The following is a 57,671-nucleotide window of genomic DNA, read 5'->3' as shown; positions in this document are numbered from 1 at the left end:
AAGATTACAGATTTTTATCAGAAGATGGCCGATAATCCGGACTGCTATCCTAAAACCTCCATGCCTTCTGTGCAAGATTATATGGAGGTTTTCCGCCCGTTTGCAGAGCAGGGACTTCCTGTGCTGTGCATTTGTCTGACGCAGACATTCAGCGGTTCTATGCAGGCGGCAATCAATGCAAAAGCAGAGTTGGAAGAGGAATTTCCGGAAGCCAGAATTGAGATATTGGATTCCCAGCTTGTGACCGGACTTCAGGGACTTTTGGTAAAGGAGGCCGTGGGTCTTAGAAATGCAGAGGCGGAGTTGGACGAGGCCTTAGAGAAATTAAAGGAAATCCGTAGTACAGGGCATATCTTTTTTACGACAAAAGACCTGAAATATCTGGAGCATGGCGGCAGAATCGGAAAAGCGGCATGTCTGGCGGGAAGTATGCTGAATATTAAGCCTATTCTCCACTTCTGTGATGCAGAACTGGGTTCTACAGAGCTTTGCAGAGGGAGGAAAAAATCTCTGCATAAAATTATAGAAAAATTTCTTGCCTATGTGGAAAGCAACAAAATTTCCCTGGAGGACTATAATCTGATAACCGGGGAGGGGCTGGCTGTTGAGGAATACCAGATATTTAAGGACGAACTGAAATCAGCCCTTTGGGAACACGGCTGCAAAATGGAGTCCTGGGAAGAAATACAGATTGGAGCCACCATTGGCGTACATACGGGGCCGTATCCGCTGGGCGTGGGGATTTTAAAGAAATGTAAGAGGGAAAATTGAGTCAGAAATATTTTTTGAGCAGGCAAAAGGTTGTGCTGAAACCACCACTTTTTGCCTGCTTTCTTTGTGAGCTTCATCTATTGGAAGGTTATCTCCGATACCGGTTAAAGCAGGAGAAGATTTCCTGCCGTCTGGGCATGGCCAGTCCGCAGGGGGTATAGGAACTGCTGCAAATTCCTGCCAGACCTTCTTTCTCCAGTTTGTCCTCCAAAAGGCGGATAACCTGGGAAACGGTTTTCTTGTTGTCAATGAGATGTTCTCTGGCGTATTTCAGCAGTTGTGCCAGTGCAGCAGTCTGTTCAGAATCTGCAAGCTGCTCGATATAGCGCAAATCTACCGTTTCTTTTCCTATAGAAAAGGAATCCCTTCCATGTGTTTTCAGCTTCAACTCTTTATAAGAATCTCTTTTGACTGCAGGGGCAGTCATTACTCTTTTGAAATCCGGCATGGAAAAGACCGGGACGGAAGCAGGAGGAAGAGGATAGTCTGCACACAGGTCTTTGACTTTTTTGGTGATGTCCAAAACCTGGTAGCTGTCCATCTGGATAATGGTATCCGCAATGTGGAAGAAAGCCCCGGAACTTCCGGCCACCAGAATGGTGGAGATACCGCATTCTCCGTATAAATCCCGGGCCCGTTCCAGAAACGGCGTAATAGGCTCTTTTTCCCGGCTGATAACCTGCTGCATAAAGGTATCCCGTACCATAAAGTTGGTGGCAGAGGTATCCTCATCCAGAAGCAGCAGTTTTGTACCGGCTTCCATGCCTTCCACAATACCTGCCGCCTGGGAGGTGCTGCCGCTGGCATCTAAGGTGGAGAAGCAGTGGGTGTCCTTTTTGTTCGGCAGGTCGTTGATAAAAAGGGAAATGTCCACATCTTTGATAAACCGTCCGTCTTCAGAACGAAGTTTCAGAGCTGTGTCATCAGTGATAACGTACTCTCTGCCATCTCCGGCAATGTGATTGTAGACTCCTGTTTCCAGGGCGTCCAGCAAAGTGGATTTCCCGTGGTATCCGCCTCCGGCAATGAGCGTAATACCTTTGGGAATCCCCATACCTGCCAGAGTTCCCTTATGGGGAAGGTGCATTTCTACCTGCAGAGAGAGGGGGGAGACAAAGGGAACGCTGTTTTTCATGGGTTTCTGAGAAACGCCGCTTTGTCTCGGGAGCACGGCCCCGTTGGCAACAAAGGCCACAAGATTCTGTTTTGTCAGTTCCTTGCGGATAAAACTCTGGTCTTCTGCCAGAAAAATTACTTCTTCTACGGCTTTTTTGTTCAGATTTTTGTAATACAGGGATTTCTGTACACATACCGGAAGAAACTCAAAGAAGATTTTTTCCAGTTCAAAGGCGTTGATGGTTCTTCCATTGGCAGGAAAACCTACTGTAAAGCGGACAACCAGTTCTTTTTGGGAAATCTGGCAGGCTGTGCGGTCTAAGATTTCCTGTCCGCAGTGGGTGGTGGAAATCAGACCGCTTTTTCCCGAGCCTTTGGCTTTAAAGCTATAGCCGGCAATTTGCTCCTCGAACTTGCGGAGAAGATAATCCTGGAGAGCAGTGCGGGTTTCTGCAGAGGCAAAGCAGAAGTCCGGAAATCCGGCGCGGCTTTGGGGAATGCGGATACTGATGTGGGAAGGGGAAGCGAATGGATCGCCCTGCACATGGTCAATGGAAAGCTGATAATCTCTGAAATCATAAACACCCTTCAGGGTTTTGTAAGCAGGATAGCTTTTTCGGTTGATAGACGAAAGCTGCTGCTTTAACTGAGACGAAGTAAACATATAAAAACTCCTTTCGCGGTAGAATACTCTGCTGTATAACAAAAAAACCTTATGTCCTAAGACATAAGGTTTTACGTGCGTTAGAGGATTCGAACCCCCGACCTTTTGGTCCGTAGCCAAACGCTCTATCCAGCTGAGCTAAACGCACATTTGTTAACTGTTTTCCTCAGCAACAAAAATTATTATAAGGGAAGAATAATGAAATGTCAACACTTTTTTCGAAAAATATTTATTTTTTTTCGAGGCAAATATTGTGGAAATTTTATAGAATCTGTAGTACTATAATAATAAAAAAGTAGAAAGCAGAAATTTTCTGACATTAAGGCAAATTTGTAAGTGCATTTAAGGTGAGAAAATGGGAGAAGGAGGAGCGAGCATGGAATATGGACCGAATTGGAGCAGGGTGCAGTTGAAAACAAGCGCAAAAGAAGTCTTTCGGAGAAATTATGGCTCATGTGTTCTTGCAGGTGTGATTTTGTCGCTGCTTTCAGGGGCTGTAAGTATAGTACAGAAGAGGCAGACAGACCAATATTATATCGAATGGGGTGTAGTAATCAGTATCGGTTTGATTGCCCTGCTGGTGGAAATTCTGGTGTTGAATGTTTTCATGGTGGGCGGCTGCCGTTTCTTTGTAGAAAACAGGGATTATAACGCTCCGGTGTCAAAGGTTTTGTTTGGTTTCCAGGGAGGCCATTACGGAAATGTGGTATGGGTGATGTTTCTCATGGGTCTGAAGATTGTTCTCTGGACGCTGCTGTTTATCATTCCGGGAATTATCAAGACCTATGAATATATGATGGTTCCCTACATTCTGGCAGAGCAGCCGGATATTGACCAGGCAGACGCCTTTGCGATTTCCAGACAGTTGATGATGAATCAGAAATTTGATGCTTTTGTGCTGCACCTTTCTTTTATCGGATGGGATTTGCTGGCGGTTTTCACTTGCGGAATTGTGGGGATTTTCTGGTCTATTCCGTATTACTATGCAACGGAAGCAGAACTTTATGCAGTATTGCGAAATGCATGGCTGCAAAGGAAGAATCCGGGTGATGGACAGGGAATGCAGGGGGAGAATTTATAATTTAGAGAATGAAGGATAAAGGGGAGAACGACATGGAACAGGAAGTGAATTTTCGTAGCTCTGTAGGAGGCTACAAAAAAGATGATGTGATTGAATATGTGGAAAATACAAATGAGGAAATTTTCCGCATGAAAAAAGAGAGGGAAGAGGAGGCCGCAGGTTATCAGGCGAGAATCCAGGAACTGGAGGCGCTTTTACGGCAGGAGGAGACCAACAGTTCTCAGTTGGCAGAGGAACAGAGCCGGAAGCTGCAGAGACTGGAAGGGGAGAATCAGAGGCTGCAGGAAGACCTGGACAAGATGGAAGCCAAGTGGAAGAGCGCTTACGAAGAATATGTCCGCACGGATAATGAGAAATGCCTATTAAAGGATAAACTGGCAAGAGAAATTCTCCGTCTGCGGGGTGAAAATCAGACCCTGCGGGAAAAATGGAAGGAAGCAGAGCGCCAGATTGGTTCTCAGGCAGATTATGAAGCGGTTCACAATGCAGTTTCCGAAGTGCAGTATAAGATTGCAGAGTATGTGAATGCAATCAATAAAACGCAGCAAAGTCTGGCAGATACTTATCAGGGGATGAACAGTATTAAGAAAAAACTGGCGGCGAAGATGACCGGAGAAAAAGAAGAAGCAAAATAAAAAAGCAGAACTGTGGCATGAAAGGCAAAGGCGACCTTCATGCGGCAGTTCTGTTTTTTCATGATGTTTGAAGCAGCCTTTACTCAGCCGGAGTCTGGGAAGTGAAGGCTTCGATTGTATGCATAATGAGTTGGAAAGCAATCCGGGCCATTTCCTGAGGGGATTCACCAGTATCGGAATTGAGCCAGGCTTTGATTAAACCAACACAGCCGGTAAGGCAGAAGGCGTAGGAATATTTCAGGGTTTGGATATTATCCGGGAAAGTTGTCTTCAGCACATCAAGGCTGTGTACGGAAATCAGATTTTCCATTCTGTGGATAAAGGCAATATCTCCGTTTGTGCCGAAAAGAGCATTGCAGATGTCCTTGTTTTCAGCCAGAATCCGAAAGATATCTTCTACAAAGGGCAGGCTGTCTTCAGTAAAAGGGCTTACCGGGTGGGCGTGAATGGCGTCCCGGATTTCTATGGTCAGTTCGTCTTCAATGGAATGGAGCAAATCGTAGATGTCTGTATAGTGCAGATAAAAGGTAGAGCGGTTAATATCCACTTCGTTTACCAGTTCTTTTACAGTAATCTCTTTGATGCTTTTTTGCTGCATGAGCTTTGCCAGCCCCAGTTTCAGCTGATTTTTTGTTTTTCTTACACGGCGGTCAGTTTTCTCTGCCATGGTAAATCCCCCTTCTTCTGTAGAATCTTAAAAAAATATAAAATATAGACACAAAGATACTAAGTGTCTAGTAATAGACAAAGTATAGGGCTATTAACGGTTGCCACTTCCTATCTCCTTTAGTATAATGCAACTTGAAAAAATAATCAACACAATATCTATTAAACTATGTTGAGTCTATAATGAGAAAGGAGATAAAACAATGCTCAGGCGAGAATGGAAAAAGCTTTTAAGCAATAAGATGATGCTCATAGTCGTCCTTGCCATTATTGCAATTCCTACTATTTACACAACGCTTTTTCTGGGCTCTATGTGGGACCCCTACGGTAACGTGGATAAGCTGCCGGTGGCGGTGGTGAATGAAGACCAGCCGGTGACTTATGAAGGAGAAACTCTGGACGTAGGAAAACAGATGGTGGACAATTTAAAGGAAGACGGTTCCCTGGATTTCCATTTTACAGATGCAGATACGGCCAGAGAAGGGCTGGAAGACGGTACTTATTATATGGTTATTACCATTCCAGAGAATTTTTCTGCCAATGCGGCAACGCTGACAGACGACAAACCGCAGAAAATGGAATTGAGTTATGACACCAATCCGGGTACAAACTATATTGCTTCCAAGATGAGTGCAACAGCCATGGAAAAAATCGAAAGCAGTATTCGGGAAGAAGTGACAAAGACATATACGGAGGCAGTTTTTGAGCAGATTTCGGAAGCGGGAGACGGTATGCAGGAGGCGGCCGATGGTTCCGGAAAATTAAAGGATGGTGCCATAGAACTGGCAGAAGGCAATCAGACCATTACGGACAATCTGAAAACCCTGGCAGACAGTTCCCTGACGTTCCGGGACGGCAGCAAAACCCTGACAGAAGGGCTGAAAACCTATGTAGATGGCGTGAGCACAGTAAACAGCGGGGCAAAAGAGCTGGACAGCGGCGCCGCTTCCTTAAAAGACGGCCTGGACCAGTTAAATGGCCAGCTTCCCACTTTGACAAGCGGTATTGCCGCACTTTCTGACGGAACGACACAGCTTGCCCAGGGAGCGGAAACTGCAAAGCAGGGAAGTGCTGCTTTGAAAAGCGGTACAGAGCAGGTGGATGACAATCTGCAAACCTTAAATGCCGGACTTTCTACCCTCCAGGCTGCTACTGCAAATCTGCCGGCGCAGACAGCACAGCTGGATGAGGGCGTGGGAAGCGTGCAGGCGGGTACGGAAAGCCTGCAGGCAGGACTGCAGGACCTGCAAAGTGGTGTGGAACAACTGGCGCAGAGTACAGATACAGTCAGCAGCCAGCTTCAGGCAGGCAATACACAGGCGCTTGCTCAAATCCGTGCAGGCGCACAGAGCATGAAGGATAAGGTGGACGCATTTCTGGGAGCCATGGGCGGCGGTCAGACTACAGGTACGGTGCAGACTGCGGATGTGTCCGGAATTCAGAATGAACTGCATGAGATTGCAGGAGGAAAAGACAGCGCAGATGCCGGTGCGGCGGCAGCAGCTCAGGCAGCAGCAGATACCGGCGGGGCAGGCGCTGCAGATGTTTCTTATTTGTATGATTCTCTGAATCAGGCGGTAGAAGCCCAGGATATGGATGCAGTGGCTGCTATTGCAAACGAGGCCATCGCGGCAGCCCAGAGCAATAAAGAGGCAGCGGATGATGCGTCAAACCGTCTTGCGGCAGCAGGCGAAGCGCTGAATAACAGCAGCGCGGCGCTTACGCAGGCAGGAGAAACGCTGGGAAGGGCAGCGGAGACCAATGCAGCAGGAACAGGCGTTTTGCAGAGCCAGCTCCAGGAGATGTCAGCAGGACTGCAGCAGATTATTGACGGCACCAATGCAGCAGAGGCTCAGTTGAATGCTGGTGTAAGCTATGGTCTGGGTCAGCTGAAAGAAGGTGTAACCCAGCAGATTCAGCCGGGTATTGCCAAGCTGACAGCAGGAGCCGGAAGCTTAAACCAGGGTACTTCGGCTGTTAAGGCAGGGACTTCTGCTCTGGCAGCTTCTTCGGGTGAACTGACGGAAGGTATTCAGTCGGCGGCAGCAGGAGGACAGCAGTTGAAGACTCAGGGAACGGAGGCATTGAAGTCCGGTGCGGCAGCTTTAGACGATGGATTGGCTGCGCTGCAGAAGGGAAGCCGGGATTTGGATTATGGCGTACAGACCCTGGCAGGAAGCGTTCCTACACTGACCGGAGGTGTGAGCCAGCTTGCAGACGGTTCTTCTCAGTTAAAGGACGGCACTGCTTCCCTGGTACAGGGCACAGACCAGCTGACTGCGAACAACAGCACTTTGTTAAGCGGCAGCAGCCAGTTGGGAGACGGTGCTAAGCAAATCAGTGATGGTGCAAATCTTCTTTATGAAGGCAGTCAGACTCTTGGAAATGGCATGAAACAGATAGAAGAAGGCAGTCAGACTCTGGAAGAGAGCCTGGCAGATGGCGCTGAAACAGTGAAAGATACCAAAATGGGAGAGGACACCGTTGACATGTTTGCTGCTCCGGTGGATATTCACGAGACACAGATTACCACTGTGGAAAACAACGGTCACGCTATGGCGCCTTATATGATGTCTGTGGCTTTGTGGGTTGGCTGCATCGCATTCAGCCTTATGTATCCGCTGACAAAATATTCAGGCAAACTTACCTCCGGTACTGCCTGGTGGGCAAGCAAGGCCTCTGTACTTTATCTGATTGCCATTTTGCAGGCAATCGTTATGGTCTTTATGCTCCATGTGTGTGATGGATTTGAGCCTGTGGAAATGGGCAAAACGCTTGCAGTAGCATGTGTGGCATCCCTGGCCTTTATGTCTGTCATGTATTTCTTTACCAACACCTTTGGCAAGGTGGGAAGCTTCCTGATGTTGGTATTTATGGTCATTCAGCTGGCTGGTTCGGTGGGAACCTATCCGTTGGAACTGTCCGGTTCCTTTGTGCCGTATCTCCATGACTGGGTACCGTTTACCTATACGGTAGAAGCGTTCCGAAGCACGATTTCCGGCGGAGAGAGCATACAGGGAGCCATAGTGTTCCTGGCAGTGATTTTCGTAGTGTTCACAGCGCTGACTATTTTGGAATTCCAGATAAGAACAAAGAAAATCAGAGCGAAGAAGCATACCCTGGGTGAGTGGCTGGAAGCGAAAGGCCTGGCATAAAGAGTTTCAAAACAGAAAAATAAGGGATATAGAAAAAAGTAAAATTGTGAAAGGCAGTCAGGTGCGCATCCTTACCTGACTGCCTTTCATGGATTTTGGTGTTTAAAATTTCCCAGGTATTATTTTTTCTGGGATTCCGTATGCCGTTTAATAGCCTGAAAACTTTCTGTGCTGATAACATGCTCAATACGGCAGGCGTCTTCGGCGGCAACCTGGGGGTCCACGCCCAGATGTACCAGCCAGGCGCTTAAAAGCTCATGACGCTCATATATTTTTTCCGCAATAGCGCGTCCGGCTTCTGTCAGTGTGATAAAGCCCTCCCGGTCCACGTTGATGTATCCGTTTACACGGAGATTTTTCATAGCAACGCTGACGCTGGGTTTAGAAAAAGAAAGCTCGTTGGCAATATCTATGGAACGCACCTGAGGTTTTCGTTTTCCGATAACCAGAATGGTCTCCAGGTAGTTTTCAGCGGATTCATGTATTTCCATGTTGTTGCTCCTTCCGTAAAATATACTATTAACAGGATAGCATATTTTGTTTGGGAGTTCAAACAAAAAAACAGATATCGGGAAAAGCAGAGGAAAATCCGGTGGATATATGGAAAGAGAAATTCCTTGCAAAATTTCCCGGGATACTATAAAATGCAGAAGTGATTTTGCAAAAAATGTGAAAGGAGACATGCATGTCAAATAGAAAAACGGAAGTTGTCTGCCCTCTGATTTTTGCTAACCGTATCATAGGCGGGAAGTGGAAAATGAGAATTCTGTGGCATATTATTCACGGAGAGAACCGGTTTGGAATTCTGAAAAAGTGTATACCGGAAATTTCGGAAAAGGTGCTTTATACCAATCTCCGGGAACTGGAGGAAGAGGGAATTTTGCATAAAGAGGTGGTGAAGGAGCAAAAGCCGGCCATTGTGTTTTATCATCTTAATGAAGAATATATGGAAATAAAAGAAATCTTATGTGCCATCTGTAAGCTGGCGAAACGGCATGCCGACAAAAACGGAGAACCGATACAGGAAGATACTTACCAGAAAGTAAGGTATTGCACGGAGGGGCCGGATTGTGTATAGTTATCCACGAACCGCGTAACCGGGCAAAATTTTTTTGAGTCTGGGTTAGCCTCAGCTAACAAAAGCGCGGATGAAAACAACGGGAGGTGTCATGATAAGAAAACATTTATCAACGATTCTCTTATTTTCGGTTCTGGCAGTGCTGGCTGTGGTATCTTTGTTCATCGGTGTCATTGATACAGATTTATCCTCTCTGCTTACAGGAGAACCGGAAGTATGGAAAGTATTTCTGATTTCCAGAATACCGCGGCTTTTGGCGATTTTGTGTACCGGAATCGGTATGAGCACCGCAGGGTTGATTATGCAGCAGCTGTGTATGAATAAATTTGTATCCCCATCTACGGGGGCTACGATTTCCTCTGCGCAGTTTGGAATTTTGCTGGCCCTAGTGTTTCTTCCCAATTCCACATTGTGGGGAAGAGCGTTTTTTGCCTTTACAGCAGCAATTCTGGGAACCTGGATTTTTGTCTGGTTTATCCAGCGAATACAATTTAAAGATGTGGTTCTGGTTCCGCTTGTGGGAATTATGTTCGGAAACGTCATTGGAGGACTTACGAATTTTCTGGCATACAAGTATGAAATGACCCAGGCGTTATCTACCTGGCTGGTAGGGCATTTTTCCATGGTGCTCAGAGGACGGTATGAAATTGTGTACATGACCGTGCCTCTGGTGATTCTGGCTTTTGTCTTTGCCAATCATTTTAACATTGTGGGGCTGGGAAGAGATTTTTCTAAAAACCTGGGAATTCCCTATAATCTTGTGCTCTTTATGGGAATTACCATTGCGGCTATGATTACGGCGTCTGTGGTGGTTGTGGTAGGTTCGATTTCCTATATCGGTCTGATTGTTCCAAACATTGTAGCCATGTTTAAGGGGGACAAGATTCGGGGGACTTTAATCGATACTGCGCTTTTCGGAGCTTTGTTTGTTCTGGTGTGCGACATCATCGGAAGAGTGGTGATTATGCCTTACGAACTTCCTATAGAACTGATTGTGGGAAGTCTGGGCAGCATATTGTTTATTTTACTGCTGTTATACCGTCTGAAAAACGGAAGAAAAGCTATTCGGCTGGGAAAAGGAGGGACTGGACATGGGCAGTGCGGTGCATAAAGCAAATAAAAGAAAGCTGTTCCTTATGCTGCTGTTGGTTGCAGTGGCGGCAGCAGCCTATCTGACTGTGGATGTTTCTTTTTCCAATGAAAGGCTGTTTCGCTACGCCATGAAAATCCGGATTCCCAAGCTGATTGTCATGCTGATTACAGCCTTTGCAATCGGGGGCGCGTCTATTGTCTTTCAGTCCATTATCAACAATACCATTGTAACACCCTGCCTTTTGGGTATGAATTCCCTGTATACGCTGATTCATACGGCTGTGGTCTTTGTGGCAGGCTCAGGAAGCTTTCTGGTGGTAAACGCCAATGTTTCCTTTGCCGTAGATTTGACACTGATGGGCATAGCGGCTACGGTGATTTACAGTTATCTTTTTAAGAAAACCAAGAACAACATTCTGTATGTTCTGCTTATCGGAACCGTGCTGACATCCTTTTTCGGAAGTATTCAGAGCACGCTTATCCGGGTGATGGATCCCAATGAATACGACAGCCTTCTGGCAACGTTGGTGGTCAGCTTCAGTAATGTAAATTCGGAGATTATTCTGTTCTCTCTGGTGCTTCTGGGAATGATTATATTCTGGCTTCGCAGGGAACTGGCGCTTCTGGATGTGCTGACACTGGGGCGGGACCAGGCCATTAATCTGGGAGTGGACTATGACCGTGCCATCCGCAAACTTCTGCTGGGAGTAGCCCTTTGTATTGCCGTAGCCACAGCTATGGTAGGACCGATTTCCTTCCTGGGACTGATTATTGCCAATTTATCCCGGCAGCTTATGCGGACTTACCGACATTCCCAGCTGATTCTGGGGTCTGCCCTCTTTGGCATGATTGTACTGGTAGGCGGGCAGATGATTGTGGAACAGGTATTTGTATACGCAGTTCCGGTCAGCGTATTTATTACAGTAGGAGGAGGAATTTATTTCCTGTATCTTCTGCTGAGAAGAGGAGGTGTCAGACAGTGAAAATTCAGGAACTGAAGAAAGAATATGACGGGAAAACCGTGGTGGATTCCGTATCCTTTGAGATTCATAAGGGAAAGGTGACAGCCCTGATTGGACCTAATGGGGCAGGAAAGTCTACGGTTATGAGTATGATTTCCCGGCTGATTGCAAAGGATGAAGGGCTGATAGAATTAGAGGAAAAAAGTCTGGAGAACTGGAAAAGCAGGGAACTGTCCAAACATCTTGCGATTCTCACACAGAGCAACCATATCCAGATGAAACTGACGGTGAAAGAGCTGGTTGCCTTCGGACGCTTTCCTCATACAGGCGGAAGACTTACCCCGAAGGACAGGGAAATCATCGACCAGGCTATCGATTATATGGAATTAAAAGAATTTGAAGACCGTTTTCTGGACGAACTTTCCGGCGGACAGCGGCAGAGAGCCTATATTGCCATGGTTATTGCCCAGGATACCCAGTATGTGCTTTTAGATGAGCCCACCAACAATCTGGATATTTATCATGCTACCAACATGATGAAAATGGTGCGAAAATTAAGTGATGAACTGGGAAAAACCGTGATTTTGGTGCTTCATGAAATTAATTATGCCTCTTTCTATTCCGATTATATCTGTGCTTTTAAAAACGGAAAAATCGCAAAGTACGGAACCGTAAAAGAAGTGATTCAAAAAGAGGTGCTTTCGGAAATTTATCAGGTGGACTTTGAGATTATGGAAATCGAAGGGAAACCATTGTGTATCTATTATTAACTATCAACGAGAAATAACAGAGAAAAGGAGACAAAGAATGAAAAAATTTGCAGGTGTATTACTGGCAGGAGTGATGGCTGTGGGACTGACAGCCTGCGGACAGAGCGAGGACACACAGAAGGACACGAAAGAAACAGCAGCAGAAACGTCAGGGGTAACGGCAAAAGAAACAGAGACACCTGAAAGTATTACGATTAAATCTCTGAATGCCAATCAGGAAGAGGTGGATTTAGAGGTGCCGTATGACCCGGAAAGAATTGCTGTGCTGGATATGGCGTCACTGGATATTCTGGACAATCTGGACCTGGGAGACCGTGTAGTCGGCTCTGCGACTACGTCTTTGGACTACCTGACAGATTATGTGGATAATGACAAGGTGACAAATCTGGGAACAATCAAAGAGGCGGATATGGAAGCGGTCATGGAGTGTGACCCGGATGTTATCTTTATTGGCGGACGCCTGGCTTCCTCCTATGATGCTTTAAGCGAAATTGCGCCTGTAGTGTATCTTTCTACCGACAGTGATTTGGGTGTGGTAAAAAGCGTGAAAAAGAATGCAGAAACCATTGCTTCTATGTTTGGTCTGGAAGATGAAGTGCAGAAAAAAACAGAAGGATTTGACGAAAGAATTGCGGCGCTGGCTGAAAAAGCAAAGGGAAAAACAGCTTTGGTGGGTATGACGACAAGCGGCAGCTTTAACCTGATGGGTAATGACGGAAGATGCTCTATGATTGGTGTGGAAGTGGGCTTTGACAATCTCACAGCCACAGAAAGCACTTCTACCCATGGCAATGAGGCTTCCTTTGAAACCGTTGTAGAGAAAAATCCGGACTACATTTTTGTTATGGACCGGGACAGCGCTATTGGGGCAGACGGGGCACAGACAGCAAAAGAAATCATGGAAAATGAACTGATTATGGGAACCGACGCTTATAAAAACGGACATCTGGTGTATCTGGAGCATCCGGCTGTCTGGTATACAGCAGAAGGCGGCATTACAGCGCTGGATATTATGATTTCGGATTTGGAAGACAGTATTTAAGACAGCTTTCATGTGGACTATTGTAAATGATGTTATACAGGCGGACCGTTTGTGTATAAAAGTATGGAGCAGGAAATCTGGAAACAGATATCCTGCTTTTTATATAGGTAAATCTGTGAGATTTCATTATCCGGGCACAAAGGTACAGGAACTAAAAGCCTATTTGCAATAATATGTTGGTACAACATAAGAAAGTATGTTACAATCATGGCAGCAGAAAAAGGTGGTGGAAGAAACGATGATAGAAATATTAGACGGAATGTATGAAACCATTAACTACGGAGATTCTCTGGGAATCCGGCTGTTTCATAATGATGAATATGAGGATTATCCTGAACACTGGCACACCGGGATTGAGATGATTATGCCTGTGGAAAATGGTTATACGGTCTGCGCAGGCAAGGAAAATTATGAACTTAGAGAAAATGATGTAATTATTATTAATACCGGAGTACTCCACAGTCTGAAAGCACCGGAAACAGGCAAAAGAATTATCCTGCAGTTCAGTGCTTCTTTGCTGTATTCAGTAAAGGAAATGGAGACCCTGCTGGCTTTGCTGCCTCCCATTGTGTATATTCCTTATGATGCAAAGGACGAAAAACTGTATGAATTTGTGCGGAGCAGAATGGACAGGATTGTGACGGAATATGATGAGAAGAAGACGTTTCGGGAATCCCTTATCTATGCCCAGCTGATTGAAATGTTTGTGACTTTGGGCAGAGTGGTTATGGAAGGGCTGTATGAGAAAAATGAGATTGTGTCGGACGGTCAGGCGACGAAGCATAAGGAGTATATGGAGACTGTTATGGGAGCCTGTAATTACATCAACCAGCACTATCAGGAAAATATTACGCTGGAAGAGGTGGCGTCTGTCAGTGGGTTTTCCAAATTCCATTTCACCAGAATTTTCAAACAGTGTATGGATATGACGTTCTATGAATATCTGAACGAGAGACGGATTACTAAAGCGGAGGAGCTGCTCTATACCACTGTGCTCAGTGTGACGGACATTGCCATGCAGTCAGGCTTTTCCTCTATCAGCGCCTTTAACCGGACATTTAAGACCATGAAAGGATGTTCGCCCAGCGAATACAGAAATAAGCTGTTTGTTTCTAAAGAGTAATCTTTCCCGAAAGATTACTCTTTTATAAAAGCCTTATCTGCCTCCGGAATACCGGATTCCTCAGATATATAACGTTCTACTTTCATATGTAAGTCGTATTTTTCCCGAAGTTCTGCAATTTTTGTCATCATAGGGGAGCCATGATGAACATCTAATGCATGCTGGTCTTTCCAACTGTCAATTAAAAGCACGGTTTCCTTATCCTTCATGGGAAAAAAATATTCATATCGAAGATTTCCTTCTTCTGCACAAATAGCATCCACCACTCCGTTTGCAATCATTTCTTCTGCAAATTTTTTCGCATTTCCATTTTTTCCGCTGTAATAAATATTCACTGTAATAGCCATTTTTTTACCTCCGTTTGTTTCTGTCTGTTATTTATTTTACCATAAGGCAGGATAATCGTCTACTTTGCCGTTTTGCACAAAAACTAAATATATTTCAGCAGAAAAAAGCAAGAAATGCACAGAAAGAGGCAAGATTTCAGCGGTGTATCAGACAGAAACAGGATATGATAGAGAAAATGGAAAAACTATGCCGGAAAGGGAAAAGGTAAGACAAAGAAGAGGTTAAAGGAGTGTGGAATATATGAGTACATATGGAATCAGGCTTCCGAAATTGCTGCAGAAGGGCTGTGTCCTGCAGCGGGGAGAGAAAACCAGAGTCTGGGGCTGGTGTGACCCGGGACAGGAGGTGCAGATTCAGTTACAGGGAAAGAATGGAAGCGCTTTGGCAGACGCGCAGGGACGCTTTGAAGCATACCTGGAAAATCTGCTGCCGGGCGGTCCGTTTACATTAAAGCTGCAGGCAGGCACAGAAATGCAGGAAGTGACACCGGTGTATGTAGGAGATGTGTTTGTCTGCGCAGGACAGTCCAATATGGAACTGCCTATGAACCGGGTACAGGAGCGCTATCCGGAGGAATTTGCAAAAGGAGGATGTCCGGGGATTTTCGTTTATAAGGCTGTGGAAGACGCAGAGTTTACTGCGCCGCTTGAGGACCACCGGGAAGGGGCCTGGCATACCTGCATGGGAGAAGAATTACAGGATGTTTCTGCCTTTTCCTACTTTTTCGGAAAATTTGTGAAAGAAAAATATAAGATACCGGTAGGAATCATCAATACCAGTCTGGGAGGAACTCCGGCAGAGGCCTGGACAAGCAGAGAGGGGCTGCAGGATTACCCGGAGCTTTTGGCAAAGACCGCGTATTACCGGGACAAAGGCTTTCGGGAACAGTATCAGAAAGGACAGGACGAGCGGGAGAAGCAGTGGCACGAGGCTCTTGCAGAGCAGGAAACAAAGACGGCAGAGGCGCCCTGGCAGAAACTGCAGGTTCCGGGGATTTTCGCAGACCAGGGACTGGATCATTTTTCCGGTCTGGTATGGCTGAAAAGAGAGTTTGAGATAGCGGAAGGCGCAGGTGAGGCCGGGCTTTTGCGTCTGGGGACTTTGACAGAAAGCGATAAGACTTATATCAACGGAGTAATGGTAGGTGAGACAGGCTACCGCTATCCGCCCCGCCGCTACCAGATTCCCGAAGGACTTTTGAAAAAGGGAAAAAATGAAATTGCAATCCGCCTTGTGGTGCGGGAAGGAAATGGCAGGGTAACGCCGGAAAAGGCCTATGAACTTGTGACAAAGACGGGAGTGCGCATTCCTCTGGAAGGAACCTGGGACTGCCAGATTCGGGCGGTGTCCCAGCCGGGACAGGAACTGATTTTCTTCAGCCGTATACCTTCGGTCATGTTTCAGGGAATGACGGCCCCCTGTCTGCCCTATACGGTAAAAGGTGCGGTCTGGTATCAGGGAGAATCCAATGACGTGGCGCCGGATTCTTATGAAGCACTTTTAAAAAACATGATAAGGGACTGGAGAGCGCACTGGAAACAGGAAAAGCTGCCCTTTATCATTATCCAGCTTCCAAACTGTGATGTGGATATTGCGCCGGGAGAGGCCTGGCCGAAAATCCGGCAGGCACAGAGCCGGGCAGGAGAACTTTGTGACACGGCGGTGACCGTGAATCTGGATTTGGGAGAAGATTATGACCTGCACCCATTGAATAAAGAAGGGGTGGCCCGAAGAGCCTTTCTGGCGGCGCAGAGCTTGATTTATAAAGAAAATGTGGTATGGGAAGGCCCTGTACTGGAGGAGATAAAACAGCAGGAAAGAGATTGGATACTACAGTTTGATACCAGAGACGGGAATGCGTTGGAGCCTCAGGGAAAGACGCTGGAACAGGTTTTTGAAATCATGGATGAAAAAGGAAACATACAGAGCGTACCGGGACTGGTTTGCGAAAACCGGGTGATACTGAAATGTCAAGATACAGAAACGGTAAAAGCAGTGCGGTATGCATGGAAATCCGCGCCGGGAAAAGAACTTCTGTACAACCGGGCGGGACTGCCGGCAGGGCCGTTTTGCAGAGAAACAGAAAGAAGGGAGCGTTAGGCATATGAGATTATTTAACGATAACTGGGAGTTCAGCAAGCAGCCGCTGCATACTTCTTTAGAGGAAATGGAAACACGCAAAGAGGATTTTCAGCCTGTGGGAATTCCCCATGACTGGCTGATTTATCAGGCACAGGACTTGTATGAGGACGGAACTGGCTGGTACAGAAAGCAGTTTTCCTGGGAAAAGAAAGAAGGGGAGCAGGTAGTTCTGCGCTTTGACGGTATTTACATGGACAGTACCCTTTATGTAAACAAAAAAGAAGTTTGTCAGTGGAAATACGGATATTCCACGTTTGAGGTGGAAATTACAGAATTTCTGCAGAATGGAGAAAATGAACTTCTGGTATCCGCAAACTTCCAGGCGCCCAACAGCCGCTGGTACTCCGGGGCAGGGATTTACCGTGATGTATGGCTGAAAACCAGAGGCAGGGAACATCTTGTGTCTGACGGTATCTATTTCAGTGGAAAACTTCTGGAAAACAACTGCTGGAATGTGGAAATCGAGACGGAAATTGTGGGCAGAAATCTTACGCTGGACTATGCGCTGCGGCGAAAGGGCACAGAAGCGTGGAGCATGCTCACGGGAAATGAAAAAAGTACAGAAGCAGACAAAGAGAGCAAAGTTCTCTTTCAGTGTACGGTACAAGACCCGGCTGTCTGGGACATTGCACATCCCCACTGCTATGAACTGCGGGTAAGGCTGAAAAGAGACGAAGAAATCCTGGACAGCCAGATACAGACGGTAGGCTTTCGTACCCTTGGGTTTAACCCGGACAAAGGATTTCTTTTAAACGGCAGAAAGGTGAAACTGCAGGGTGTTTGTGAACATCACGATTTGGGCTGTCTGGGAGCAGCTTACCACAGCCAGGCCATGAGAAGAAAGTTTGAAATTTTAAAGGACATGGGGGTCAATGCAGTGCGGACTTCCCACAATATGCCCGCTCCTGACCTTATGGAAATGGCAGATGAGATGGGAATTTTAATCGTATCGGAATCCTTTGATATGTGGGAATCTTCCAAGACACCTTATGATTACGCCCGTTTTTTCCCGCAGTGGTATGAACGGGACATAAAATCCTGGGTGAAGAGAGACCGGAATCACCCAAGTCTGATTCTCTGGAGTATCGGAAATGAGATTTATGATACCCATATCAGTGAAAAGGGCCAGGAGTGGACCAGAATACTGATGGACGAAGTAGAGAAATATGACCCGAAAAAGAATGCAGCCATTACCATTGGTTCTAATTATATGCCCTGGGAAAATGCGCAGAAGTGTGCAGATATTGTAAAAATTGCAGGCTATAATTATGGAGAAAAATATTACGACAAACACCATGCAGAACATCCGGACTGGATTCTTTACGGCAGCGAGACGGGGTCCATTGTACAGAGCCGTGGAATTTACCATTTCCCTTACCAGCAGTCTGTGCTGGCCGATGAAGATGAGCAGTGTTCTTCTTTGGGAAACTCCACCACAAGCTGGGGAGCAGAGTCTACGGAAGCCTGCCTGCTGGCAGAAAGAGACCACGAATTTTCCTGCGGGCAATTTGTGTGGACCGGGTTTGATTATATCGGAGAGCCTACGCCGTATCACACCAGAAATTCTTACTTTGGTCAGATAGATACTGCAGGATTTCCAAAAGATGCCTATTATATTTATCAGGCGGGCTGGACGGATTACCGGGAAAACCCCATGGTACATATTTTCCCGTACTGGGATTTCAACGAAGGGCAGTTTATTGACCTGCGGGTATGCTCCAATGCCCCGGTTGTGGAGGTTTTCTTCAACGGAAAGACCCAGGGAACCTTTTCTATTGACCATGAACACGGCACAGACCTTACAGGCCACTGGCAGCTTCCTTATAAGGAAGGAGAAATCTGTGCTATTGCCTGTGATGAGACCGGAAAAATCATTGCAAAGGAAGTGCGGTATTCTTTTGGAGAAGGCACAGAGCTCTGTGTGAAATGCGACCGTGAGGAGCTGAAGGCAAATGGAGAGGATTTGCTGTTTGCAGAGATCTCCGTAAAAGATAAAAACGGTTATCCTGTGGAAAATGCCAACAACCGGGTGCATATTTCTGTGGAAGGTGCAGGCGCACTGGCTGGTACGGACAATGGCGACAGCACGGATACCGATGGATATAAAGATTACAGCCGACGTCTGTTTTCCGGAAAACTGCTGGCTGTGTGCAAGGCAGGATGTGAGCCGGGAGTATTGAAGCTGACGGTTACTGCGCCGGGACTGAAACCTGCGGTGGTATCCATACCTGTGGTACAGGCAGAGGTCAGAGAAGGTATCAGTCCTCTGGCTTATCTGGCAGGGGAAGATTTGACAAAAGAAAAACCGGTTCCTATAGAAGAAATTCCTGTGCGCAATATCCGCATGGTGAGCAGCAATGGTCTGCATTTGTATGCAGAAAATCTGGAAACGGAGGTACAGGCTTATCTCTGCCCGGAAAATGCCACAGACCGGGAAGTGTTCTGGAGTGTGGTGGATGACGGAGGTATTCCGCTGAAAATCGCAGAAATTGAGCCGGATGGACGGAAAGTGAAGGTGCGGGCCAAGAGTGACGGCTCCTTCCGTCTGCGCTGTATGTCCAAATGCGGAACCGATAAGATACGAATTATTTCTCAGCTGGAGTTTATGATAAGCGGACTGGGAACGGCTTTTACCAATCCCTATGAGTTTGTCAGCGCCGGACTTTACAACTACAGCAAAGGCGATATCGGAAACGGCAATGAGCACGGGGTTGCCACAGCCAGAGACGGGGAGAGCCAGGTAGGCTTTCGGGATATTGATTTTGGCCCTTACGGTTCAGACGAAATTATCCTTCCTATTTTTGCTCTTACGGATGACCCTTATGAAATTCAGATTTATGAGGGGATTCCGGAAGAAGGCGGAGAGCTGATTGCGGATGTGATTTATCAGAAGCCAAAGATGTGGAATGTGTACCAGGAGGCAGTCTATAAGCTGAACAAACGGTTGAAAGGCGTTACGGGAATCTGCTTTGTGGTAAAAGAGAAGCTTCATATAAAAGGATTCCGGTTTAAGAAGTACAACCGGGCATGGCAGCAGGTGCCGGTGACAGAGTGCGACCGGATTTACGGGGATAGTTTTGAAAGACAGGAGGAGGCTATCTGCAAAATCGGAAATAATGTAACCATAGAATTTGAAAATCTGGAATTCGGAGACCAAGGGGCAGGAAAACTGATTCTGTGCGGCTCCACACCTCTGGAGAAAAATACCATCATTGTGCGGTTTATCAGTGATGGAAAGGAAGAACGGCAGATGCTGGAATTTGCAGGAGGACAGGAAACACAGGAGTTTGTCTTAAAACCGGTATATGGGACAAAAACCGTCAGTTTTGTCTTTCTTCCGGGCAGCAGCTTTGATTTCCGCTGGTTTTGCTTTAAAAAACAGGGCGAAAAGTAAATAATCTGCACAATATTTGCGCAGTACCTCAAAACATCACGCAATATCTGCATAAATTTTGGCAATAATAGGTGAGTGCCAGAGAAAAATATCACCTATAATATATCTTAGAAAAGCAAAAAAGTGTACAACATAACAGGAAAAATGAAATAAATCCGTGAAAGTTGAACAAAAGCAGCAGGAGGAAAAGAGATGGGATATGAAAGTGCATGGCTGTCTTATAAAGAAAACCATACGTTGAAAATACCCTGGAATGGCAGCAAGATTTATGCAGATACATGGGGAAAGACCATAGAAGCCGCTGTGACAGAACTGCAAAGAGCAGTGAAAGAAATCTGCGGTATGGATATGGGAATCACCGGACAGGAAGAGGAAGCAGGAATTCTTCTGAAAAAGGAGCAGGATAATGCTCTGGGAGAAGAGGGGTATAAAATACAGTGCCGGGACGGCAGACTGACTGTGACTTCCCAAGGGGAAAAGGGACTGCTTTACGGCAGCTTCGCCTGTATCCGTATGCTGCAGACCCAAGAAGAGTTTTCAGCGGAAGAAAAAACAGAGAAGCCTTCCGCTCCCCTCCGAATGTTGAATCACTGGGACAACATGGACGGTTCCATTGAAAGAGGGTATTCGGGAAACTCGTTTTTCTTTGAAGACAATAAAATTCTGGTAAATGAAAGAACCAGAGACTATGCCAGACTGGCAGCTTCTGTGGGAATCAACGGAGTGGTGATTAACAATGTGAACGTGAAAGACCGGGCAACCTGGCTGATTGATGAGGTTTACCAGAAGGAACTGCAGCAGATGAGCGAAATCTTTGAGACTTACGGAATTCAGCTGTTTTTGAGTCTGAACTTTGCAGCGCCTATGGAATTGGGAAATCTGGACAGCGCAGATCCCTGTAAGGAAGCGGTGCAGCAGTGGTGGAACGATAAAATGCAGGAGCTCTATACCAGACTTCCCAACCTGGGCGGCTTTTTGGTAAAGGCTGACTCCGAGGGAAGACCGGGGCCTTTCACTTACGGAAGAACCCATGCAGACGGAGCCAACATGCTGGCTGATGCCGTGGCTCCCTATCATGGAAAGATTATTTGGCGGTGTTTTGTTTACAACTGTCAGCAGGACTGGAGAGACCGGAAAACAGACCGTGCCAGATCAGGATATGACAACTTCAGGCCTCTGGACGGACAGTTTAGGGAAAATGTTATCCTGCAGGTGAAAAACGGGCCTATGGATTTCCAGGTAAGAGAGCCGGTATCCCCGCTTTTCGGAGGTATGGAAAAGACCAATGAAATGCTGGAAGTACAGATTGCACAGGAGTATACAGGGCAGCAGAGACATGTCTGTTACCTCATTCCCATGTTTCAGGAAGTGTTAAAGTTCCGTACTTACTGTCAGGAAGACAGGGATACGGTGGAAGACATTGTGACAGGAAAAACCATGGGAAACACCAATTGCGGAATCGCAGCAGTGGTCAACACCGGAAATGACGAGAACTGGACAGGGCATGATTTGGCGGCAGCCAATTTCTTCGGATTCGGCAGACTGTGTTTCAACACCTCCCTTTCCGCAGAAGAGATAGCGAAAGAATGGATTGTCTGTACCTTTGGTCATGACAGGGAAGTACAGGAAAAGATCTTGCAAATGCTGATGATGTCCTGGAAGACTTATGAAAAGTATACCTCTCCTTTGGGAATCGGCTGGATGGTAAACCCCAATTACCACTATGGTCCCAATGTAGACGGCTACGAATATGACCGATGGGGCACTTACCACCGGGCCGACCACCTGGGGATGGGAGTTTGCCGGGGTAAAAAAGGAACCGGTTACGCACAGCAGTATCGGGAGCCAAATGCTTCCATGTATGAAAATGTGCAGACCTGTCCGGAAGAACTTCTGCTGTTTTTCCACTATGTTCCGTACACCTATCAGCTGAAGACAGGGAAGACCATGATTCAGCATATTTACGACACACATTTTGAAGGCGCCGAAGAGGCGGCCTATATGGCAGACCTCTGGGATTCCCTGGAAGGAAAAATAGAAACAAAAGTTTTTGAGCGAGTGCAGAAACGTCTGGCACATCAGAAAGAGCATGCAAAGGAATGGCGGGACCAGATTAATTCCTATTTTTACCGCAAGAGCATGATTCCGGATGAGAAGCACAGAACGATTTATTAAGAGAAGAGGAAGGAGACGTGGTGCTGATATGACAAAAACAAAAGAAAAAAAGCAGCCTAAAGTCAAATACAAGGAACATTCCCTGTTGAGACATGTAAGAAAAGAATGGAAACTGTATTCCTTTCTGGTAATTCCCATTCTTTACTATGTAATTTTTAAGTACATACCTGTAATCGGAAACATCATTGCCTTTCGCCGTTACCGGGGCGGTTCCAATATCTTAGGTGATTACTGGGTGGGATTCCGTTATTTTGAACAGTTTCTCACAGACCCGGATTTCTGGCAGGCTTTCTGGAACACCCTGCGGTTAAGTATCGGATACCTTCTGGTACGTTTCCCGGCAACCCTGATTTTTGCCCTGCTTTTAAATGAAATCAGAAAGAAATGGTGGAAAAAGACGGTACAGACGGTTTCCTACCTGCCTCACTTTATTTCTCTTGTTGTGCTGTGCGGTATGGTGAAAGAACTTCTGGCTTCTAACGGTCCCATTAACCAGCTCATTGCTTCTTTAGGCGGAGACAAAATCGCATTTATGTCAGAACCCGGATGGTTCGATGCCATTTATATCCTTTCCGGTGTATGGCAGGCGCTTGGCTGGGGCACCATTCTTTACCTGACAGCCATGACCGGTATTAATACCGAACTTTATGAGGCAGCCTCCATGGACGGGGCCAACAAATTCAAGCAGGCTCTTCACGTTACCATACCGGGAATCCTGCCAACCATTATGACGCTTTTGATTATGGATATCGGAGGCATTGTAACCTCAGGAAATATGCAGAAAATCTTGCTTTTGTACAATCCAATGACACAGAGCAGAGCCGACATCATCGGTACTTTGGTATACCGAATGGGTATCAGCCAGGGAAGCTTCAGTTATGCGTCTGCAGTAGGTTTGTTTGAAGGTCTTCTGGGGCTGATACTGGTTAGTATAGCCAACTTCCTGTCCAAGAAACTTACAGAAACATCCCTGTGGTAGAAAGGAGTGTAAACATGAATAGTATAAAACCATCAAAATCTTACAGAGTTTTTCAGGTATTTAATACAGTTCTTATGATTCTTATACTGTTTATTACCTTATATCCATTTGTATATCTGGTTGCACAGTCCTTCAGCAGCGATGCGGCAGTAAGCGCAGGCCAGGTTACCTTCTTTCCGGTAGATTTTACACTGGATACTTACAAGTACCTTTTAAAAGATGATTCTTTCTTTAAATATTACGGAAACACCATTCTTTATACCGTAGTCGGAACCATTATTTCCGTCATCGGTACCGCGCTGCTGGCTTATCCCCTTTCCAAGCCAAGACTGCGGCTGAATAAGTTTTTTACACCGTTTGTGGTATTCACTATGTATTTTACAGGCGGTATTATTCCGAACTATATTTTGGTAACACAGTGGCTGGGGCTGCAGGACAGTATGCTTGCTATTATTCTTCCGGGCGCTATCAGCACTTTCAACCTTCTGGTTATGAAGTCCTTCTTCGCAGGGCTGCCGGAAGAATTGGAGGAAGCAGCTTCCATTGATGGTATGGGCGTGTACGGTATTTTTGTGAAGATTATTCTTCCGTTGTCCAAACCGATTCTGGCAACTATGGCTCTGTTCTATATGGTGGGTATGTGGAACGAATGGTTTGCACCTATGATGTACCTGGATTCCAGAGATAAATGGCCCATTGCTCTTTGGGTAAGACAGCTGGTAGAAGGGGCAAACAATACGGAAATCGGAAGTTCTGCAGAGGCCAGCAGTGTACAGGCCACTTTAAAATCAGCAACCATGGTGCTGACATCCATTCCGATTATCTGTGTCTACCCATTTGTACAGAAATATTTTGTACAGGGTATGACAATCGGTGCAGTAAAAGGTTAATGAAACGGGCAGGACAGTCCGTTGAAAAATAAGAGGAGGAAAGAGTAAATGAAAAAAAGAGTGATTGCATTGACACTGAGTCTGCTTATGGCAGGCACTACACTTGCAGGCTGCGGCGGAAACAGCAGCTCTAAGGGAGAAGATGGCCCTACAATGTCCGCAGAAGAAGCCGACAAGGATTTGGACTACACCTACGGAGAGGGAGAAACCTTCCATTCTGACGAACCGGTGACATATTCTATGATGTTTTCTGACCATGAAAACTATCCAATGCAGGACGACTGGCTGCTCTGGAGCGCAATTGAAGAGAAGACAAACGTAACCTTTGACTTGACTACGGTTGCAAGAACGGACTACAACGATAAGGTATCCGCGTCTGTAAATAGTGGAAACGCACCGTATATTGTACCCAAAATCTATGATTCCAAGGCATACGAAGACAGTGGACAGGTTGTGGCTATCAGTGACTGGGTACAGTATATGCCGAACTACCAGAAATGTGTGGAAGAATGGGGCCTGGAAGATGACCTGAAACAGATTCTGGCCTCTGACGGAAAATATTACAGACTTCCGGGTATGTGGGAGACCACAGCAGGCGGCTATTCTTTCCTTATCCGTAAGGATGTTTTCGAGGCAGCAGGTGTGGACATGTCTACAGAGCCTACCTGGACCTGGGAAGATTTTTATCAGGCATTAAAGAAAGTAAAAGAGTATACAGGCAGCGATTATGTATGGTCTGACCAGTATCAGTTTGGCTGTACCATGAACCTGGCAGCAAGCGTGTATGGTGTAACCGGCGGTAATTCTCAGGACGGCGGTGACTGGGGATTAAAGGACGGTATGAAATTTGACTTTGACAAGAATAAATTTTACTTTGCAGATACCACAGACGAGTACAAAGAATATCTGACACTGTTTAACAAAATGTATGAAGAAGGAATTTTAGATCCGGAGACCTTTACACAGGACAGTGCACAGGCACAGGCGAAATTCTACAGAGGCGAATCCTATGTGCTGACAGTAAACTATCAGCAGGTTGCAGATATTCAGTCTCAGAATAAGATGCAGGTAGACGGCGCTGATTTATACTTTATGACAACACCGGGAGGTCCGGAAGGACAGATGAAATTATCCAGCTATGCAGGACGTCTTGAGAATGGTATTATGATTACCACCAATGCGCTGGAAGAACTGGGCGAAAAAGAATTCATTAAAATGCTGCGTTTCATTGACTGGCTGTGGTACTCTGACGAAGGTCAGACACTCTGTCTGTGGGGTGTAGAAGGAGAAACTTATACCAAAGATGCAGAGGGAACGATTACCCTGAATCCGGATATTTACTTTAACGGTATTAACGCAGGCGCTGAAAAACAGTTAAACGTAGACTATGGCTTTGGCGGCGGTGTGTTCGCATATGGTGGTTCCAAGGATTTACAGTATTCCAAATTCTCAGAAGGTGAGAAAGAGTGGAACGAAAGAATTGACGCCAATAAGGAAAATGCAAAACTGATGCCTCCGGTACTGGCTGATGAGCTGGAGAAAGAAGAGATGAACCTGATTAAGGTGTCTCTCATGGACTATGTCAATACCGCAGCACTGGAATTCATTTCCGGCAAGAGAGATTTAGACAAAGACTGGGATGCTTATGTGGCAGATTGTGAGAGCAAGGGAAGCACCAAATATGTAGACCAGGCAAATGAAATCTTTGAAAGAACAAAAGATACATTAGGTTATTAAGAAAGAGCAATACGCAGAGTAAGGGGCTGCCGCATAAGAATCAGGAGAACTTGAGGGTTATGCGCGGCCCTCTTTCTGTATACGGGAGGATGTAGGAGCATGGTAGAATTTTCCAGAGAAAAAGAAATGGTTTTTTGTATTCCGGCTGAAAAGGAGAAGGGAATTGTAAGAATTGCAGAGAAGGTGGCAAAAGATGTGGAAACGGTGGCTGGCTGCTGTCCGCTGGTTACAGGGGAGAGAGGGCTCTATGAGCAGGGGATTCTTGCGCTTTCTGCAGACAAAGGGGAGGTTTCCCTATGGCTGGAGAAGCAGTTTCCTGCCCTGGCAAAGGTCAGAGGAAAGCGGGAGGTATATGGCTTTTTTCTCGCAGACAGGCCGGTTCTGGGCATAGAAAATTGTCTGGTCATATATGGAAGTGACCGCCTGGGAACCATATACGGGCTGTTTCATCTGTCAGAGATTTTGGGAGTGTCTCCCTGCCATTACTGGGGAGATGTGAAAGCCCCTTCTTATGAAAAAGTATTTTTATGCAGTACAGAAGACGAAGAGAAATTACAGAATAAGGAAAAGCAGTTGTGTCTGTCAGTGCCGGAACAACCTCGGATTTCCAAAGAGCCGTCTGTGAAATACAGAGGATTTTTTATTAACGATGAATGGCCCTGTTTTGGGAATTGGACGTTTTCGCATTTCGGCGGCTTTACAGCAGAGATGTATGACAAGGTGTTTGAATATCTTCTGCGCATGAAGGGAAATTACCTGTGGCCGGCCATGTGGACGTCTTCTTTCCTGGTGGACGGGCCGGGAATGCAGTCTATGGAACTGGCAGATTCCTATGGAATTTATATCGGCATGTCCCACCATGAGCCGTGTATGCGTTCCAGTGAGGAATGGGACATGGTAAAAGGAGAGAAATACGGCAGGGACTGGAGTTATCTAAGTAACCGGGAAGGGCTTTTGGAATACTGGAAAGACGGGCTTCTGCGCAGCAGGGGACATCATGTATTTCCCACCATTGGCATGAGAGGAGAAAGAGACAGCAAGATGATGGGAGAGGCTTCTGTGGCGGACAATATCCGGGTGCTGAAGGACATTCTGACGGACCAGAGAACTCTGATTCGGGAATATCTGCAGGAGGAAGAAGAGATTCCACAGCTCTTTGCTGTGTATAAGGAAGTGGAAGATTATTATTTCGGGGACAACCAGGCAGAAGGACTGGAACACTTTGAAGAATTGGAGGGTGTTACTTTGCTGCTCTGCGAAGATAATTTCGGCAATATGCGCGCTCTGCCAAAAGAGGAGGAGAGAAGCCGCAAGGGCGGCTTTGGCATGTATTATCATCTGGATTACCATGGCGGTCCGGTTTCCTATGAGTGGGTGGCGTCAGTGCCTCTTACAAAAATCTGGGAGCAGATGACAGAGGCCTATGCATATGGCGTCCGGGAACTCTGGATTGTCAATGTGGGAGATTTGAAGTTTCAGGAATACCCGCTGAACTATTTTATGGAAATGGCCTATGACTTTGACACCTGGGGCAGCGCCCATCCGGAAAGCCCTAAGGCTTATACGGAAAAATGGGTTCAGCAGCAGTTTGGCCCGGAAACCTCTCCTGAAGAACGAAACAGCATAAAAAATGTGGTGGAGGAATATATCCGGTTGAATCATCTGCGCCGTCCGGAATCCTGCAGCAGTGAAGTCTATCATCCGGTACATTACCGGGAAGGCAGCCGTATGCGGAAACGGTGTGAGGAATTAGAGGAAACCAATGAAAGGCTGAGAGAAGCGCTGAAAGGAAGACGCTGTGAAGAGGCTTATTACAGTATGGTTTACTATCCGGCGGCGGCTTCTGCGAATTTGCTGCAGATGCATTTATATGCAGGATTTAACCATCTTTATGCGCGTCAGGGAAAAGCCATTGCCAATCTGATGGGAGAGAAAATGGAGCAGTGCATAGAGCGGGATGAAGCGCTGGCACAGGAGATGGCCGCATTTGCAGAAGGAAAATGGGCAGGTATGGAAATGGCGCTGCACATCGGGTTTACCAACTGGAACAGTGAGGACTGGAGATATCCGGTGCGCCACGTCCTGCGCCTGCCCCAGACACCCAGACTGGTGGTATCCCGCTGGGATGAAGAAGCACATTTTACCAATCAGTATTTTCCCACTCCTCTGGTTATTGAGGATTTTCTGGAGGAGAACAGCAAAGAAGTGGGACTGGAGATTGCCAATGGAGGACAGGGGGAAATCTGCTGGGAAATAAAAGAAACCTGCGACTGGCTTTTGTTTTCTGAAAAAGAGGGAAAAACAGCTTTACAGGACTGTGTTCTCCTGACTGTGGACAGGGAAAAACTGTCTGGCGAGGAAAAGACTTGTACTTTTTATGTGGTGGCAGGGGAAGAAAAGGTTCCGGTGTGTGTAAGGGCGAAAAGAGAGGAACTGCCTGCTCTGCCTGGGCATACAGCCATAAGCAGGAAAGGGATTTTTGCCATAGATGCGGTAAATTATGCGGAGAAAAAGGCCGGGGACTATAAGGGCGAAGCCGCTGAATATGGTTTGCTGACGGATTTTGGGAAATATGGAAGCGGTATGAAGGTATTTCCTGTGACAGCTGCCTTTGATGGAGATTTGCACGCGCCTTCTCTGACCTATGAGCTTTGGAGCAGGAGCGCAGGGAAAGGCAGGCTGCGCCTTTTTACATCTCCGGCTAATCCGCTGATGTACGGAGGAGAGCTGCGGGTGGGCATTTCCTGCAATGCCGGCGAGATACAAAAGCTTGTGCTTACAGACAGCAGGTATAAAGGCGGAGATAACGACTGCGCTGCCTGGGAGCGCGCTGTGCTGAACCAGGAGCATGTGGCAGAGATGGAAATTTCATTACAAGAAGGCCTCAACCGTATTACCGTGTACGCGGGGGAAGCGGGGATTGTGCTGGAAAGGCTTGTGGTGCTGGAAGGAGATGCGGAAATGGAGGACAGCTATCTGGGGACAGAAAAGTAATTATGGAAAAATTCCATATTTACATCTCCTGATTTTTGTATTAAACTAAGCATAGTATTTTAATGCTATAAAAACGTAAAATCTTACAGGAGGAAAGCACATGGGAAAAGTAATCATACCGGAAAATTATCAGTCCTGTTTATCCAGATACGAAACGCAGGAAGCAATCGGTGCCATTAAAAATCTTATGCAGAAAAAGCTGTGTATGGCACTGAAATTAAAGAGGGTGACTGCGCCGCTGTTTGTAGACCCGGCTTCTGGTCTGAACGATGACTTAAATGGCGTGGAACGCCCGGTTACCTTTGATATTCCGGACGCAGGAGTAAATGCACAGGTGGTACATTCTCTGGCGAAATGGAAACGTATGGCGCTGTACCGTTACGATTTTCATGTAGGTAAGGGACTTCTCACCGACATGAACGCAGTACGCAGGGATGAAGAACTGGATAATCTGCATTCTGTTTATGTAGACCAGTGGGACTGGGAAAAAATCATTACCAGAGAAGACCGGAATCTGGAGTACTTGAAAAATACAGTGAATCGTATTGTGGGTGCCATCTGTAATGCCCTGGATGAAATTAAATACCAGTATGAGCATTTGGACACAGAGCTTTCCAGAGAAGTTTCTTTTATTACCACACAGGAACTGGAAGATTTATACCCTGATTTCACACCAAAGGAAAGGGAAAACGCCTATACAAAAGAGCATAAAACCGTGTGCATTATGCAGATTGGAGATGTGCTGGCCTCAGGACAGAAACATGACGGAAGAGCGCCGGATTATGACGACTGGAAATTAAATTGTGATATTCTCTTCTGGCACGAACCTCTGCAGTGTGCGCTGGAGATTTCTTCCATGGGAATTCGTGTGGACGAAAAAGCCCTGGATGAGCAGCTTACCAAAGCAGGCTGTGATGACAGAAGAAATCTTCCTTTCCACAAAATGCTGCTGGAGGGAAAACTGCCTCTGACCATTGGCGGCGGTATCGGACAGTCCCGGATTTGTATGCTGCTTCTGAAAAAAGCCCATGTGGGAGAGGTGCAGGCCTCTCTTTGGGATGAAGAGACATTGAAAGCTTGTGAAAAGGCGGGAATCGAAATTCTTTAAAAGAAGAACATAAAGAAGGTACGAAAGGACAAAGGACATGATATGAAATGCATAAAGAATTAGAATATGCATTTCGTATCATGTCCTTTTTATAGTTTTAGAAATGTTCATACAACATCAATAGGAAATGTAATCCTGCCATACATATCCTGTCTGATTTTCATAAATAATCCGATACCAGCCATTCTCGCAGATACCCGTAACTCTTACAGAAGCTCCTCCGTCTAACTGTCCCAGAATTTCAGAACCGCTCTGCGCATCGGCCCGGACGTTTACACTGCTGACAATGGTGCCGGTGCCGCTGGTCTGTTCTACGGATACGCCGCTTGCCGGTTCGTCCTGTCCTTCGTCTTCGCTGGTAATAGCAGAGCCGCTGATACCGGTCAGGTTTTCCTCTGCCTTTTCAGCCAGGTTCAGGACACCGGAATTGTCATCTGTAGAGATAATTTTCCGTACCTTTGCCTTGCTGGCATCCCCGTCGGTTACTGCGCCCACATAGACAATGGTAACGCTGTTGCCGGGAATAATGCCGTTTTCCAGTTCCAGGCTGGCGTCAGAGCAGTTGTCAAAAGTCAGTTTTTCTCCCTTATCTGTTTTCAGAGAAAGTTCAGAGCCCGTGAAGCTGGTTAATGTACCGCTTACAGAAGCGGATACTGCATCCAGCTCCGCTTCCTCCTGGGCCTCTTTATCCTTGCCGCAGGCGGACAAAAAGAGAAATCCCATGGTGAAAAGCAGCAGGGCATATTTTTTTGAGAACTGTTTTGCCATAAACAAGACCTCCTGTTTGGTAGAATTTGAAAATAATATACAGCAAAATAATATATCAGTCAAATAACAAAATTATGACGCAAGGAAAAGAGAAACACTCAAGGCTGTGCTTCCCGTTTTTCCAGATGTTTCCGAAAAATCAACAGAAACGCAATGGTGGACATGACAGCGCCGATACCGTCTGCAAGAGGCTGGGCATAAAAGGCGCTTTTGGCTCCAAAGAAGATGGGAAGTACAATGGTAAAAAGCATGTAATCTCCCTTTCGCCAGAGGGAAAGTACCAGGGCTGTTTTGCTTCTTCCAAGAGCGGTAAACCCATCCACAAAGACGTACTGGAAGCTGAGGGGGATAATCATCAGGGTGAAAACACCGATTCCCCAAGTGCAAAGCTGCAGCTGCAGGGCATCTTTGGTGAAAATCCGTATAAAGTATTCCGGCACGATTCTGGAAAGCAGGAACATCAGCGTGGTAAAGCACAGGCAGAGAATTAAGACATATTTTTCCGCTTTCTTTACACGTTTTATGTTTCTGGCTCCGTAATTGTAGCTTAAAATGGCCTGGGTGCCGCTGGAAATTCCCAGCATGGGACCGGTAATCAGCATCATGTAGCTTTGGACAATGGTGGCGCAGGTAATGAGAATATCGCCCTCTTTAGGGCCGCCGTATTTCTGAAGAACGGTATTCAGTACAATGATAATCACGCTGTCCGTAGCCAGAATCAGAAACGGGGAAATTCCCAGACCAATAATTTTTTTCACAATCAGGGGAGAAAATGTCTTCTTCCGAAGCCGCGTAATCTTTATGGGAATTTTCTTCCCTGTGAGGAAACAAAAAGCAAAGGCGCAGGAGGCAAACTGCGCGATAACGGTGGCAATGGCTGCTCCGGCAACTTTCATATCCAGAACGAAGATAAAAACCGGATCCAGAATGATATTGGTAACGGCTCCGATAAGAACGGTTATCATGCCTATGGCCGGAAAGCCCTGGCAGGTAATAAAATAATTCAGCCCGATGGCCAGCAGGGCAAAAAAGGTTCCTGCCGTATAAATCGTCAGGTAGGAGTCAGCATAGGGAAAGGTTGCAGGGCTTGCCCCGAACCAGTTTAGCAAATACCGTTTACTGACCAGAAACAGTACGGTCAGCACCGCAGAAAAAACCACCAGCAGGGCGAAGCTGTGAGCCAGTATGGACTCCGCCTGTTTTTTCCTTCCGGCACCCATGCGCATGGCCATGAGGATAGAACCGCCCAGGCCAATGAGCGTGCCAAAAGAAGTCAGTAAAGTGACAATAGGGCCGCAGACCCCTACGCCGGCCAGCGCAGCGTCCCCGATTTTCGGAATATTTCCGATAAACATACGGTCAATAATGCTGTACAAAACCGTAACAAACTGGGCAATCATGGAGGGAATGGCCAGTTTCAGAACCAGAATGGGAATTCTGTCTTTTCCCAAATCAGTAGTATGTGACATGTTCAAAATCTCCTTCTTTTCCTCTGTATCTGCAAAAAACAGACATAGACTGTATTCATTTTAATACGACTTTCGCAAAAAGGAAAGAGAAAATACTTGCCACTTCTAAAATCTCTGTATTATACTGGAGTTAAATGTAAAATCAGAGAGGAAAACCAATGTTAAAGATTAAAGAGTATGTAAAGGTAAAAGACCTGGAAGAGGCATATCTGTTAAATCAGAAGAAAACCGCCTGCGTACTTGGCGGTATGGTCTGGCTGAAAATGGGAAACCGCAATATCAGTACAGCCATTGACCTGTCCGGACTGGACCTGGATATGATAGAAGAAACAGAAGAGGAGTTCCGTATCGGAGCCATGACATCTTTGAGAACCCTGGAAACCCATAAAGGGCTGGATGGGTACACACAGGGAGCCGTGAAAAAGAGTCTGCGCCATATTGTGGGAGTGCAGTTTCGCAACTGTGCCACTGTGGGGGGCAGCATTTTTGGCAGATATGGATTTTCTGATGTGCTGACCATGTTCCTGGCTATGGATTCTTACGTGGAACTGTATAAAGGCGGAATTGTGCCTTTGGAAGATTTCGCAAAGAAAAAGCCGGACAGGGATATTCTGGTGCGGGTGATTGTGAAGAAAAGACCGATAAAAACGGTTTATCTCAGCCAGCGAAACAGCAGTACGGATTTCCCGGTGCTGACTTGCTGTGTGGGACTTTTTGCAGACGGGGAAGCACGGGCAGTTGTGGGGGCCTGTCCCCAAAGAGCCGGACTGGTTCAGGATGAACAGGGGATTTTAAAAGATTTTTGCAGCAAAGATTTAAAAGCGCAGGAGCAGGCTGCAGTTTCTTTTGCACAGTATGCAAAGGAAAGGGTGAAAACAGGAGGCAATATGCGCGCTTCTAAGGAATACAGAAGCCATCTGGTGGGCGTTTTGGTGAAACGGGCGCTGTTGGCAGCAGGAGGTATGGACAATGGAAATTAAATTCTGGCTGAATGGCGAAAAAACACAGATACAGGCAGAGCCGGATGCGCTGCTTTTAGATGTGCTGCGGAGTTTAGGCTGCTATAGCGTAAAGCGCGGCTGTGAGACGGCAAACTGTGGGCTGTGTACGGTATTAATGGAAGAAAGGCCGGTTCTTTCCTGCAGTATGCTGGCAGCAAGAGCAGAAGGAAAGCATGTGGTAACGCTGGAAGGCATGCAGGAAGAAGCGAAAGAATTTGGGGATTTTCTTGCAGGGGAGGGCGCAGAACAGTGCGGCTTTTGCAATCCCGGTTTTATTATGAATGTGTTTGCCATGCTGAAAGAACTGGAAGACCCTTCTGAGGAAGAGATTCACGAATATCTGGCAGGAAATCTGTGCCGCTGCTCCGGCTTTATGGGACAGACCAGAAGTATTTTGAAGTTTTTGCAGTATAAAAAGGAAGGAGGCGCGCAGAAATGAGTTATGTAAATCAGCCTGTGAAAAAGAAAGACGCAGAGGCTCTGGTAACGGGACAACCGGTGTATACCGATGACCTGGCTCCAAAGGACTGTCTGATTGTAAAGGTTTTAAGAAGTCCCCATGCCCATGCCATGATTGAAGAAATCCGCACGGAGGCGGCAAAAAAAGTACCGGGCATTGCCTGTATTCTTACTTATGAAGACGTGCCTCAGGAGAGATTTACCTTTGCCGGACAGACTTATCCCGAACTGAGCCCTTATGACCGTCTGATTCTGGACCGTCATATCCGGTTTGTGGGAGATGCGGTGGCCATTGTGGCAGGTGAAACAGAAAAAGCAGTAGACAAGGCCATGAAAATCATCAAAGTGCGCTATGAACTTCTGGAGCCCGTACTGGATTTTCATAAGGCGAAAGATAATCCGGTGCTGCTGCACCCGGAAGAAAACTGGGAATCCAAGGTGCCTGTGGGGGCGGACAATAAGAGGAATCTCTGTGCATCTAAGGTGGAAACGCTGGGAGATGTGGATGCTGTGCTAAAAGAATGTAAATATGTGGTGGAGAAAACCTATCATACAAAAGCCAATCAGCAGGCCATGATGGAGACTTTCCGCGCCTATACGTATCTGGATTATTTCGGCAGACTGAATGTGGTGGCTTCCACTCAGGTACCTTTTCATATCCGGAGAATTTTGGGACGTGCCCTGGGTATCGGCGCTTCTAATGTAAGAGTTATTAAGCCCAGAATCGGCGGAGGCTTCGGAGCCAAGCAGACTTCGGTAGCAGAAGTGTATCCGGCTCTTGTAACCTTGAAAACAAAACGTCCGGCAAAAATGATTTTTTCCAGATATGAGTCCCAGATTTGTTCTTCCCCTCGTCATGAAATGGAAGTGTCTGTGCGTCTGGGCGCTGATGAGCAGGGGATTTTAAAAGCGATTGATATTTATACGTTATCCAATACCGGTGCGTATGGAGAGCACGGTCCTACAACGGTAGGGCTGTCCGGGCACAAGCCTCTTGGCATGTACGGAAATACAGAAGCATACCGTTTTGCTTATGACGTGGTGTATACGAACCATATGTCTGCAGGCGCTTACCGGGGTTACGGGGCGACCCAGGGAATCTTTGCTGTGGAATCGGCCGTGGATGAACTGGCAGAGCAGATGAATATGGATCCCGTGCGTTTCCGGGAAATCAATATGTCAAAAGAAGGCGGAAAATTTATCGGATACGACGGAAGTCCATGGGTAACCAGCTGTACGCTGGATCAATGTATGGAAAAGGCAAAAGCCATGATGGGATGGGACGAAAAATATCCCCGCCGGGATATGGGCAATGGAAAAGTCCGCGGTGTAGGGGTTGCTCTGGCCATGCAGGGTTCTGCCATTGCAGGCGTGGATGTAGGCGGCGCAACCATCAAGCTGGGGGAGGACGGCTCCTATACGCTGAGTCTTGGCGCTACGGATATGGGAACCGGCTGTGATACGATTTTGGCCCAGATGGCAGCAGATGTGTTGGAAACGGAACTGGAAAATATTGTAGTGTTTGGTGTGGATACGGATATTTCTCCCTATGATTCAGGTTCCTATGCTTCTGCAACCACTTATGTAACGGGAATGGCTGTGTCAGATGCCTGCGGACAGTTGAGAGAAAAAATTAAGGGGCTGGGAGCGGAAATGCTGGAATTGGCAGCAAAAGATGTGGATTTTGACGGAAAGAGAGTTTATGCACTGGATGGGGAAAGAGAAGTCTCTCTGCAGGACATTGCCGTAAGGGGAACCTGCGGAAACAATGAATCTCTCCATGTGACAGTGAACCGTTCTTCTAAAATTTCCCCGCCGCCTTTTATGGTAGGTATGGCAGAAGTGGAAGTGGATAAGGAAACCGGAAGTGTGGAACTACTGGACTATGTGGCAGTGGTGGATTGCGGAACCCCGATTAATCCAAATCTGGCAAGAGTGCAGACCGAGGGTGGTCTGGCTCAGGGAATCGGTATGGCCTTGTACGAGGATATCCAATATAATGAAAAGGGACAGCTGCGGAACAATTCCTTTATGCAGTATAAGATTCCCAGTCGTACGGATATTCGGAAAATCCGGGTGGATTTTGCCCCGAGTTATGAGAAATCCCACCCCTTTGGCGCAAAGTCTATCGGAGAAATCGTTATCAACACCCCTTGTCCGGCCATTGCCAACGCTGTGTATCATGCCGTAGGTGTCCGCGTACAGGAAATGCCCATAAAACCGGAAAAAATTGCCATGGCGTTAGCTGAAAATGCAAAGTGTTAAAGCGTGAAAATGCCGAAAAATACGGAGTGAGAAAGAAGCAGAAAGTGAAAAATGCCGAATGGCAGTTAAAATTTGACTATAATTAGACGCTTTTTTGAGTATAATCACAAAGCGTCAAAAAAATCATAGTTAAGGAGAAAAAGTGATGAGTAACCACGAAAGTGAAAAGAAGATTATGTGGTACAGTCTTGCTTTTATGGCCTTTTCCACTGTGTGGGGATTCGGAAATGTCATAAATGGGTTTTCTGAATACGGCGGCTTAAAAGCAATCGTTTCATGGGCACTTATTTTTGCGGTGTATTTTGTACCATATGCGTTAATGGTAGGCGAAATGGGAAGCGCATTTAAAGATGCCGGCGGCGGTGTCAGCTCATGGATTCTGGAAACAATCGGACCGAGAATGGCTTATCTGGCAGGATGGACTTACTGGATTGTGCATATGCCTTATATTTCACAGAAGCCGAATGGTTCTGTTATTGCGGCAAGCTGGGCTATTTTCAGAGATGCCAGAGTCAGCCAGATGAACGTCAGAGTTCTGGCTGTTATCTGTCTGGTATTGTTCCTGTTTGCAGTATGGGTAGCATCAAGAGGTATCGGAGTACTGAAGAAACTTACTTCTTTAGCAGGTTCTACCATGTTTGTTATGTCTCTGCTGTTTATCGTGATGATGATTGCAGCACCGGCTATTACAGGGGCAGATGTCAGAAATATTGACTGGTCCATCAAAACCTTTATGCCGACCTTTGACAGCAAGTTCTTCTTAAACCTGTCTATTCTGGTATTTGCCGTAGGCGGATGTGAGAAGATTTCACCTTATGTAAACAAGATGAAAAATCCTTCTAAGGATTTCTCAAAAGGTATGATTACCCTGGCCATTATGGTTACTGTGTGTGCTGTTCTGGGAACCATTGCCCTGGGCATGATGTTCGATTCCAACAACATTCCGGAAGACCTGATGACAAACGGTGCTTATTATGCATTCCAGACTCTGGGCGAATATTATCATGTAGGCGATTTCTTTGTAGTGGTATATGCCATTACAAACTTAATCGGACAGTTTGCAGTTTTGATTCTGTCTATTGATGCGCCTCTTCGTATGCTTCTGGACAGCGCAGATGAAAGATATATTCCAAAGGCTCTGTTCAAACAGAATAAATACGGTACTTATACAAACGGACACAAAATGGTTACCGTGATTGTATCCATTCTCATTGTCGTTCCGGCTTTTGGTATTGAAAGCGTAGACGTACTGGTAAAATGGCTGGTAAAAGTAAACTCTGTATGTATGCCTCTGCGTTATCTGTGGGTATTTGCCGCATACATTGCTCTGAAGAAAGCGGGAGACAAATTCCATGCAGAATACCGCTTTGTAAAGAATAAGACAGTCGGTATTGTCTTTGGTGTATGGTGCTTTGCCTTTACAGCAATCGCATGTATTCTGGGTATCTATTCCGAAGATACCTTCCAGCTGGTACTGAATATTGTAACACCGTTCGTACTTATCGGACTGGGCTTTATTATGCCGGTTATTGCAAAACGTACAAATAAATAAAAATTACAGGGGGATTGCGGCAGCAGTCCCCTGCTGTGTTTCAGGAGGTAGAAAGATGTATAAAGAAACAGCAAAAGAATTGATTCAGTTTATTGAGAAAAGCCCGACCTGCTTTCATGCAGTAGCGGTCATGAAGGAAGAACTGGAAAAGGCAGGCTATGTGGAATTAAAGGAAACGGATAAATGGACAGTACAAAAGGGTGGAAAATATTTTGTTACCAGAAATGACTCTTCGCTCATTGCCCTGGCTGTACCCGAAGGAGAGATGAAAGGCTTCCGCATTATGGCAAGTCACAGCGATTCTCCCAGCTTTAAAATGAAAGAAAATCCGGAAATGACTGTGGACAACAAGTATGTAAAGCTGAATGTGGAGCGGTATGGCGGTATGATTTGCGCCCCATGGTTTGACAGACCGTTGTCTGTGGCAGGACGTATTATTGCGAAAGAAAACGGAAAACTGGTGACAAGACTGGTAGACGTAGACAGAGATTTACTCATGATTCCAAACCTGGCGATTCATATGAATCGGGAAGTGAATGATGGATACAAGTACAATGCACAGAAGGATTTACTGCCTCTTTTCGGTGATATTGCGGCAAAGGATACGTTTATGAAGACGGTAGCCGAAGCAGCGGGTGTAAAAGCAGAGGATATTCTGGGACATGATTTGTTCCTGTATAACAGAGAAAAGGGAAGTATCTGGGGAGCAAATGAGGAATATGTTTCCATAGGACGACTGGATGATTTGCAGTGTGCCTTTTCTTCCTTAAAGGGATTCCTGGCAGGAGAGAAGCAGGAATATATGGGGGTACACTGTGTACTGGACAATGAGGAAGTAGGAAGCGGTACGAAGCAGGGGGCAGCGTCTACCTTCCTGTATGATGTGCTGGTGCGCGTTAACCGGGCTCTGGGAGGGGATTATGAGGATTACCTCAGATATCTGGCAGGCAGCTTTATGGTATCTGCGGACAATGCCCATGCAGTTCATCCAAATTATACAGAAAAGGCGGACCCGGTAAACCGCCCGTACTTAAACGAAGGTATTGTTATCAAATACAGCGCAAACCAGAAATACTGCACAGACGGCGTTTCAGCAGCCATGTTTAAGGATTTGTGCCAGCAGGCGGAAGTTCCCTGTCAGACCTTTACCAACCGTTCTGATATTTTGGGCGGTTCCACACTGGGAAATATTTCTAACACGAAAGTGGCATTGAATGCAGTAGATATTGGCTTGCCGCAGCTTGCTATGCACTCTCCTTATGAAACAGTAGGGGTGAAAGACACGGAATATCTGATTCAGGTGGCAGAGAAATTATTTGCATAAAAAATTAAAGAGAGACGAAAAGAAGTGGAGTTCCTATTGGAACTCCACTTCCAGCATAACAGGCTGATGGTCTGTGTAGGCGAAATCCGTATTGACAACAGAAACATCAGAAACGTTTAAATTATCAGACACAATAAAGCCGTCCAGAACATACACCTGAGAAGTTTCGTAAGAGCCGGTATAGGGGGCGTTTAACAGGCGGCAGGTAGGATAGCTGTCATCGGTGGCAAAAGAAAAATGTTCCGGAAGGTCGTCCTGACCGATAGTGCCGGGAACCCAGCTTTCGCTGTTGTGTATGGGATAGGTATCCATGCCTTCAAACGTCTGGTTAAAGTCGCCTCCTGCAATGACATAATTTCCCGCAGCGTATTCCTGAGCCAGTTTTTCTGCCAGCATTTTGCTCTGGGCTGCTTTGCCCTCCCCACTGTCATAGGCTTCCAGGTGGAAATTAATCAGAACCAGTTCAGCCTCGGTACCCTTTAAAGGAATACGGGTCTCCAGCATACACCGTTTCAGATTGCAGGTTTTCACCGGCCAGGAGAAGGATTCCGGCAGAGAGATTCTGGAAGCGGAAGAAGTATGTAAATCCGTAAGCGTTAAAATTCCGCTGTTTACCTTTCCGATAGGTGGCAGGGGATAGGGAACAAAATCGCATTTAAAGTTGTAAGCCAGCACACCGTCCATGTCCAGGATATTTTCGTAATACGTTTCTTCATTCAGATGATAAGAGCGTTTGGAATCGGTGTCTACTTCCTGCAGAAAATAGGCATCTGCAGGATTGGCAGAGAGAATTTCCCCAATGCCCTTTAAGTTGTCCTCTACCTGTTCCTGACTGTCCGGCTGTACTTCATGACCGCCGTCCATGAAGAAATCTTCGGTTTTATCCAGTCCTGCGTACCCTGTGTTAAAGGTCATCACGCGGAAGGTATCTTCATTGGAAATCGTACGGACGCCGGAAGGGGGAGTCAGCGTTTCCACGGCTTTTGGACGGTATTCCCGAATGGTCAGCCAGACAATGCCGATAATCAGCAGAATTACTGCAAATAAAAGCAGAATCCCCACGGCTTTCAGGATTTTTTTTGTTTTGCTCATATGGTTACCTCCTGAATATAAAGTAAAAGCACTTTATATAGATTTTATTTTTCTCCGCTCATTGTAACACAATGCACAGAAATTGAACATGGAAAGTAAGAAGAAAGCAGGAAGATTAGAAAGATTTTAGAATTTCCCGTCTTGACAAAGACGGGCTTTGTGCTTATGATATTTTTCAGAAAAAGGTGATGAGAAAGAGGAGTACGTCTTGGAAACCGGCAGAGAGGACAATTCACCGGCTGAAAGATTGTCTGGGAGGGAAGAGACGGAAGGTAGCTTTTGAACCGGGGAACTGAAGAATCGGCTTGATACAGAAAAAAGTAGAGAAAAGGGTTTGGTAGGTTTCCACGCGTCGTCTGCGTTAAGGGACTTCAGAGTGATAAATAAAGGTGGTACCGCGATGACAGTCGCCCTTTGTAACTATTTTTTGAAAGATGGTTATGGAGGGGCTTTTTGTTTGCAGAAAATTCCAAAGCAGTCTCCAATAACCGCAAAGAGGAGGAACTATGAGCAAAGAACTTGCAAAAACTTATGACCCGAAAGGGCTGGAAGACCGTATTTACCAGAAATGGCTGGACAACAAATACTTCCATGCCCAGGTAAACAGAGACAAAAAACCATTTACCATTGTTATGCCCCCGCCAAACGTTACGGGACAGCTGCACATGGGACATGCCCTGGATGAAACCATGCAGGATATTCTCATCCGTTTTAAGAGAATGCAGGGATACGAAGCCCTCTGGCAGCCGGGAACCGACCATGCAGCTATTGCCACTGAGGTAAAGGTAATCGAGAAGCTGAAAGAGCAGGGTATTGACAAGAACGAAATCGGAAGAGAAGAATTTTTAAAACATGCCTGGGAATGGAAAGAAGAGTACGGCGGAAAAATTATCAACCAGCTGAAGAAACTGGGTGCTTCCGCAGACTGGGACAGAGAGCGTTTTACCATGGACGAGGGCTGTTCCAAAGCGGTGCAGGAAGTTTTCATCAAACTGTACGAAAAAGGCTATATTTACAAAGGCTCCAGAATCATCAACTGGTGTCCGGTATGTCAGACCTCTATTTCTGACGCAGAGGTAGAGCATGAGGACCAGGACGGATTTTTCTGGCACATCAATTATCCGGTAGTGGGCGAAGAAGGAAAATTCGTAGAAATCGCAACCACACGTCCGGAAACCCTTTTAGGAGATACTGCAGTCGCGGTAAATCCGGAAGACGAGCGTTACAAAGACCTGGTAGGCAAAATGCTGAAGCTGCCGCTGACAGAGAGAGAAATTCCGGTTGTGGCAGACGAATATGTAGACAAAGAATTCGGAACCGGCTGTGTGAAGATTACTCCGGCCCATGACCCCAATGACTTTGAGGTAGGAAAGAGACACAACCTTCCGGAAATCAATATCATGAACGATGACGCTACCATCAATGAACTGGGCGGCAAATACGCAGGTATGGACCGCTACGAAGCCAGAAAGGCCATGGTAGAGGACTTAAAGGAGCTGGGACTTCTGGTGAAAGTAGTTCCTCATTCCCATAGCGTAGGAACCCATGACCGCTGTAAGACTACGGTAGAACCTATGATTAAACCGCAGTGGTTTGTCCGCATGAAGGAAATGGGCGAAGCGGCTATTCAGACTTTACAGGACGGTAATCTGAAATTTGTGCCGGAGCGTTTTGACAAGATTTATATGCACTGGCTGGAAAATATCAGAGACTGGTGTATTTCCCGTCAGCTCTGGTGGGGACACAGAATCCCGGCCTACTACTGCGAGGAATGCGGGGAGACTGTTGTGGCAGGAGAAATGCCGGAAAAATGCCCAAAATGCGGCTGCACCCACCTGCATCAGGACGAGGATACCCTGGATACCTGGTTCTCCTCTGCACTGTGGCCCTTCTCTACCCTTGGCTGGCCGGAAAACACAGAGGAACTGGATTACTTCTATCCGACAGACGTACTGGTAACCGGATATGATATTATTTTCTTCTGGGTTATCCGTATGGTATTCTCCGGTCTGGAACAGACAGGAAAGACACCGTTCCATCATGTGCTGATTCATGGTCTGGTAAGAGATTCCCAGGGGCGCAAGATGAGCAAATCCCTTGGAAACGGCATTGACCCGCTGGAAGTCATCGACAAATACGGCGCCGACGCCCTGCGTCTGACTCTGATGACAGGAAATGCGCCTGGAAACGACATGCGTTTCTACTGGGAGAGGGTCGAAGCCAGCAGAAACTTTGCCAATAAGGTATGGAATGCCTCCAGATTTATTATGATGAACCTGGAAAAAGCAGAGATTCCGGCAGACATTGATTTATCTGTACTGACCGGCGCAGACAAGTGGATTCTCTCCAAAGTCAATACACTGGCCAAAGATGTGACAGAGAATCTGGACAAATACGAACTGGGTATTGCCGTACAGAAGGTTTACGACTTCATCTGGGAGGAATTCTGTGACTGGTATATTGAAATGGTGAAACCCCGTCTTTACAGCGAAGAAGACACCACAAAAGCCGCGGCTCTGTGGACTTTGAAGACGGTTCTGGCCAATGCATTAAAACTGCTGCACCCATACATGCCGTTTATCACAGAGGAAATTTTCTGCACTTTGTGTCCGGAAGAAGAATCCATTATGATTTCTTCCTGGCCGGAATTTACAGAAGCATGGAATTTCACAGCAGACGAAGAAGCTGTGGAAATGATGAAAGAGGCGGTAAGAAGTATCCGTAATGTCCGCACAGGCATGAATGTACCGCCAAGCAAGAAAGCAAAAGTTTATGTAGTGTCTGAAAATGAAGGGGTAAGAGAAGTATTTGAAAACGGAAAAGTTTTCTTTGCCTCTCTTGGTTATGCCAGCGAAGTGCTGGTACAGGCAGACAAGACAGGCATTGCAGACGACGCGGTGTCTGCAGTGACCTCAGAAGCTGTGATTTACATGCCTTTTGCCGAACTGGTGGATATTGAGAAGGAAATCGAAAGACTGAAAAAAGAAGAGGAAAAACTGGAAAAAGAGCTTGCGCGCGTAAATGGTATGCTGAAGAATGAACGTTTCATCAGTAAGGCACCGGAAAGCAAGGTAGCCGAAGAACGCGAGAAATTAGAGCGTTATACCAATATGATGGAACAGGTGAAGTTAAGACTTGCACAGCTTCAGCCCTGATTAAGGAGAAGAACGCTATGAAAGAAACCAGAAAGATATTAAGTATTGAGTATCTTAATATGTTTTCCGTTCCGCTGCAGATGCTGGCCGTCTGCATCGGATACTTCTTTATCGAGGCAATTTCCAGACATTCCCTCTGGAAAGCCGTGGATTTTATGAAGGAACGCCCTCTGGTGTTCCTTTATAATGCCTTTTTAATTTTTACAACAACGCTGATTGTGTACCTGTTCAGAAGAAGAGTATTCTGGAGAACCATTCTTTTTATCTTCTGGATGGGGCTGGGGATTATTAACGGTGTACTGTTGAGCAACCGTGTAACTCCGTTTACGGGGCCGGATTTGCATTTGATTACCGATGCGTTTCAGATTGCGGACAGATATCTGTCCCCTTTCTTTTTCGTGGTAGTGGTCATTGTGGCAGTGCTGGCAGTTATCGGGCTCATTATCCTGTTTTTCAAAGGACCCAGATATCAGGGGAAAATGCGTTATAAGCTGAATATTCCTCTGATTGCCGTGGGAATTGCTGCTTTTGCAGGTACTACGAAGCTGGCGCTGGAAAAAAGGGTGTTATCGAATTATTTCGGAAATATCGCCTTTGCTTATGAAGATTATGGATATCCGTACTGTCTGGCTACTACAGTTTTCAATACAGGGATTGGGCTTCCAAGAGATTATTCAGAAGAAGCTGTGGAAAACATTGTGAAAAGCGAGGAAAGTCTGCCGGAAACGGGAGAGAAAAGACCCAATATTCTGTTTTTGCAGTTGGAATCCTTTTTTGACCCGGAACTGGTGGAGTATCTGAATATTTCCGAAGATCCTATTCCTAATTTCCGCAAACTTATGCAGGAATATTCTTCGGGGTATTTTAAGGTTCCTTCCGTAGGAGCCGGTACGGCAAATACGGAGTTTGAATCCATTACCGGCATGAGTATGCGCTATTTCGGACCAGGAGAATATCCCTACAAGAGTATTTTGAAGGAAACCACCTGTGAGAGCGCAGCGTACGTGCTGAAAAGTCTGGGATATGGAACCCATGCCATTCATAATAATGAGGCGAACTTCTACGGAAGAAAAAATGTATTTGCCAATCTTGGCTTTGACAGTTTTACGTCTGAGGAGTATATGTCAGAACAGGACGATACGAATCCCAATGACTGGGTGAGAGACCATAACCTGACCAAGTATATCCTGCAGGCCATGGAGTCTACAGAAGGGCCGGATTACGTGTATACCATTTCTGTGCAGGGACATGGGGATTATCCGGAAGAACCTGTGTTGGAAAATCCCAAGATTACGGTCAGCGGCGCCAGCAGTCAGGCAGAAAATTATAAATGGGAGTATTACTGCAACCAGATTTATGAAATGGACCAGTTTATAAAAGAACTGACCGATGAACTGTCCAAGCTGGACGAAGATGTGGTGCTGGTTATGTACGGCGACCATCTGCCCACCATGGGACTGACCGTTACGGATGTGAAGAATAAATACCTTTTCCAGACCGAGTATGTTATCTGGGATAACATGGGGCTGGAGAAGCAAGATAAAAACCTGGCCGCTTATCAGATGGCCGCAGAGGTCATGGACCGGGTAGGCATTCACGAGGGCAATGTATTCCGCTTCCATCAAGCCAGAAGAAATACTAAGAATTATCAGGTGGATTTGGAAATGCTGCAGTATGACATTCTGTATGGAGAGAAGTATGTCTACGGAGGCAAAAATCCTTTTGAACGGGTGAAAATGCATCTGGGTGTGGAAGATGCACAGCTTGACAGCATAGAGAAAATTTCCGACGGACAGTATTATATCAAGGGTAAAAACCTGACCCAGTCGGCCTTTTTGGAGGTCAACGGCGAACTGGTGGCAGCCAACTTTGTAGATGAGAATACGCTGCTGCTTCTGGATACAGAACTGAAGGAAAACGATACGGTGGATATTGCCATCCGAAGCAACAGTTCCACCCACAGAGTTCTCACGAGAACAGAGAAATATATTTATCATGAGCCCGCAGAGGGCAGTAACCAGGCTGTCCTGGAACCCATCCGCACCGAAGAGCCGGAGACGGAAGTGACAGAAGAGAGCCAGACGGAAAAGGAAGAATAAAGCGAAAAACTTTTTAGCAAACCGACATAATTTGCTTGCATATTGTCACCACTTCATTATAATGGTAAGTGACCGTACCGAAGGGTATGGCGCTCCATTACAGTGAAGTGGTACTTTGCATTAGAGGCAAAAGACAGGAGGAACTATCTTGTTTACATACGAAGAAGCAGTGGCTTATATTGAGAATATACCGAAATTTACAACGAAAAATAAATTAGAGCACACCAGGAAATGTCTGGACCTTCTGGGCAGTCCTGATAAAGATAGAAAAATTATTCATGTAGCGGGAACCAACGGAAAGGGAAGCGTCTGTGCTTTTCTGTCCTCCATGCTGGAACAGGGAGGATTTCGCTGCGGCCTTTTTACCTCCCCTCATCTGGTGAAAATCAATGAACGGTTTCAGATTAATGAAGTCATGATTTCAGACCAGAGATTTACAGAGGCATTTACGGAAGTAAAGAATCTGGCTGACCGTCTGGTAGAGGAGGGGGATTATCACCCCACCTATTTTGAATTTCTGTTTCTGATGGGAATGATTGTGTTTAAACAGGAGGATGTGGATTACATTGTTCTGGAAACCGGACTGGGCGGAAGGCTGGATGCCACCAATTCCGTGCTTTCTCCCATGGCCTGCGTGATTACATCCATCAGTCTGGACCATGTGGAATATCTGGGCGACACCATTGAGAAAATTGCAGGAGAGAAAGCGGGTATTATGAAAAAAGGAGTACCTGTCATTTTTGACGGCAACCGGAAAGAGGCGGCAGAGGTGATAAAAGCCAGAGCGGAAGAACTGGGCTGTCCCTGGTATGAGGTGAAGGAAAGCCGGCAGAAGCTGCTGAATTACACACCGGAGGGAATTCGCTTTTTGTCTGCTTCCGGGGTTTATGGCGAAACAGAGCTTTTCGTTCCATTTATTGCCAGATACCAGATGATGAATGCGGCACTGGCACTGGAAACCATGGGCGTGCTGAGAGAGGAGCATGGTCTGGAAAAAGAAACTCTGATAAAAGGCATTGGCGGCGCAAAATGGCAGGGGCGCATGGAGACCATTCTTCCGGGCGTCATTGTAGACGGCGCACATAACGAAGACGGTATCGCCAGATTTGTGGAAACCGTGTCTTATTTCCAGAAGGAGTATCCGATTACTCTGTTATTTTCTACTGTGGCGGACAAGGAATTTCCCGATATGATAAAGAGAGTCTGCAAAGGCCTGCAGTTTGCCAATGTGGTAACTACGGAAATCTGGGGCAGCAGAAAGCAGTCTGCAAAGGAACTGGCAGAACTGTTCCGCTTAAACGGCTGCAGTCAGGTGTTTGTAGAGCCAAATCCGGGGAAAGCCTTCGAACTGGCTTATGAAAAGAAGGGAGACGGCCTGTTGTTTGTGGCAGGTTCACTGTATCTGGCGGGGGAGATTAAGGATTATGTAAGGAGGAATATACATGATAAATTATGAGGAAGAACTGAAGAAATTCCAGCCCTGTCTTGATGTGGACGACGCAGAAGGGGCCATTTACCAACAGGATTTGACAGACGTCATAGATGTTCTGAAAGAAATGCTGAAAGAGAACGAAAGCACTTCGGATAAATAGGAGAAGATTATGAATTGTATTGTATGTCATGCACAACTGACGGCTTCGGACTATTGCCCAAAGTGCGGGTGCAATGTGAAGGCCTTGAAAAAGGTCTATGCCCTGTCCGGTCTGTATTATAATCAGGGGTTGGAAAAAGCCCAGATTCGGGATTTGTCAGGAGCCATTACCTGTCTGAAGCGAAGTCTGAAAATGAATAAGCTGAATATTCAGGCCAGAAATCTGCTGGGACTGGTTTATTTTGAAACGGGGGAAGTAGTGGCAGCTTTAAGCCAGTGGGTTATCAGCAAAAATATGATGCCTGAGGGAAATCCTGCTTCCGGGTATATTGATAAACTGCAGAAGAACGCCAACCGTCTGGATATGATTAACACCAGTATTAAAAAGTATAATCAGTGTCTGGAATACTGCAGAGATGACAATCCCGATATGGCGAAGATACAGCTGAAAAAAGTGCTTTCCAACAACCCCAAGCTGATTAAGGGGTACCACCTTCTGGCGTTGATTTACATGAAGGAAGGGGAGTACGAAAAGGCAAGAAAGCGATTAAAAGCTGCAGCCCGCATTGATAAAACCAATACCACCACCCTGCGGTTTTTAAGAGAAATCGAGGAACAGACCGGCCGTGCAACCAATCTGGATTCCAGATTTAAGATGAAGGAAAAGGAAGTGGAAAAGCAGGATGGAAGTGTGGTTTACCGTTCGGGAAATGATACCATTATCCAGCCTCCGGAGTACCGGGAAAAGTCGATTACCAATACTCTGGTAAATCTGGTTCTGGGACTCCTGGTAGGAGCCGCAGCCCTGTGGTTTCTGGTGGTGCCGGCCAAAACCCAGAAAATCAATCAGGAAGCCAACAAAAAGGTGGTGGAATACAGCGATAAAATGGCAACTTTGTCTGCGGAGTTAGACCGCATGCAGGAAGAGATGGACGCTTCTACAGATTCTGTCAGCACAGCGCAAAGCCAGATTGAGCAGGCAAATACAAAGGCTTCCGGCTACGAAAACCTTATAAAAGCATGGCAGGCTTACCGGGAGGGCAGCTACAGCACAGCAGCCAACGCCATAGAGGGTGTCAATGCAGAGTCGCTTTCCGTAGAGGCGAAAAGTATGTATGACAGTATGATGAGCGAAATCGGCAGTACCGTGAAGTCTAATTATGAAAATGAAGCGGCTTCTGCTATGGAATCCGGGGATTATGATACAGCAATTTCCAATCTGGAAAAGGCTTTGAACATCGGAGAACAGGATAGCGATACCATGTTTAACCTGGCTCAGGCTTATGACAAGAAAGGCGATACGGAAAATGCCAACAAATGGTATCAGAAAATCATAGACGAGTATCCGGGAACCGATACCGCCCAGGACGCTGCAGACTATATGCAGGCCAACGGCGGTCAGGCGGCAGGAAACTCCGGGGATGATGACGCCCAGTCCGGGCAGAGCACAGGAGAACCTGTAACTCAGGACGGCGAAGAATAGAAAACAACAGAGAAACCTTGAAGAAAAGGGCGCATACGAAAGAGTATGCGTCCTTTTCTTCTTAACTACAAAGACAGACCTATTGGCACAGCAGGGAAAGTGATTGCAGAAAGGGGAAGAAAGAATGGAAGAAAACATGGTAAAACGGGGAAATCGGCTGATTGTCTATGTGCCCAGAGAACTGGATCATCATTTTGCAGAGCAGATAACAGAGACATTGGATCAGGAGCTGGAAAAGGGGATTGTCCGCCAGCTGGTCTTTGATTTCTCTGCCACAACCTTTATGGACAGTTCGGGAATCGGTATGATTATGGGAAGAAAGCGGCTTTTAAGCTGCTGCGGAGGCACAGTAAGCGCCATTCATGTCAACGATAGAATCTGGCGCATTATGCAGCTTTCCGGGATTTATAAACACATTGAAATCAGCCAGGAAGCGGTATGGAACCGCAAGATGCGATAGGAGGGGAGAAGAATGGAACATAAAAACAAAATGGTGCTGGAAGTGGAGAGCCGTTCCTGCAATGAAGGGCTGGCCAGAATAGCTGTGGCGGCCTTTGCCACTCAACTGAATCCTACTTTGGAGGAGGTGGCGGATATTAAAACCGCAGTGTCTGAGGCCATTACCAATTGTATTGTCCATGCATACGAGAAAGAAACAGAGCTTATCCGCATTGAGTGCTTCTGTCAGAATAAAGAACTGACAGTCATTATCCGGGATACGGGAAAAGGCATCGAGGATGTGAAAAGGGCCATGGAACCTCTTTTTACCACGAAGCCGGAACAGGACCGCTCCGGTATGGGGTTTGCCTTTATGGAGGCCTTTATGGACCGAGTATCGGTGGAATCCTGTCCGGGCAGGGGCACATCCGTAACCATGAAAAAAATCATCGGAAGGCAGAATTCGGTTTTTGAGTAGGAGGTTATATGGATGAGATTCTTGCCCTTATCGGGCGCGCGCACCAGGGAGATAAGAGAGCAAGAGAGATACTGACAGAAAACAATATGGGACTGGTTCACAGCATTGCCAGAAGGTTCCAGAACCGGGGCGTGGAGATGGAGGATTTGATACAGATTGGATGTATCGGTCTTTTAAAGGCCATTGACAAATTTGATACTTCCTATGATGTGCGGTTTTCCACATATGCCGTGCCAATAGAGTAAGATAAAGGAAACGACCGGAATAGCCTTAAAATAAGGGATTTCTGATAAAGGCATTAGATTAAAAATCAGTGCTGTCAGATAAACATTTCGATATCTTATGTTGAAATAGCAGTGTAGATAAGATATTGAAAACAATTCGGAATTGTTTCTGACAGAAACCTTCTTGAATGAGATGATGAGCATTCAAAGGAGGTTTTTTTATGGCAAGAATTATGACAAGAAGAAAAGCCATACCAAAAGCAATTGAATTACTACAATGTCTGCCACAGACGGAGGAAGTAGTGGAAGTGATACAGGCATTAAAAAAATATTCCTCCACCCCATTGGATAGGTGGGATGTAGCCAGTGTATATGAAGCATTGGATGAATGGACAGAATCGCATGGTGGAGTCCCGCCGAAAATAAAAGAGTGTGACAGTCATAAGGAATTGCCAAGTCATATGGTCTTTGAAAAGCTTTTTGGAAAAACAGCAAAAGAGTTTCTGAACGATTATTATGGAGAAATCGAATATGTAAGGATTGGACGTCATGGAACAAAATGTGTTGATGATCAATATGATTTTCTGGAATTATTCAGAAATGAATTTGAACGAATACAACCGGCAACGTCAAAAATATATGATGCTTGTAGAAATCCAGAAACGCCATCATGGGGAACAATCGCAAGAAGGTGTAAAGTATCTTCCTGGTCAGAGCTGGTTACGCTGTCTGGTGTAGAGGCGAATTGCATCAGAAGAAGATATGACACATATAATATTAGAAATAAATTGAGTGTTTCACAAAAAACAAATGTGGAAACAAATCTGACAGTACACGAACAGAAAGAAGAAAAAGAACGATTTGAGGCATTGTTGATAAAGACACATGATTTAACATTGCAGGCTGAGAAGCAGGAAAAGGCAGAAAAAGCAGTTTCAAAACATACATTACGAATTGGGAGGAAATAGAGATGGCAAAAGTTATAGCAATAGTCAATCAAAAAGGCGGTGTCGCAAAGTCAACTTCGTGTGTGAATTTAGGAATTGGACTCGTTAAAAAAGGATATAAAGTTCTGGCAATAGATTTCGATCCACAAGGAAGCTTAACAGAGAGTCTTGGTTATCAAAATCCAGATGAATTGGAAATAACTGTAGCAACAGTTCTTCATTGTGAGATGAACGGTCTTGAATTACCAGAAAGTTATGGAATTCTTCACCATGAAGAGGGATTGGACATTCTTCCGGCAAATATTGAACTTTCTGGGGTAGAAGTCAGCCTGGTAAATGTTATGAGCAGGGAATATGTGTTAAAACAGTTTATCAAGTTAATTTCGCCGGAATATGATTACATCCTGATTGATAATATGCCATCGTTAGGAATGCTCACTGTAAATGCACTTGCAGCAGCTGATTCGGTTATCATCCCGGTTATGGCACATTATCTTCCGGTTAAAGGTCTCGAACAGTTGATGCAGACAATATATAAAGTCAGGAAGCAGATAAATCGAAAACTTCAAATTGACGGAATCTTACTTACCATGGTGGATCGCAGAACAAATTTTTCAAAAGAGATTATAGAATTACTTCATGATAATTATGGAGAATATATCCATATTTTTGAGACTGCAATTCCGTTTTCTATAAGAGCTGCAGAGACGAGTGCTGAGGGAGTAAGTATTTATAAACATGATCCCAAAGGACGTGTTGCCGAAGCATATAAGAAACTGGTAGAGGAGGTGATTGATGATGGCAGTGAAAGAGAGTAGTGCTTCAAAGATAAAATTCAAAGGTGTAGATGCACTGTTTGGATTGTCAGAGGAGCAGGAGTGTGTGCGAGAAATTCCATTGGACGAGCTGGATACATTCAAGAACCATCCGTTTAAAGTATTCAGGGATGACAAAATGGAGGAAATGATTGAAAGTATTTCAGAATATGGAGTTCTTGTGCCAGGAATTGCAAGACCTTCAAATTCTGGGGAAAAGGATTATGAATTAGTAGTGGGGCACAGAAGAAAATATGCTTGCAGAGAATTGGGACTGAAAACAATGCCGGTTATTATCAGAGATATGTCTGATGATGAAGCAACTGTAGTTATGGTCGATTCCAATATTCAAAGAGAAAACCTGCTGTATAGTGAGAAAGCATTTGCATACCGCATGAAGTATGAAGCACTGAAACGTCAAGGCAGAAGAACTGATCTAACTTTGGTCCAAGTTGAACCAAAGTTAAAAAAAAGATGGGCAGCTGAGATGGTAGGTACAGAAGTCGGGGAAACAATGAGTACAATCAAACGATATATACGATTGACCTATTTGTCGAATTATTTGCTGGAGTTTGTAGACAAAAATGAATTGCCATTCACTGTTGCAGTAGATATATCGTATTTAAAAAGCAATGAGCAGTCGTTATTATTGGCGTTCATAGGAACAACAAAGAAAATGCCTAATGGATCTCAGGCAAAAAAATTGAAAGAACTTAGTCAGCAAAAAGAATTGACTGGAGAAGATATTGAGAAAATTCTTAGAGGAGAAGCAAAAGTGAATTACCAGAAAATCAGCTTTTCAGAAAAGCAACTGCAAAAATATTTTCCACCAGATTATAAGAAAGAACAAATTGAAAAAATTATATTTCAGTTATTAGATTCGTGGAAGGCACAAACAGAACAAAGGGGATGATAGAATGGAATATGATAAGCAAATAAGATATAATGATAGCCAGATGGAAAGATATCAGGCATATATTTCTAAAGTACAGAAGATAAACAGATTGGATAAGAGGACAAAAGAAATGACGATTGGAGATGTAATTAAAAAATCAATTCTGCCACTGATATTTATGGTATTCTGGTTTTGGATGACAAAAACAATTATGAAAGTCAGCGGACAGACGGATTGGTTCTGGTGGATATTTATTGACGGATTACCATTTGGAATACATAAAATGCGGTTGATTCTAATCCCAAGAGGAATGGATACCACAGCAACACTTGGTATGGCTGCATTAAGTGTCATCATTGGAGCATTGATCGGAAGTATCATGATTCCAGTGTATGTGATCAGAGCGATATACGTTTTTATACGGTATATCATTGAAAGATAGAAAATAAGTTTGATAAGAGGCAGGCTTGCGAAAACAAAAATCGCAAGTCTGCCTCTTTTTTTGTGCCTAAAAACAGGCAATTCAGGGTAAATCCCTTTTGCAAATATAAATTTTGGAGGATTTCATTATGAGAGAGCGAATTGAAAGCAAGCATGTAACAAAAGAAATCAAAAGTCAGATGCCAGTGATTCCGGTTGAGATTATCAAAGAAAGAGGTTGTACGTTCTGCCCATATTATCTGGGAAGCTATGAGAAACAACCACGATGCATGATGAAAAATTGTGCCTGGGATGATGAAAAAGAGCGTTTCCATCCAGTTCTTCGTGAACTGATTCCGTTTTACAAAGAGAAAATGGAAAAAGCAGAAGAAAAGTTCCTGGCAATGAAAAAGATTTATACAACCCTGCTAGGAATGTTTGCCGATGAAATGAGGCAGGAAGAGTTGGAAAAAGATGAATGTTACGGATGTGCCTATGGAAAATGTGGACCATGTATCGGTATCTGTTACAAATCAATGAAAGCATAGGAGGGGTAAGCCAATGAATACAACAATTATTTCCGGGCGATTGGTAAGAAATCCCGGATACAATGAAGTGGAGAATGAAAAAGGACTTCATAAGATTGCCAAGTTTGTTCTGGCAGTCAGAAGAAATTATTCTGATGAAGTCAGTTTCATTCCGGTAAAGGCTTTTGCAAAGAAAGCAGAATTTGCCAGAGATTATCTGATGCAGGGAACGAAGGTCATGGTGGAAGGCGAGATTGTCACAGGTAATTATGAAGATAAGGATACCGGGAAAAAGATCTATACCACCGAAGTGTATGCAAACCGGATTGAATTCGCAGGTGCAAAAATGGTTGACAGACCACCATTTCCAGAAGATGCGGAAGGGTTCTTAGAGATCCCAGAGGGCATGGAAGAAGAAATGCCGTTTAGATAGAGGAGGATAAAAGATGGTTTCAGTAGATCAGGCGTATATGGTAGGGCATATGAAAAATGCCGATGGAAGTATCAATAACAAAAATGTAGTGCTGTCAGCAGCATGTGAAGCAGCGGAACTGTTCCAGTGCATGATGTCAGTAAATCAGAAATTGGAAGACTGGCAGAGATTTAACCACACCTTGGAGCTGCATCTTAGAAGTGTGGAATGTGAGAAAATCCATGATATCTGTCAGGCAGTATATGGAATGAAACATCCGTCCGATGAACTGGAAGGATTGTATCTGGCAAGAGAGGATGAACAGATATGCCTTCTGTACTATCAGGTATTTGTAGGGATGTTGGAAATCAATATTAATTCAGCCGAAGTGCTGTACAAACAGAAGGAGGAAACAATCAATGAATAAGATGGAGTATATGCCGGTAGATTGTCTGCAGGTGCCGAAGGTGCTGTTCCAGATGGAAAAATACAAAAATCTGTCAAATACAGCAAAGATTTTATACAGCTTATTTCTGGATCGTTTGAAATTTGCGGTGCAGAATGGTTGGGTAGATGGTAAGGGGGATTTGTATGTAATCTATCCAAAAAGTGAAATGAAGAAAGACCTGAATACAACCAGATATGGGGTAGATCAGGCAGTACAGGAACTGGTGGAGATTGGAAATCTGGTGCGCATCATTCCGAACAATGGAAAGGCAAACCACTTTTATATCAACGATATTTATGAAAATGAGATGGAGGAAGAATCAATGATGACATTAGACAGCATTATGGCAAATATGCCGATGGAAGAAAGAGAAATCATTATGGACAAGATGGTGGCAGCATCCAGAGATATTCTGGAAACAATTGCAGATATGGGATATCTGGATGAATATGAGACACCACTGACTTCAATGGAAGAAAGAAATTATCGAGATGAGCTGGGACAGCTTGATGTTGATCAGATTTCCTGTGATGGCTATGAATTTGGCATGGATCTGGCGTTTGGAATTCTTGAAGAGAATGAGGAAAATGCTGATAGAGTACTGGATATTCAGCAATATGTGAACAGGCAGAATAAAAAGTGTTCAAAAAAGAAATTTATGAAAGTTCTGGAGACTCTGGTACACGCAATAGGAAATGATGAAGGATTTATTGCCGATATGTATGCGTGTGATAAAGAGGCTAGGAAAATCTATTTGGAAGAAGCTATGAATGCATTCAATTATGTGCTTGATGAATTATGTCATGGTACAGGCAGTGCTGCAAATTGTGATTTTGATGTAGAAGAGTAGGAAAATATTATGGCAGATTTTGAATATTTCAGAGCAGAAGAATCTGACCAGTTTTCTTTCTTTCGGATACCAAAAGCTCTGTTCACAGAAAAAGAGTTTGCAAGCCTGTCCACAGACGCAAAGCTCCTTTACGGAATTCTGCTTGATCGAATCAGCCTATCCAAGAAAAATGGATGGATAGATAGTGATGGTTATGTCTATATCATTTACACGATCGCAGAATTGCAGGAACTATTGCGAATGTCGCATACGACAGTGACAAAGCTTCTTTATGAGCTTGACAGTGTGCATGGGATTGGATTGATTGAACGGTATCGGCAGGGGAATAATCGTCCTTCTGTCATATACGTGAAAAATTTTGTGAAACGGATTAGAGGAAAGCCAGTAAGATACTTTGCTTCTGGAACGCCAGAAACTGGAAATCTGGACTGCAAGGAATTGGAAATCCGGATTGTAAGAAACTGGAAGTCCGGAACGCAAAAAAATAGAAGTCCGGACTGCAAGAATCTGGATGGAAGTAATACTAAGATAAATAAGACTGAAAAGAATCATACTGATAAGAGTAAGGGCAATACTCCTGCTCTGGAAGAAAAATTCAGTCAGTATGGTAGATTTAAAAATGTTGTCCTGTCAGAAGCCGAACTGCAGGAGTTGATGACGTTATTTCCATGGGATTACCAGAAACGGATAGATCATCTTTCTGTTTATATGAAATCCAGTGGAAAAGAGTATCAGAATCATTTTGCAACAATCTGTCTTTGGGCAGAACGAGATGGAGCCAGGGCAGGAATGGATAAATATGAATTTCAGGAAGGAGAAAGCCTGTGATGGAAAATAAAGTAACAACAGATTATCTGGATGAAGAGGGATGTCTTCATTGTGGTATCTGTGGAAAAAGAAAACAGATGAAAGTTAGTCTGATGGGATTTGAGCATGTAGTGTCCTGTTTGTGTGAATGCGAGGTAAAAGCCAGGCAGGAACTTGATGAGAAGATGCAGCGGGAAGAAGCACAGCGGCAGCTTTATCAGAGAAAATCCGTCGGACTTCGGGAAAGAAGATTCTGGGAATGGAAATTTGAAAATGACAATGGAAGCAACCAGAAGATACTAATTGCCAGGCAGTATGTAGAAAACTGGACAGATATGAAGAGAAAAAATGTAGGACTGCTTCTGATGGGACCAGTTGGAACCGGGAAGAGTTTTTTTGCAGGCTGTATTGCAAATGCACTTTTGGAACGGGGAGAACGTGTCATGATGACGAATTTTTCCAGGATCTTAAATGAAATGACCAGCTATCAGGCAAATAAGAACCAGATCATACAAAATCTTGTGGATTATCCGTTGCTGATTATTGATGATTTAGGAATAGAACGAAATTCTGAGTTTGCTTTGGAGCAGGTCTATAATGTGATAGACAGCCGCTATTGTAAAATGCTTCCGCTGATCGTAACAACGAATCTGGGACTGAATGAAATGAAATCGGCAGATTTAGATACTGCCCATCAGCGTATTTACAGCAGAATACTTGAACTGTGTGTTCCCATCTATTGTGGTGGAGAAGATAAGAGAAAAGAAGAAGGGACAGAAAAACTCGTACAGGTGCAGAACCTGATTACCGGTTAATCTGTTTTTTTTATTAAAGGGGGTGATTGCCATGATTACAGATATGGACAGCAGTTGAATCGCTGAAAGGAGGGAAAAGTCATGCAGGAAGAGGTAACTCAGAAAACGGTCACGTTCTGTATTCGGGCTACTAAGATTACGGCTGACCTGTTGAAAAAGGTTCTTGTTGCGTATCTGCGTCATCAGAAGCAGAAATCAGTAGAGAAGAAAGCACAAAAAAATCAGCCGAAACAGGGAAAGGTCACGGTAAAAGAGCTGGCAAAACAGAATGCCGGGATGGTCAATATCGAGATCACGGACAAAAATATCAAGTCCTTTGAACGGTATGCAAGAAAATACGGGATCAATTATGCTCTGAAAAAAGACAAGAGCAAAGATCCTCCGGTTTATCTGGTATTTTTCAAGGGACGTGATCAGGATGCCCTCAATGCTGCTTTCCGTGAGTTTTCCCAGAAACAGATTCAAAAAGCGAATAAGCCTTCCATTCATAAGCGTCTTGCAGCTTACCGGGCAATGATGCCAAAGAAGACGAAGGACAAAGTAAAGAACCGGCATCAGGAGCAGAGTCGATGAAAAAGAAAAGCGGCAAAACTCTGATGCAGAAGTGGAAGAATAAAATCGGGGGTAAGCTGTCCGTCCTGGATAAAAAGAAACTGGTTCTTACAAATATCCCTTATGCTCTGGTTGCTTTCTATGCAGACCGGGCATTTTTTCTTTACCGGAACAGTCCGGGAGAAGATATGGGGAACAAACTTTTATATGCAATGGAACACGCAGACCGGATTTTTGCTGGTTTGGTGTTAAGCAATAATTGGAAAGATCTGCTAGCAGGTATTGTTGTTGCAGTCGTTCTGAAAGTGTTGGTTTGGCAGAAACAGGCAGACGCAAAGAAATTACGGAAAGGCATCGAGTATGGTTCAGCCAGATGGGGAACCGCAGAGGATATCAAGCCTTATATGTCGGAAGATCCATGGATGAACATTCCATTGACAGCAACAGAAGCACTGACCATGGAGAGCAGACCGAAGCAGCCGAAGTATGCAAGAAATAAAAATATAGTGGTCATCGGCGGCAGTGGTTCCGGTAAGACACGTTTTTTCGTAAAACCATCGGTCATGCAGATGAACTGTTCCATGGTCATTACAGATCCGAAAGGCACTTTGATTGAAGAGTGCGGGAAGATGTTAGCAAAGGGACCACCTAAGAAAGATAAGAATGGAAATATCATGAAAGATAAATCTGGAAAAGTTGTACATGAGCCATATGTGATTAAGGTTCTGAATACCATCAATTTTTCCAAGTCCCTTCATTACAATCCATTTGCTTATATACGGTCTGAAAAGGATATCCTGAAGCTGGTAACGACAATCATTGTTAATACCAAAGGTGAAGGGGAAAAAGCTTCCGAAGATTTT

Annotated in this window: 49 protein-coding genes, 1 tRNA gene, 1 pseudogene and 1 other annotated feature (1 of these 52 running past the window's edge); of the genes and pseudogenes, 43 read left to right on the top strand and 8 right to left on the bottom strand. The window is 45.3% G+C overall.

Going from position 1 to position 57,671, the window contains the following annotated elements; genetic code table 11:
* On the top strand, positions 1–771 hold the 3' portion of the coding sequence (locus WKT17_RS09940; RefSeq protein WP_294542412.1) for a DegV family protein. The gene continues 132 nt to the left of window position 1, outside the view; 771 of the gene's 903 nt are visible here — the last part of the coding sequence; its start codon lies off the left edge, out of view; the stop codon is at positions 769–771.
* A gap of 88 nt (positions 772–859) precedes the next feature.
* On the opposite strand, the gene WKT17_RS09935 is transcribed toward WKT17_RS09940, so the two are convergent.
* Together WKT17_RS09935 and WKT17_RS09930 are read right to left on the bottom strand one after the other, a co-directional pair.
* Positions 860–2,551, bottom strand: coding sequence for an ABC-ATPase domain-containing protein (locus WKT17_RS09935; protein ID WP_294542414.1), 1,692 nt, complete (start codon positions 2,549–2,551; stop codon positions 860–862).
* Between the two features lie 74 nt (positions 2,552–2,625).
* A tRNA-Arg gene (locus tag WKT17_RS09930) sits at positions 2,626–2,699 on the bottom strand.
* A 228-nt stretch (positions 2,700–2,927) separates the two neighbouring features.
* On the opposite strand from WKT17_RS09930, the gene WKT17_RS09925 reads away from it, so the two are divergent.
* Positions 2,928–3,632, top strand: coding sequence for a DUF975 family protein (locus tag WKT17_RS09925; RefSeq protein WP_294542416.1), 705 nt, complete (start codon positions 2,928–2,930; stop codon positions 3,630–3,632).
* A gap of 32 nt (positions 3,633–3,664) precedes the next feature.
* Positions 3,665–4,267, top strand: a complete 603-nt coding sequence (locus WKT17_RS09920; protein ID WP_173748120.1) for a hypothetical protein — start codon at positions 3,665–3,667, stop codon at positions 4,265–4,267.
* Positions 4,268–4,346: 79 nt separating this feature from the next.
* Here WKT17_RS09920 and WKT17_RS09915 read toward each other — a convergent pair whose 3' ends face one another.
* Positions 4,347–4,934 carry a TetR/AcrR family transcriptional regulator gene (locus WKT17_RS09915; RefSeq protein ID WP_294542417.1) on the bottom strand — a complete coding sequence of 196 codons (588 nt, stop codon included), beginning with the start codon at positions 4,932–4,934 and terminating at the stop codon, positions 4,347–4,349.
* Positions 4,935–5,136: 202 nt separating this feature from the next.
* On the opposite strand from WKT17_RS09915, the gene WKT17_RS09910 reads away from it, so the two are divergent.
* A complete protein-coding gene (locus WKT17_RS09910; RefSeq protein ID WP_294542419.1) occupies positions 5,137–8,088 on the top strand; it encodes a YhgE/Pip domain-containing protein in 2,952 nt (983 codons plus the stop codon).
* A gap of 119 nt (positions 8,089–8,207) precedes the next feature.
* Here WKT17_RS09910 and WKT17_RS09905 read toward each other — a convergent pair whose 3' ends face one another.
* Positions 8,208–8,579, bottom strand: coding sequence for a metal-dependent transcriptional regulator (locus WKT17_RS09905; protein WP_173748126.1), 372 nt, complete (start codon positions 8,577–8,579; stop codon positions 8,208–8,210).
* A gap of 194 nt (positions 8,580–8,773) precedes the next feature.
* Here WKT17_RS09905 and WKT17_RS09900 point away from each other — a divergent pair, with 194 nt between their 5' ends.
* The 6 genes from WKT17_RS09900 to WKT17_RS09875 all read left to right on the top strand — a co-directional run bounded on the left by WKT17_RS09900 (position 8,774) and on the right by WKT17_RS09875 (position 14,155).
* Positions 8,774–9,166, top strand: a complete 393-nt coding sequence (locus WKT17_RS09900; protein WP_291682516.1) for a winged helix-turn-helix transcriptional regulator — start codon at positions 8,774–8,776, stop codon at positions 9,164–9,166.
* Between the two features lie 91 nt (positions 9,167–9,257).
* A complete protein-coding gene (locus WKT17_RS09895; RefSeq protein WP_173748130.1) occupies positions 9,258–10,277 on the top strand; it encodes an ABC transporter permease in 1,020 nt (339 codons plus the stop codon).
* Complete coding sequence (locus WKT17_RS09890; protein WP_294460684.1) at positions 10,258–11,241, top strand: iron chelate uptake ABC transporter family permease subunit; 984 nt, start codon at positions 10,258–10,260, stop codon at positions 11,239–11,241. Before WKT17_RS09895 ends, WKT17_RS09890 begins: the two co-directional genes overlap by 20 nt.
* Entirely contained in the window at positions 11,238–11,990 is a 753-nt protein-coding gene (locus WKT17_RS09885; protein WP_173748139.1) for an iron ABC transporter ATP-binding protein, read from the top strand. The genes WKT17_RS09890 and WKT17_RS09885 overlap by 4 nt, the downstream gene beginning before the upstream one ends.
* A gap of 37 nt (positions 11,991–12,027) precedes the next feature.
* Positions 12,028–13,032: a siderophore ABC transporter substrate-binding protein gene (locus WKT17_RS09880; RefSeq protein ID WP_291682519.1), complete on the top strand. Its 1,005-nt coding sequence runs from the start codon at positions 12,028–12,030 to the stop codon at positions 13,030–13,032.
* A gap of 238 nt (positions 13,033–13,270) precedes the next feature.
* Entirely contained in the window at positions 13,271–14,155 is an 885-nt protein-coding gene (locus WKT17_RS09875) for an AraC family transcriptional regulator (RefSeq protein WP_291682521.1), read from the top strand.
* Between the two features lie 14 nt (positions 14,156–14,169).
* On the opposite strand, the gene WKT17_RS09870 is transcribed toward WKT17_RS09875, so the two are convergent.
* Positions 14,170–14,502 (bottom strand): antibiotic biosynthesis monooxygenase family protein, encoded by a 333-nt coding sequence (locus tag WKT17_RS09870; protein WP_173748145.1) that lies wholly within the window; start codon positions 14,500–14,502, stop codon positions 14,170–14,172.
* Between the two features lie 241 nt (positions 14,503–14,743).
* Here WKT17_RS09870 and WKT17_RS09865 point away from each other — a divergent pair, with 241 nt between their 5' ends.
* The 8 genes from WKT17_RS09865 (at position 14,744) to asnA (ending at position 29,922) form a co-directional block, all read left to right on the top strand.
* Positions 14,744–16,603: a sialate O-acetylesterase gene (locus WKT17_RS09865; protein WP_173748147.1), complete on the top strand. Its 1,860-nt coding sequence runs from the start codon at positions 14,744–14,746 to the stop codon at positions 16,601–16,603.
* A gap of 4 nt (positions 16,604–16,607) precedes the next feature.
* On the top strand, positions 16,608–20,039 hold the full coding sequence (locus tag WKT17_RS09860; protein ID WP_173748149.1) for a glycoside hydrolase family 2 TIM barrel-domain containing protein: 3,432 nt from the start codon (positions 16,608–16,610) through the stop codon (positions 20,037–20,039).
* Between the two features lie 192 nt (positions 20,040–20,231).
* A complete protein-coding gene (locus tag WKT17_RS09855; RefSeq protein WP_340272623.1) occupies positions 20,232–22,214 on the top strand; it encodes an alpha-glucuronidase family glycosyl hydrolase in 1,983 nt (660 codons plus the stop codon).
* Between the two features lie 28 nt (positions 22,215–22,242).
* Positions 22,243–23,193, top strand: coding sequence for an ABC transporter permease (locus WKT17_RS09850; RefSeq protein WP_173748153.1), 951 nt, complete (start codon positions 22,243–22,245; stop codon positions 23,191–23,193).
* Between the two features lie 14 nt (positions 23,194–23,207).
* On the top strand, positions 23,208–24,083 hold the full coding sequence (locus WKT17_RS09845; protein ID WP_291682529.1) for a carbohydrate ABC transporter permease: 876 nt from the start codon (positions 23,208–23,210) through the stop codon (positions 24,081–24,083).
* Between the two features lie 48 nt (positions 24,084–24,131).
* On the top strand, positions 24,132–25,820 hold the full coding sequence (locus WKT17_RS09840) for an extracellular solute-binding protein (RefSeq protein WP_291682531.1): 1,689 nt from the start codon (positions 24,132–24,134) through the stop codon (positions 25,818–25,820).
* A 99-nt stretch (positions 25,821–25,919) separates the two neighbouring features.
* Positions 25,920–28,814: a glycosyl hydrolase 115 family protein gene (locus WKT17_RS09835; protein WP_340272619.1), complete on the top strand. Its 2,895-nt coding sequence runs from the start codon at positions 25,920–25,922 to the stop codon at positions 28,812–28,814.
* Between the two features lie 100 nt (positions 28,815–28,914).
* Complete coding sequence (gene asnA / locus WKT17_RS09830; protein WP_173748159.1) at positions 28,915–29,922, top strand: aspartate--ammonia ligase; 1,008 nt, start codon at positions 28,915–28,917, stop codon at positions 29,920–29,922.
* A gap of 117 nt (positions 29,923–30,039) precedes the next feature.
* Here the strand turns inward: asnA and WKT17_RS09825 are convergent, their stop codons facing one another.
* Positions 30,040–30,690, bottom strand: a complete 651-nt coding sequence (locus tag WKT17_RS09825) for an SH3 domain-containing protein (RefSeq protein WP_173748161.1) — start codon at positions 30,688–30,690, stop codon at positions 30,040–30,042.
* 98 nt (positions 30,691–30,788) lie between these two features.
* The gene (locus WKT17_RS09820; protein WP_173748163.1) at positions 30,789–32,159 is read right to left on the bottom strand and encodes an MATE family efflux transporter; all 1,371 of its coding nucleotides are present in this window, start codon (positions 32,157–32,159) and stop codon (positions 30,789–30,791) included.
* A gap of 158 nt (positions 32,160–32,317) precedes the next feature.
* Here WKT17_RS09820 and WKT17_RS09815 point away from each other — a divergent pair, with 158 nt between their 5' ends.
* From WKT17_RS09815 to WKT17_RS09795, 5 genes are all read left to right on the top strand, one after another.
* On the top strand, positions 32,318–33,139 hold the full coding sequence (locus WKT17_RS09815; protein ID WP_340272615.1) for an FAD binding domain-containing protein: 822 nt from the start codon (positions 32,318–32,320) through the stop codon (positions 33,137–33,139).
* Entirely contained in the window at positions 33,129–33,599 is a 471-nt protein-coding gene (locus tag WKT17_RS09810) for a (2Fe-2S)-binding protein (RefSeq protein ID WP_173748166.1), read from the top strand. Before WKT17_RS09815 ends, WKT17_RS09810 begins: the two co-directional genes overlap by 11 nt.
* Positions 33,596–35,884, top strand: coding sequence for a xanthine dehydrogenase family protein molybdopterin-binding subunit (locus tag WKT17_RS09805; RefSeq protein ID WP_291682537.1), 2,289 nt, complete (start codon positions 33,596–33,598; stop codon positions 35,882–35,884). Before WKT17_RS09810 ends, WKT17_RS09805 begins: the two co-directional genes overlap by 4 nt.
* A 145-nt stretch (positions 35,885–36,029) precedes the next feature.
* Positions 36,030–37,436, top strand: coding sequence for an APC family permease (locus tag WKT17_RS09800; RefSeq protein ID WP_173748170.1), 1,407 nt, complete (start codon positions 36,030–36,032; stop codon positions 37,434–37,436).
* A 55-nt stretch (positions 37,437–37,491) separates the two neighbouring features.
* Positions 37,492–38,760 carry a M18 family aminopeptidase gene (locus tag WKT17_RS09795; RefSeq protein WP_340272610.1) on the top strand — a complete coding sequence of 423 codons (1,269 nt, stop codon included), beginning with the start codon at positions 37,492–37,494 and terminating at the stop codon, positions 38,758–38,760.
* Positions 38,761–38,793: 33 nt separating this feature from the next.
* Here WKT17_RS09795 and WKT17_RS09790 read toward each other — a convergent pair whose 3' ends face one another.
* Positions 38,794–39,852 carry an endonuclease/exonuclease/phosphatase family protein gene (locus tag WKT17_RS09790; protein ID WP_173748174.1) on the bottom strand — a complete coding sequence of 353 codons (1,059 nt, stop codon included), beginning with the start codon at positions 39,850–39,852 and terminating at the stop codon, positions 38,794–38,796.
* 179 nt (positions 39,853–40,031) lie between these two features.
* Positions 40,032–40,270: a binding site (T-box leader), on the top strand.
* Between the two features lie 88 nt (positions 40,271–40,358).
* Here WKT17_RS09790 and WKT17_RS09785 point away from each other — a divergent pair.
* The 20 genes and pseudogenes from WKT17_RS09785 to WKT17_RS09690 form a co-directional block, all read left to right on the top strand.
* Positions 40,359–43,007 (top strand): valine--tRNA ligase, encoded by a 2,649-nt coding sequence (locus WKT17_RS09785; RefSeq protein WP_340272607.1) that lies wholly within the window; start codon positions 40,359–40,361, stop codon positions 43,005–43,007.
* 17 nt (positions 43,008–43,024) lie between these two features.
* Positions 43,025–45,106, top strand: coding sequence for an LTA synthase family protein (locus WKT17_RS09780; protein WP_340272605.1), 2,082 nt, complete (start codon positions 43,025–43,027; stop codon positions 45,104–45,106).
* Positions 45,107–45,254: 148 nt separating this feature from the next.
* Positions 45,255–46,562, top strand: coding sequence for a bifunctional folylpolyglutamate synthase/dihydrofolate synthase (locus WKT17_RS09775; protein WP_291682551.1), 1,308 nt, complete (start codon positions 45,255–45,257; stop codon positions 46,560–46,562).
* Positions 46,549–46,698, top strand: coding sequence for a hypothetical protein (locus WKT17_RS09770; protein ID WP_173748188.1), 150 nt, complete (start codon positions 46,549–46,551; stop codon positions 46,696–46,698). Before WKT17_RS09775 ends, WKT17_RS09770 begins: the two co-directional genes overlap by 14 nt.
* 9 nt (positions 46,699–46,707) lie before the next feature.
* The gene (locus WKT17_RS09765; RefSeq protein ID WP_340272601.1) at positions 46,708–48,180 is read left to right on the top strand and encodes a tetratricopeptide repeat protein; all 1,473 of its coding nucleotides are present in this window, start codon (positions 46,708–46,710) and stop codon (positions 48,178–48,180) included.
* A 124-nt stretch (positions 48,181–48,304) separates the two neighbouring features.
* Positions 48,305–48,640 (top strand): STAS domain-containing protein, encoded by a 336-nt coding sequence (locus tag WKT17_RS09760; protein ID WP_173748204.1) that lies wholly within the window; start codon positions 48,305–48,307, stop codon positions 48,638–48,640.
* Positions 48,641–48,652: 12 nt separating this feature from the next.
* Positions 48,653–49,096 carry an anti-sigma F factor gene (gene spoIIAB, locus WKT17_RS09755; protein ID WP_173748206.1) on the top strand — a complete coding sequence of 148 codons (444 nt, stop codon included), beginning with the start codon at positions 48,653–48,655 and terminating at the stop codon, positions 49,094–49,096.
* 8 nt (positions 49,097–49,104) lie between these two features.
* Positions 49,105–49,335 (top strand): annotated as a pseudogene (locus tag WKT17_RS09750) (sigma-70 family RNA polymerase sigma factor); the annotation flags it as partial.
* A gap of 206 nt (positions 49,336–49,541) precedes the next feature.
* A complete protein-coding gene (locus WKT17_RS09745; protein ID WP_055180644.1) occupies positions 49,542–50,288 on the top strand; it encodes a hypothetical protein in 747 nt (248 codons plus the stop codon).
* A 2-nt stretch (positions 50,289–50,290) separates the two neighbouring features.
* The gene (locus WKT17_RS09740) at positions 50,291–51,085 is read left to right on the top strand and encodes a ParA family protein (RefSeq protein WP_288937432.1); all 795 of its coding nucleotides are present in this window, start codon (positions 50,291–50,293) and stop codon (positions 51,083–51,085) included.
* Positions 51,063–51,995: a ParB/RepB/Spo0J family partition protein gene (locus tag WKT17_RS09735; RefSeq protein ID WP_288937433.1), complete on the top strand. Its 933-nt coding sequence runs from the start codon at positions 51,063–51,065 to the stop codon at positions 51,993–51,995. The genes WKT17_RS09740 and WKT17_RS09735 overlap by 23 nt, the downstream gene beginning before the upstream one ends.
* Positions 51,996–51,999: 4 nt before the next feature.
* Positions 52,000–52,419: a DUF6050 family protein gene (locus WKT17_RS09730; RefSeq protein ID WP_288937434.1), complete on the top strand. Its 420-nt coding sequence runs from the start codon at positions 52,000–52,002 to the stop codon at positions 52,417–52,419.
* 127 nt (positions 52,420–52,546) lie between these two features.
* Complete coding sequence (locus WKT17_RS09725) at positions 52,547–52,945, top strand: hypothetical protein (protein WP_055180639.1); 399 nt, start codon at positions 52,547–52,549, stop codon at positions 52,943–52,945.
* 13 nt (positions 52,946–52,958) lie between these two features.
* Positions 52,959–53,357 carry a single-stranded DNA-binding protein gene (locus WKT17_RS09720; RefSeq protein WP_027090287.1) on the top strand — a complete coding sequence of 133 codons (399 nt, stop codon included), beginning with the start codon at positions 52,959–52,961 and terminating at the stop codon, positions 53,355–53,357.
* Positions 53,358–53,370: 13 nt separating this feature from the next.
* Positions 53,371–53,763: a hypothetical protein gene (locus WKT17_RS09715; protein ID WP_144362987.1), complete on the top strand. Its 393-nt coding sequence runs from the start codon at positions 53,371–53,373 to the stop codon at positions 53,761–53,763.
* Positions 53,756–54,634: a replication initiator protein A gene (locus WKT17_RS09710; protein ID WP_227081559.1), complete on the top strand. Its 879-nt coding sequence runs from the start codon at positions 53,756–53,758 to the stop codon at positions 54,632–54,634. The genes WKT17_RS09715 and WKT17_RS09710 overlap by 8 nt, the downstream gene beginning before the upstream one ends.
* Before the next feature lie 9 nt (positions 54,635–54,643).
* Positions 54,644–55,462 (top strand): replication initiator protein A, encoded by an 819-nt coding sequence (locus WKT17_RS09705; RefSeq protein ID WP_340272578.1) that lies wholly within the window; start codon positions 54,644–54,646, stop codon positions 55,460–55,462.
* On the top strand, positions 55,462–56,256 hold the full coding sequence (locus tag WKT17_RS09700; RefSeq protein WP_340272576.1) for an ATP-binding protein: 795 nt from the start codon (positions 55,462–55,464) through the stop codon (positions 56,254–56,256). Before WKT17_RS09705 ends, WKT17_RS09700 begins: the two co-directional genes overlap by 1 nt.
* An 81-nt stretch (positions 56,257–56,337) precedes the next feature.
* Positions 56,338–56,829, top strand: a complete 492-nt coding sequence (locus WKT17_RS09695) for a PcfB family protein (protein WP_008371518.1) — start codon at positions 56,338–56,340, stop codon at positions 56,827–56,829.
* On the top strand, positions 56,826–57,671 hold an 846-nt coding region (locus WKT17_RS09690; protein WP_340272574.1), incomplete at its 3' end, for a type IV secretory system conjugative DNA transfer family protein. The genes WKT17_RS09695 and WKT17_RS09690, both read left to right, overlap by 4 nt.

It is taken from the genome of Blautia sp. HCN-20427 (genome assembly GCF_037890365.1).
Classification (GTDB): Bacteria; Bacillota; Clostridia; order Lachnospirales; family Lachnospiraceae; genus Blautia.
The sequence above is the reverse complement of the archived record's forward strand: the minus strand, read 5'-3'. Positions and strand labels throughout refer to the sequence as shown.

What these genes read in the sequence shown, in the direction of transcription:
- WKT17_RS09795 (WP_340272610.1), top strand. Translation starts at nt 37,492, where the DNA reads ATGTATAAAGAAACAGCAAAAGAATTGATTCAGTTTATTGAGAAAAGC.
- WKT17_RS09765 (WP_340272601.1), top strand. Translation starts at nt 46,708, where the DNA reads ATGAATTGTATTGTATGTCATGCACAACTGACGGCTTCGGACTATTGC.
- WKT17_RS09845 (WP_291682529.1), top strand. Translation starts at nt 23,208, where the DNA reads ATGAATAGTATAAAACCATCAAAATCTTACAGAGTTTTTCAGGTATTT.
- WKT17_RS09710 (WP_227081559.1), top strand. Translation starts at nt 53,756, where the DNA reads ATGAATAAGATGGAGTATATGCCGGTAGATTGTCTGCAGGTGCCGAAG.
- WKT17_RS09870 (WP_173748145.1), bottom strand. Translation starts at nt 14,502, where the DNA reads ATGGCTATTACAGTGAATATTTATTACAGCGGAAAAAATGGAAATGCG.
- WKT17_RS09915 (WP_294542417.1), bottom strand. Translation starts at nt 4,934, where the DNA reads ATGGCAGAGAAAACTGACCGCCGTGTAAGAAAAACAAAAAATCAGCTG.
- WKT17_RS09920 (WP_173748120.1), top strand. Translation starts at nt 3,665, where the DNA reads ATGGAACAGGAAGTGAATTTTCGTAGCTCTGTAGGAGGCTACAAAAAA.
- WKT17_RS09880 (WP_291682519.1), top strand. Translation starts at nt 12,028, where the DNA reads ATGAAAAAATTTGCAGGTGTATTACTGGCAGGAGTGATGGCTGTGGGA.
- WKT17_RS09745 (WP_055180644.1), top strand. Translation starts at nt 49,542, where the DNA reads ATGGCAAGAATTATGACAAGAAGAAAAGCCATACCAAAAGCAATTGAA.
- WKT17_RS09900 (WP_291682516.1), top strand. Translation starts at nt 8,774, where the DNA reads ATGTCAAATAGAAAAACGGAAGTTGTCTGCCCTCTGATTTTTGCTAAC.
- WKT17_RS09850 (WP_173748153.1), top strand. Translation starts at nt 22,243, where the DNA reads ATGACAAAAACAAAAGAAAAAAAGCAGCCTAAAGTCAAATACAAGGAA.
- WKT17_RS09700 (WP_340272576.1), top strand. Translation starts at nt 55,462, where the DNA reads ATGGAAAATAAAGTAACAACAGATTATCTGGATGAAGAGGGATGTCTT.
- WKT17_RS09730 (WP_288937434.1), top strand. Translation starts at nt 52,000, where the DNA reads ATGGAATATGATAAGCAAATAAGATATAATGATAGCCAGATGGAAAGA.
- WKT17_RS09865 (WP_173748147.1), top strand. Translation starts at nt 14,744, where the DNA reads ATGAGTACATATGGAATCAGGCTTCCGAAATTGCTGCAGAAGGGCTGT.
- WKT17_RS09720 (WP_027090287.1), top strand. Translation starts at nt 52,959, where the DNA reads ATGAATACAACAATTATTTCCGGGCGATTGGTAAGAAATCCCGGATAC.
- WKT17_RS09695 (WP_008371518.1), top strand. Translation starts at nt 56,338, where the DNA reads ATGCAGGAAGAGGTAACTCAGAAAACGGTCACGTTCTGTATTCGGGCT.
- WKT17_RS09735 (WP_288937433.1), top strand. Translation starts at nt 51,063, where the DNA reads ATGATGGCAGTGAAAGAGAGTAGTGCTTCAAAGATAAAATTCAAAGGT.
- WKT17_RS09785 (WP_340272607.1), top strand. Translation starts at nt 40,359, where the DNA reads ATGAGCAAAGAACTTGCAAAAACTTATGACCCGAAAGGGCTGGAAGAC.
- asnA (WP_173748159.1), top strand. Translation starts at nt 28,915, where the DNA reads ATGGGAAAAGTAATCATACCGGAAAATTATCAGTCCTGTTTATCCAGA.
- WKT17_RS09780 (WP_340272605.1), top strand. Translation starts at nt 43,025, where the DNA reads ATGAAAGAAACCAGAAAGATATTAAGTATTGAGTATCTTAATATGTTT.
- WKT17_RS09895 (WP_173748130.1), top strand. Translation starts at nt 9,258, where the DNA reads ATGATAAGAAAACATTTATCAACGATTCTCTTATTTTCGGTTCTGGCA.
- WKT17_RS09820 (WP_173748163.1), bottom strand. Translation starts at nt 32,159, where the DNA reads ATGTCACATACTACTGATTTGGGAAAAGACAGAATTCCCATTCTGGTT.
- WKT17_RS09835 (WP_340272619.1), top strand. Translation starts at nt 25,920, where the DNA reads ATGGTAGAATTTTCCAGAGAAAAAGAAATGGTTTTTTGTATTCCGGCT.
- WKT17_RS09810 (WP_173748166.1), top strand. Translation starts at nt 33,129, where the DNA reads ATGGAAATTAAATTCTGGCTGAATGGCGAAAAAACACAGATACAGGCA.
- spoIIAB (WP_173748206.1), top strand. Translation starts at nt 48,653, where the DNA reads ATGGAACATAAAAACAAAATGGTGCTGGAAGTGGAGAGCCGTTCCTGC.
- WKT17_RS09825 (WP_173748161.1), bottom strand. Translation starts at nt 30,690, where the DNA reads ATGGCAAAACAGTTCTCAAAAAAATATGCCCTGCTGCTTTTCACCATG.
- WKT17_RS09740 (WP_288937432.1), top strand. Translation starts at nt 50,291, where the DNA reads ATGGCAAAAGTTATAGCAATAGTCAATCAAAAAGGCGGTGTCGCAAAG.
- WKT17_RS09800 (WP_173748170.1), top strand. Translation starts at nt 36,030, where the DNA reads ATGAGTAACCACGAAAGTGAAAAGAAGATTATGTGGTACAGTCTTGCT.
- WKT17_RS09860 (WP_173748149.1), top strand. Translation starts at nt 16,608, where the DNA reads ATGAGATTATTTAACGATAACTGGGAGTTCAGCAAGCAGCCGCTGCAT.
- WKT17_RS09935 (WP_294542414.1), bottom strand. Translation starts at nt 2,551, where the DNA reads ATGTTTACTTCGTCTCAGTTAAAGCAGCAGCTTTCGTCTATCAACCGA.
- WKT17_RS09790 (WP_173748174.1), bottom strand. Translation starts at nt 39,852, where the DNA reads ATGAGCAAAACAAAAAAAATCCTGAAAGCCGTGGGGATTCTGCTTTTA.
- WKT17_RS09715 (WP_144362987.1), top strand. Translation starts at nt 53,371, where the DNA reads ATGGTTTCAGTAGATCAGGCGTATATGGTAGGGCATATGAAAAATGCC.
- WKT17_RS09855 (WP_340272623.1), top strand. Translation starts at nt 20,232, where the DNA reads ATGGGATATGAAAGTGCATGGCTGTCTTATAAAGAAAACCATACGTTG.
- WKT17_RS09925 (WP_294542416.1), top strand. Translation starts at nt 2,928, where the DNA reads ATGGAATATGGACCGAATTGGAGCAGGGTGCAGTTGAAAACAAGCGCA.
- WKT17_RS09770 (WP_173748188.1), top strand. Translation starts at nt 46,549, where the DNA reads ATGATAAATTATGAGGAAGAACTGAAGAAATTCCAGCCCTGTCTTGAT.
- WKT17_RS09905 (WP_173748126.1), bottom strand. Translation starts at nt 8,579, where the DNA reads ATGGAAATACATGAATCCGCTGAAAACTACCTGGAGACCATTCTGGTT.
- WKT17_RS09760 (WP_173748204.1), top strand. Translation starts at nt 48,305, where the DNA reads ATGGAAGAAAACATGGTAAAACGGGGAAATCGGCTGATTGTCTATGTG.
- WKT17_RS09910 (WP_294542419.1), top strand. Translation starts at nt 5,137, where the DNA reads ATGCTCAGGCGAGAATGGAAAAAGCTTTTAAGCAATAAGATGATGCTC.
- WKT17_RS09890 (WP_294460684.1), top strand. Translation starts at nt 10,258, where the DNA reads ATGGGCAGTGCGGTGCATAAAGCAAATAAAAGAAAGCTGTTCCTTATG.
- WKT17_RS09725 (WP_055180639.1), top strand. Translation starts at nt 52,547, where the DNA reads ATGAGAGAGCGAATTGAAAGCAAGCATGTAACAAAAGAAATCAAAAGT.
- WKT17_RS09815 (WP_340272615.1), top strand. Translation starts at nt 32,318, where the DNA reads ATGTTAAAGATTAAAGAGTATGTAAAGGTAAAAGACCTGGAAGAGGCA.
- WKT17_RS09875 (WP_291682521.1), top strand. Translation starts at nt 13,271, where the DNA reads ATGATAGAAATATTAGACGGAATGTATGAAACCATTAACTACGGAGAT.
- WKT17_RS09805 (WP_291682537.1), top strand. Translation starts at nt 33,596, where the DNA reads ATGAGTTATGTAAATCAGCCTGTGAAAAAGAAAGACGCAGAGGCTCTG.
- WKT17_RS09840 (WP_291682531.1), top strand. Translation starts at nt 24,132, where the DNA reads ATGAAAAAAAGAGTGATTGCATTGACACTGAGTCTGCTTATGGCAGGC.
- WKT17_RS09705 (WP_340272578.1), top strand. Translation starts at nt 54,644, where the DNA reads ATGGCAGATTTTGAATATTTCAGAGCAGAAGAATCTGACCAGTTTTCT.